Consider the following 56272-nt stretch of genomic DNA (forward strand, 5'->3'; position numbering starts at 1 on the left):
GTAAGCGCCGTTCAGGGGCCACCTACCGACTGACGGGGTGATCTGCGAGTCTGCGGTTCGGTTTGGACCGTTGGGCTTAGAATGGACACAGTGCATAGTGCTATCATGGAGCCGGTGCGGCGGCTCGAGGTCTTCACCGGAGCCGGCCGTCGGCGGAAGTGGAGCGACGAGGACAAGGCTCGGATTGTTGCGGAGATCGCTGCGAGTGGCGACTCGGTCTGCTCGGTAGCGCGACGGCATGGATTGTCGCCGCAGCAGCTGTTTGGCTGGCGCCGTCAGTTGCGAGAAGCAGCGGGCGGTCATTCCGAAGCAAAAGAGGTACAGTTTGTGCCGGCGGTGGTGGATGCCGTGGTGCCGACGCCCGCTCTTGGGCCTGAGCGGAAGGCGGTGCGCTGCAAAGCCAAGGCGGATTCCGGGGTCATAGAGATCGAAGTTGACGGCATCACGATCCGGGCCGGCCGTGGTGCGGACCCGACGATGATTGCGTCGATCGTCCAGGCGCTGAAGGCGAGCCGGTGATCGGTCCCTCGGGTGCCGTCCGGGTGATGGTGGCGACCAAACCGATAGACTTCCGCAAGGGGATGGAAGGGCTTGCGACCTTGGTACGAGAGAGCATGCGGGCAGATCCGTTCTCGGGCGCTGTCTATGTGTTCAGGGCCAAGCGGGCGGATCGGATCAAGCTGGTGTTTTGGGACGGAACGGGTTTGTGTCTGTTCACCAAGCGGCTCGAGGATGGGATCTTCCGCTGGCCGAAGATCGAGGACGGTGTGATGCGTCTGTCGGCGGCGCAATTGTCGGCGCTGCTAGAGGGGCTCGACTGGCGGCGTGTGCATGAGGTGCGTGAGACGCCGGCGCCAACGCAACCGGGATAGTTGTTGGCGGCGCTGCGGCTAAGTGAATCAGGAGCGTCGGACGCGTCGCCAGATGGTGGTGAATATGCTCTGAATTGGGTGTGAGCGACGCCCTGCCTGACGATCCCGAGACGCTGAAAGCGATGCTGCTTGCAGAGCGGTGCGAGAGCGAACGGCTGCGTCAGATCATCAAGGAATTGCAGCGACATCGGTTTGGCCGGCGGGCAGAGACGTTGCCTGAAGATCAGATGCTGCTGGGCCTGGAAGACGTTGAGCAGGTGGCAGCGTACAGCGAGGCGGCGCAGGACGTCAGCGCGCCTGAAGGCCGTGAGGTGCGAGCCCGTAGGCGACGCGGCAACCGCGGCACCTTGCCGGCGCACCTGCCACGGATCGAGGTCGTCGTCGACATCGAGGACAAGACCTGTCCGTGCTGCCAGGGCGAGTTACACAGGATCGGCGAGGATAGAAGCGAGCGGCTGGACCTGGTCCCGGCGCAGTTCCGGATCCTCGTGACCCGGCGTCCCAAATACGCCTGCCGTGCTTGCGAGGATGGTGTCATGCAGGCGCCGGCCCCAGCGCGGTTGATCGAGGGCGGACTGCCGACCGAAGCCACCGTCGCCCAGGTTCTGGTGTCTAAATATGCCGATCACCTGCCGCTCTATCGGCAGGCGCAGATTTACGCCCGTCAGGGCATTGAGCTCGATCGTTCGACGCTGGCGGATTGGGTGGGACAAGCAGCCTTCCACCTGCGTCCGTTGCATGAGCGCCTCCTCGGCAAGCTCAAGCAACGGCCAAAGCTGTTCGCCGACGAGACGACGATGCCGGTGCTCGATCCCGGCCGAGGGCGTACCAAGACCGGTCAGCTCTGGGCCTATGCGGCGGACGACCGGCCGTGGGGCGGTGCCGATCCACCGGGCGTCGCCTATGTCTATGCCCCCGATCGCAAGGCCGATCGACCGATCGCCCATCTGGCAGGCTTTAAGGGGATCCTGCAGGTCGACGGCTATGCCGGCTATGGCAAGCTGGCCGAGCGTGGCGACGTTCAGCTTGCATTCTGCTGGTCGCACATGCGGCGCAACTTCTACGAACTTGCCGCCCCCGGTCCCGCGCCTATTGCGGGCGAGGCGCTCAAGCATATTGCCGAGTTCTATGCCGTCGAGAAGGACATCCGTGGTCGCAGCGCCGAGGAGCGACGTCTCGATCGACGACAGAAAAGCCGGCCGCTCGCCGACGCATTCGAAAAATGGCTGCGAACGAAACTCGGTTTGATCAGCCAAAAGGGTAAGCTGGCCGATGCCATCCGCTATGCTCTCTCACGCTGGGAAGGCCTGACGCGCTTCATCGAAGATGGCCATATCGAGCTCGACAACAACACTGTCGAGCGCTCGATCCGCCCGATCACGCTCAATAGGAAAAACGCATTGTTCGCAGGTTCTGACGGCGGTGCCCAACATTGGGCCGTCATCGCCTCCTTGATCGAAACCTGTAAGCTGAATCACATTGATCCGCTGGCCTACATCACCGATGTGCTCACCAGGATCGTCAACGGTCACCCGAACCGCCAACTCGACAGTTTGTTGCCATGGGCCTACGGAAACGGCTAGAATCTGGCCTGAGCGAAGAAAAACGACGAGCCAACATTCTCGAGGCGCGCCAGTGAGCGACAAGAACCCCTTGTGGCAACAGGACGGGGTAGATCCCGGTTGGTTTACAGCTGATCACATCGGGTCGATCAGGAACAGCACGAGTTACCGCCCGGGCGGTTGGTGGTTCTTGCCTGCTTGGCTGCCCGACACGCAAGAACACGACATTGGCCCTTTTAAAACCAAGACTGCGGCACTAGCTGAGGCGGAACGGCTGGCAGCCCTCCACAACCGAAAAACATAGAGATCAGCTAACGTCTCAAACCCGTGTGTTCGGAACAGCGCTTACCCTGTTTCGGGTCGACGCCCGACCTCACGGCTACCAGAAAGTAGCCGGCCAGATTGCAGGTGAAGGTGCGCAGAACGTCACGAACCCCATGCTCTACTGCTTTCACGGAGTGGCCGTCATCGAACTCTACCTTCTGACGGTTGCGGAAGGTGCTATATCTCAAGCTGCATCTCGCGTTCGGTCCTGCTTTACAGCCGGAACACGCCGTACTGCGGTGCGTCGATCGGCGCATTGAGCGAGGCGCTCAATGCAATTGCGAGGGCGGTTCTGGTGTCGACAGGATCCAGGATGCCGTCGTCCCAGATTTCGGAGGTCGCATAATAGGCGCTCGATCGTTCGTGATATTCTTCGAGAATTGGCTCTCGAATGGCTGCCAGTTCCTGCTCGGAGAGGCGTCCGCCCGCGCGAGCCAACTGTCGCGCCTTGACGTGGGTGAGAACGCCTGCGGCCTGTTCGGCGCCCATTGCGGATATCTGGGAATTAGGCCAGCTGAACACAAATCGAGGATCAAACGCGCGTCCCGACATAGCGTAAGTGCCCGCGCCGTGCGAGCTATTGCAAACGATCGTAAACTTTGGCACGGACGCTCCGGACACTGCCATGATCAGCTTAGCGCCGTCCTTGGTGATCCCACGCCGCTCATATTCGCGGCCAACCATGAAGCCCGTGACATTCTGCAGGAAGAGCAGGGGCGTCCGGTTCTTGTCGCATAATTGGATGAAATGAGCGCCCTTCAGCGAGCTATCGCTGAACAGCACGCCATTATTGGCAAGGATCCCGACTTGATACCCATGAAGCCGCGCAAAGCCACACACAAGTGACGTGCCATAACGTGGCTGGTACTCATGGAATCGGCTGCCATCGACTAGACGAGCGATGATCTCTCGCATGTCGAACTGCGCTCGGGTGTCCTTTGGAATGATGCCGTAGAGTTCGGAAGCACTGTAAGCGGGAGGCTCAGGAGCCACTCGATCGATCCAGGTTTTCGACGGTTGGCGGAACCGAGCGACGACGTCGCGAGCAATCGCAATTGCATGCATCTCGGAGCTTGCGACGTAATCACTGGTCCCCGACACGTTGGTATGCATGAGGGCGCCACCCAAATCTTCGGCGGACACGTGTTCCCCGGTGGCAGCCTTTACGACCGGGGGACCGCCGAGAAAAATCGCTCCCGTACCTTCCACCATAATGTTGTATTCACTAAGTGCGGGGACGTACGCCCCTGCCGCGGTGCAGTGGCCCATGACGATGGCGACCTGCGGCACTCCCATCTTCGAGAGAATCGATTGATTCCGGAGGATTCGACCAGCGTGGTAGCGATCCGCAAAGAATTCCGCCTGCAAAGGCAGGAACCCACCGGCGCAGTCGCACAGATGAACCACCGGCAGACGGTTTTCGATGGCGATATCTAGGGCCCGCACAATCTTCTTGACCGAGAGCGGATACCATGCGCCGCTTTTCACGCTGGCATCGTCGGCATGAACAATCACCTCCCGGCCCGACACAATGCCGATGCCGACGACCTGCGCGGCGCTTGGCACCTCGCCATCATACGCTTTGTTGGCGGCCAGCGTGGAAAGCTCTAGGAACGGAGTTTCCGGGTCGAGCAAGGCTGCGAGTCGCTCGCGAACAAACAGTTTGTTCTGTCGACGCAATCGCTCGAAGTCCCGTTCTGGCCGGTGGAAGCGGGCGGCGCGCTGCCGTTCCTTCAATTCGGCCGCAAGCTGTCTGTTGTGGAAATCGTTGCGGCGAAACGCTTGCGAGTTAACGTCCGCTACGGAACCGATCCGCTGCATTTCAGCGCCCTTCTTCGGAGAGCGTGACCAGCACAGCGTCATGCTCGAAGCTTTCGCCTTCCTTGACGTGAATGCGATCGACGATGCCGTCCTGCGGAGAGCGTATGATCGTCTGCAGCTTCATGCTCTCAATCATCATCAGTGCCATTCCCGCCGAGACTGATTGGCCAGGTGAAACGGTAGTCGCAACAACTACGCCAGGCATCGGCGCACGGGCGATTAGAGGGCGTGTTTCGTCATTCGAGGAAGTGAGCGATCGCAATGGGTCGTTGTAGCGTACAATGCGGGTTCTGCCGCGTATATGCAGGTGAATCAGGTCGCCATCGATGGCGAACCTGACCGGTTCGCGTTCCCCCGCAATGGTCAGGATGCCGCTACTCTCATTGTGCTGCGTGAACGCGACGGGAGCAATCACTTGGTCGCGCAAATGGAGCCGATAGCCCTGCTGGCTGGTTGAAAGCCATAGCCTATAGTCTATGCGGTCGACCTCGAACGAGTGATACACGTCAATTTCTCCAGCTGCCAAATGCTGCTTGAAGCTCGGGCACGGCGTCAGCGGAAGCACGCACCGGTCTCGTCAGGAGCGCGGCAGATGCCAGGAACGCAGACAATCCGGTAGCAAAATTGTCCGTTGCAAGATGCGGGTTTTCTTCGAGGTATCCCGTATGGACCTGACCGCCGAGAAATGCCTCGTCAGCTAGGATCCGGGCGAGCAAGCTTGCATTGGTCTCACACCCAAGTAGAACAAGTTCCCGAACCGCACGATGGGCTTTCATGGCAGCCTCTATGCGGCTTGGTGCATGCACGATAATCTTTGCAAGCATTGGATCGAACACCGGCGTGAGGTGCTGACCTCGCACGATGCCGCTGTCGATCCGTACGCCGTCCGGATACTCCAGAAGAAGTACTTTGCCAGTGGTTGGGACGTATCCGCGTTCGGGAGCCTCCGCGTATAGCCTGAGCTCGATCGCATGCCCGTTCGAAGCAATATCGGATTGCGAAAGCGCAAGTTCGCGGCCTGCTGCGGCATAAACCTGTTCGGCGATCAGGTCGACGCCAGTGACCATCTCGGTCACTGGATGCTCGACTTGAAGGCGGGTGTTCATTTCGAGAAAGTAGAACTCGCCTTCGCTGAGAATGAACTCAACCGTTCCAGCGTTTTGATATTGCGCCGCACGAGCGATGCCGACCGCGGCTTCGCAAATCCGTGTCCGCAACTCTGGTGATAACGCGGGCGAGGGCGTCTCCTCTATGATCTTTTGAAAGCGGCGCTGCACCGAACACTCGCGCTCGAAGAGATGGACTATGTTACCGAAGGCGTCACCCAACACCTGTACTTCGACGTGCCGCGGGCTTTCGAGATATCGTTCGACATAAAGTCGGCCATCTCCAAAGTAGCGACGCGCTTCACTGCGCGCCTCCTCGATGGCTGCTTCCAATTCATTTGGGTCGCGGACAATCCGCATGCCCTTGCCCCCACCGGCCCCTGTCGGCTTCACCAGCAAAGGAAATCCAACAGCTTGCGCTCTCGAAACGAATGTCGGCGGATCTTCTTCTTCGATGGCGCAGGGAAGGACTGCAAAGCCGTTACGCTGAACGAAATTGCGGGCCCGGATTTTATCCCCCATGAGCTCGATGGCTTCTGGAGCGGGCCCAATGAAGGTAATGCCTGCCTTGATCACAGTCCTGGCAAACTCCGCACTCTCGGAAAGCAATCCATAACCCGGATGCAGCGCCCCGGCGTTCGCCTTGCGAGCGGCAGCCATGATCTGCGCAATGTCCAAATAGCTCGCCACCGGCGTGCGGCCGGTGATCGGAATCGCCAAGTCGGCCATGGAGACGGCCGGGGTCAGGGCGTCTACGTCGTGGTAGGCAATTGCAGAACGGAGTCCAAGCGTCCGTAACGTTTTGATAATTCGTGCAGCTATCTCGCCCCTATTGGCGATTAGAACCGTATCGAAGGGTAATTTGTGCATTCGCCTATCCGAACAAGCACTGTGGCTAGAGCTTCCGTCAGTTGTGAACGATCGGACCCGCTCTCGACGGCCCGCATACTGCTTGCCTTGGTGGAAGATCAGGCTTGATCGATTTCTGAGTGTGAACTGGCACGCTCACGGCCGGCGATCCCTCACTTTGAGTCACTGTTCTTCTTGCCAGTATCTCGAACGGAGATCACGTAGCGACATTGCTGGCTGAGGCTCGCTTGCTTTGATCGGAGACAAGACGCAATGGCGGCGCGATCAGGTATGTGGCTGCTGCACAGGCGGAACACGTCTTCCATGCAAGCCTCCGTCTCCCCCGCGGTCGGCGCTTGGTCGCGCGCATTCACCTGTCCGGGAATTGCTGCGGTCATTGCGACAGCAAGAGCGATAGCGCGGTAGTTGGCACTGAGAAGCGAAGCCAAACGGAGTCGTTGGTTTTGACTCATGATATCCTTTCAAGTCGGTGGTGCAGCGGTTGTTGTTCGGCGACTAAATGCAAGATAACCTGACGACCGGAAAATGGGCCCGGCCGCGCAGTTCTCTTTTTCTGTCAGGAAGCGTCGAGATTGTCGAAGGTGGTCCCCAGTTGTCTAGGATCGTACAATCTGACGCAACGAGTGATTCAAGCCCCTTTGTGGGCCCAATCGTCTGAAGATATTTGGAATGTGCATATTCCGTCTTAGGCGGACGCTTGCGCGAGGGAGTTCGGATGGAAGGTACGCACAGTATTGCTGTGCGCGCCCGTGAATGGCCCCGCGGCGTAGCCAACGAGATGAGCCTCGCTGTTACGTAATTGTACGTAGCGCGGTTGTCGCATTTCTTTGATCTGAGAATTGCATGCTCGCCCCATGAATCCAAAAAGTAAACTCTACGAGCCCGATCACTGGCGTGGCCGTGCGGAAGCAACGCGAAAGAAGGCGGAAGCACTCGCCTACGGCAAATTAAGAGATAGGCTTCTTAAGATTGCCGTCGAATACGACAAGCTGGCTCTGCGGGCCCAAGATTGGCAGGCGCGCAAAAACGAGAACGATACGTTGTCCGACTATGATTTGTGAGAGCTGGGTGCGCTCGGCAAAGCGCGCGCGGGCATACCTGCTCGCAGTTTCATTGATGGAGCAAGGTCGCTCAGCGCGCTTGGCGCGGCCAAGTCTATTGCAAGACGGTGTGCGGAGTGAGTCGCGCCGTTCGGGGGGGGCGACGGACAACGGGGGGAAGGACGAGGTGGCCGCGCGCAGCATGGTGGTATGACGCCCCGCTCCTGTTGCGATGGGGTCGGGGGCGCTGGCGAGGCTGGCGACGCAATCCCTGCCGCCATCCTTGCGCAAGCCTCACAAAGTACGTTTCCGACCTTAGTTGCGCATCTGTGCGCGGGTAATAGCCGATGTCAATCGGCATTTGGCAGGTCATGTCAGTCCGCCGATCCGAGGCGTTGTCCTGTTATCTCCACCTATTTCGTTTGCGTCGCGAGAGAGCCGCATGTCGTGTCTAGGTAGTCCGCAGGTGTTGACTTGAACCAAGTCAAAGAAAGAGATCCACCACCGCCAGACTGGCGGTGGTGCGCCGGCTTCATCCTCAGCACGATTCGATTGGAGCAGTCGCGGCATACGAGTGGTCGAGAAGCGCTCGTGTGCCGCACTATTTGTCAAGACAGCGCCGTCGGTTCTGTACCGCTCATAGGAGCGATGCGACGATCCAGCAAATGCCGGCCCAGAGCAGCGCGTTTAGGAACAACCCAACCAGTGGCCACAGGTTCCATTTCGTTTGCGTCGGCCAAGATCCGCAATCAACGCCATAATGCTTGATCATGGGGTGCTTTGGTGTGCGCCAGTGCATCATTCATCCCACGATGCGCTGGCCCACGGGAGGAGGCTCGCGTTTGGGTGTCTCGTATCGGTCATGAGTTTCGTGATCTTCCTTCAAGGTTCGAGTGTAAGAATTCCGTCCGTATCGTCGCTCAGACGAAAAATCCTGCGAATTGCCGGCCTGCTTAGCGCTGCAGCGTTCCGGACGGCCCAAATAGCCATCGTGGATTGACGAGAGCGGCGCGTCCTGTTCGCTTCGTTTTCTTGACCGCAGCAATCAGCATGCCACGAACGGAGAGACCGGCGCCGCTTTGACAAAAGCAAAATGCAATTTGTCGATTTCAACGCCATGGTCTAGCTGCCCTTAGTCGAATTCGCGACACCGATGTCTGAAAGACGACGCCAGTCGATACGTCGTCAGCGACAAAGGCGCGACAAGCGGTCCGAAAGATCGCCGTTGATCGCGATTGAGTCTGAGGCAGTAAGCCAGGCTAGTCGCCTTCCCTGACCGCTAGCTGACGAAGATCCGCTGAGATGGAAGAAGAATTTGAGATGTTGGCAGCTCACTCAATGACATGTTGGCTCAGCCGCGGCTCCGATGCGAACTGGTTCGAGATTGCGCTATTACAGCCGGATCATGGTCACATAGATGACGCATTGGCACTGTTTCAGACCGCGAGAAGTGTGTGCTGCTACCTATCGAGTGCCCACATGACAGCGCAGACCAAGGCGCCGTCCGAATCATAGCGGCGGCAGCGCGCGGTTTTCGAGCCAGAATGGAACGTACAAGCAGGTATCACATGCGATCAAATGGAGCCGCCGGGACGACGATCGGTCCATCGGCGATGAGCTGATGGGCCATGATCGGCCTCGGTCCAATTCATATTCTCGAGCAGATCACCACCTGATCTGCACGGTTAGGGCAATGATATCTGTTTGGACATGCCAAGGCTCAAGGGCTGACCTGCCTGAAGGCCGGCGATGAGAGGCCAAGCCACCCAGCATGGATGGGCGACGTGGCCCACGCGAGACTCGACGTGGTGACGGAGTTGTCCACCGGGCTCGCCCATCGGGTCAACCATGGGGCAACTGACCGATTCGTAGCGGATCGCGCGCGGCCACGATCAAGGGGCCAATGAACATGTCCGTCGTGTCCTCAAACACGATGTGAGCGTTCGAAAACCAAGAATGGGAGAGCAAGTGATGATGGACATCAGCGTTTTTCTTAGCAGATGGTTCGCTGAAGAGTGGTTTTGGAACGTTGGGCTGACGACCGAGCTGGCGCCGGTTAATCAGTCGCCAGACAACGTCATCTACGTCGACTTCAAGGCGATCCGCGAGGCGAAGGAGGGGACGTGCGAGCGCAGATCATAGAAAAGCTTGAGGCCGGCCGGGTAAAATATGGCCAGTTCGCCAGCGTTCCTGGATCGGGTCCCTGCGGCCAATTTCTTGTGCAGGGGCCGTGCGGGTGTGAACTCAAGATCAGTGGATTAGTTCGTCCTAGCTGGGAGCACGTCGCTGTCTCGACGCCGCGGCGTTGTCCAAACTGGGAAGAGATGTGCTTCGTAAAAGACCTGTTCTGGGATGAAGAGGAGTGCGTGATGCAATTGCATCCACCTCATTCGCAATATGTGAATAACAGCAGGTATTGCCTGCACCTGTGGAAACCTACTCATCGGGACATCCCAATGCCGCCGCCGAGCTTTGTAGGCATAGTTGGGCTAGGACCATCCGAAGCAGCAATGTTATATGCACGGATGAGCGCGACAGCATGACGAATTGCATCGACAATATCCCCTTGGACGAGGGCGCTGTGCCAACGTAGAAACGTCGGTTCTTCGCCGCCGGAAGGCAGCGCGATCGCGGGGCATGTCGGGCTTTCCTGGCAGTTCGAACGTCGGGTTCTCAGCCAGAACTTCCGCTGCCGCGCAGGTGGCCGCTAAAGTTCACTAAATCAGCAAGATTTGTCTCATATGCATCACCGTGGCTGCATTCATTGTGGGCATGATGGGATTGGAATTATGTTTTGGCGACCTTCAAGCCAGTGCTTGGAAAGTCGCGTTGATCGGGGGGAGGAGCAACAACGGAAGTCGTATCGAGGGCTGGCGCCACTGCAAGTAGGACGGCGTGCTCGTTAGCCCCAGCCCCCGCCTGGAACAGAGCTGGCGATCAAAACGGTGTGCCTGCAATAGGGAGACATGGATCGATAACGTTTGCAAGCTTGTCGGCTCGACAGCCCGTCATCAGCTTGCGGTAGTATCCTTCAGAGGCAGAGCATGAGCATACCGCACTCGCTCTGAGGAACGTGCGCTGAGCTGCCCAGGAGCGTCCAGCGGTTGCGGGCCTGTCTTTTGGAGAGACGCTGACAGCGATGCCCAGCCGCCCGAATATCGTACCCAAAGCTCCGTTCCGAGCATTCTCGGCAACGGAGTGGGAAACATTTCTGCGTCAATAGCGGCGCTGTGCTTGTTCAGAAGCGTCGGGCCCGTGGGATGCCGCTCAGAATCGACTTGCTGCCCTGAGCGTCTCGCGATGTCGGCCGCGATGATGGCAACCATGCATGGATCAGCATCGTTCCACCCGCTTTCTCAATCGCACGACGCTGTCTAGCTGTGTATCCATTGATCCTTTGCAGACAAGCGCCTGACACTCGTTCTGTTCGGAAGAAGCGAGCTGTGGCTCGTTTGCACTAGGCGTAGATCTGGAAGAACATTAGAGATCCTCGTCAGCGAGGCGCGATGAGTGGCATTGGATATCAGGTTTGTTCGAAAAGCGGAGACGGTGCTGTCCGGATCGTTGTTTCCTCCGCAAAGCAAGCTCTCGCCAAGGCAAATGAACTCGCCGAATCTGGAAACGAGATCCTGATCAAGGACCTTGCGGGCAGGGTCATCGACACGGCGACGATCGTTGAACTCGCCGCGCGCGAATAGATTGCTTGTCCCGGCGCATGGGTTGGTTCAGCAGTCATGAGACAAGACTGCTCGTTCTACCTGTTCGTCGAGCGCCTGAAGGATCGGAAAACCTCTTCGCCAACGCTTCAATCTCGGGTCGGTTGGTCAGTGATGCCAGCTCGCTCTGGAAATCGAGAACCGCTCAATCCGGCAGCTAGGCGCAAGAACCAGACAGCTGACAACAGCTGGAAGCTTGCTCCGCCGTATCTCGCGAGCCGTCCGAACGTGGCGGCGCCCAGGCGCACTGATTAAAGAGGTTCTTGAGCGATCGGCCTCGAGCCGTCGTCCACGACGACGAGAGGGCCGTTTGACGTTCCGCCCCCTTCCTATCATCGTGCGGCGACTCGGAACGTCCAATCACGACGCGACTTTCTTATGCAGTGGCAGAGTGAATTGAAGCGTCGCACCCCGCTCCGACTTGCGGGCAACAGACAGGCGCCCTCCGTGGGCCTCCACGTTTGAACGGCAGATCGAAAATCCCGTTCCAATAACCGCTTGATTTGGTGGTGAAGAAGGGGTCATGGCGGCGAGCGGTCGGCGTATTTCGTGGGCGATGGACGCCGTCAGTGCTCCCAATGTCGTAACGCGCGTGACATGCGCAAGCTCAGCCTGAGCTTTTCGCAGCTCTTATTCCGCCTGATTTGAATAGTTGCGGTGATGTCAGTGCTGGCACCACGGTAGCCTAGAAAAATGCCGGACGCATCCAAGAACGGTTTGCCGTTGGTCCGGACATAGATCGCAGATCCCGTCCGACTGAGGATGGGATAGATCAGATCGCCAAACGAGAGATGTGCAGCTAGCATTGCTCGATGCTGGGGAGCGCATAGCTGTGACGCGTTGATCCGCGGAAAGTCGACGCCCAAGTCGTCGGCATCACCAGCTGGCTGCAGCTGGGGAAACGAAGCTCCTCTCCCTCCGACCGCTCTCATCCGGCTTTACCGGCCCGCTTGTGAGATTCGTGACCAATGTAGGAAAGTTGACGAAACGCAGGCGTGAAAAGCCCCAGAATCAAGCATTTTCAGTTGGCGCGCTGTTTGCTTCGTTCGCGGCGTCAGAACTGATCGCTTCCAAACAGCGGTTGGCCAGGAGATTACCTATGTTGCGAGTTGAGGTAGAGCGATACGTCGAGTATCCCGCGAGACAGCGTCGTCTGCTCTAAAATCTCAAACAGAAGGCTACAGGTCTTCGACGTATGGAGCCTAGTTCGAGATGCGCGGTCGGACTGCGTCCATAACCCCATAAGCCGCATGCGCCTTCGTGTCCTGGCGGCGATGTCTGGCACCGGTTTGGATGCTTCCAGATATGTGTTCATGAAGTCATTGTGCAGCTGTGAAAAGAAGTCCAACGATCCCGCGGTTAAATGTAGCGAATACGCATCCCGCTGATGTGTATATATCTCCCGTCAACTTGACGGCCAATGGCAGAGCACATCTGGGACATGCCGCTGGGCCATATCTCAGAATGGATGTTGTACAGAAGCACCTGAAGAGGGCGGGGCATCATGTCCGTTCTGGACTGACGACTGACGGTTTCGAGAACCATGTCCTGGTCCGAGCGGCTCTTGAGAACATTGACCCGTCCGCCTTGGCACATGGCTTCCATATCAGAATTGTTGAAGATCTCGCCTCCGTCGGGGTCGTTTTCGATCATTTCGATGATCCGGCGTATGGCAGCAATCTGCAGCGCTTTTCGAAGGTCGGCAACGCGCTGATGGGCGCCTTATCTGCAGCGGGCGCGCTTCGTTTCCTCGCGGGGCGCCTACCAGTGGACGATGCGGGTTCTACTGCCAGACCAGAAGAGCGTTTCTGCATTGGAGGCTGGTTTGGTGCAACCTGTCCGGTTTGCCTGGCATCTGCGGGGAGCTTCTTCTGCGAACAGTGTGGACATCATTTTGAGCCCGAGGAAGCGCTGAATCCGGTATCCAGGCGTGGGCGGATTGTCGAATGGTTGGGCAACGTCTCAGCATTCCTTTCAATTTCGGAAAAGGACCGACTTCTACGGGCGTGGGACGATACGGCCATCGAATCTAGCTTTCTGGAGATAGGGAAACGGTACGTCGCACGTAAAGGGCAGCAAATGCGGCTGACCGTACCGGGGCTACATGGCTTGGCCTGGAAGTCACGACATTTCAACGGCCAGCAGATATTGTTTAGCTACTCCTCGTTACTCTACGCTCATTCTCTCTATTGCGGTCACAAGGACACGGAGGGCACCCACAAGCCCAATCCTTTTGCGCGCGAGTCCGATGCGTTCCTCATTGGCGGTACCGGTATCGATAACACAATTCCGATGCTTGTCGGCGTTACTGGATGCGCATTGGGTCAGAACTCGTTCCGCCCATTTGATAGAATTTTTTTCAATCACTTCCTTCGGCTGAACGGTTCGAAGTTCTCTACGAGTCGCGGCCACGTGATCTGGGCAGGCGAAATCGCTCGAATTCCGAATATATCGGTCGACGTCCTCAGAGTGTACCTGTCGGAAATCTGCCCGGAAGAAACCGAGACCGACTTGGTACCAGAGCGCCTGGTCGATCGTTACAACGCGGTTCTCGACAAGATATCCGCGGCAATCGACCGCTGCACACAGTCCCTAAACACGATGCCGTCTCTCGCTGGATGTCATGTTGACGGTGCGATGATGGTTACGTTGGATCGACTCTACGAAAGACAGTGCGGCGCACTTTCGCTCGACCGTCTGCGGGTATCGCAATCGTCGCGGCCGCTCATCGAGTGGGTCGATCATCTTGACGGCTCGCCGGACCATAAGACCGCTTACGCCTGGCTTATGGGGTTCAGCATATTGGCCTGGCCGCTGATGCCCAAGATAACAGAAGCCTTGTGGCTTTGGCTTGGTCATAGCGGCCATCCAGTTGCCGCACGCGCTTCGACGCCTTCACCTCACCGAAATGGAAGGGCGCCGAAGATCGATGGGCGTCGGTTGGCGGTTTCAGATATTGAACGATGCCTTCCGGGAAAGATTGCCGCATGACAGTCGCGAACATCGTTCCAGCCGAGAAGCTGCCCAGCGCAATCCCGTTAGAAGTCTCCATTCCCTTCATGGTTGGTAGTATCAGCTTGGCCGCATCCTATGGCTCGAGCTTCGTTCTCGTCGACGCTCTGCGGTCCATTCAACAAACCGCCACGACCGCCGGAGCCGTTATTTCGACCGGTACGATCGCAACGATACTGTGTTCGCTAATGGTCGGCCGGATCGCGGATTCACTTGGCTTAATGCGAACTATCACCGTAGCCGCAGTGATGATGGCGGGCGCGATGATATGTTTCGCATTAGCGTCAACTCTAGCGCTCTTCGCTTACGTCGGAGGGCTTTTTCTCGGCATGGGGTGGTCCGGATTTTATATGCTGGCGCCGCTTCAAGTCCTGGGTCACGTGCGGGCTGAAGCCCGTATCAAGTATCTTACCTTGCTTTCCGGGTCTCAAATGCTGGGTATCGGACTTGCTTCTCCTCTCGCGCGCACCGTCGCGGTGACTGCGGGATCCTACATTGCGGTGTACGCCCTATTTGCGGCTGCATGTCTCGTTGGCGCTACGTTCTTGGAGTTCGCCGGTAGGGGGCTGGCGCAAGCTCCTCAGACCAAATTGCCAACTATACGTCTCACCCTGGAAGGCGTGCTAAAAGCCCTCAAATCGAACACGCGATATCCGATCATCATGATCGGCCTTGGGGGATGCGTTTTCGCCGGTCTTTTCACATTCCAAACGCTCTACGCTGCATCGCGATCGCAGTCTGCCGACACATTCTTTCTGGTTTTCACGCTGACGGCCGTCTTCATGCGGTTTGCTGTGGCGCCGGTAATTGGAAAATTTCGCCTTGAACGCGTAGCCGCGGTCCTCATCATATGCACTATCGCGGGGCTATTCATTCTTTTCGTGAATGTAGGCAGTACGGCGAACTACATCTTCGGAACAATGATGTTCGCGCTGGGATACGGTCTCAGCTATTCGACCCTGAACAGTATGGTCGTGTACATTGCTGACACGGATGGGACATCGTTGGCTATCGCTTCTCAAGTCTTCACGCTTTCCTACTTCATTGGCCTATTCGGATTTCCATACATCGCAGGGCAAATCGTGAGGTTCGGCAGCTTCGATAATCTGCTGATAAGCATGATGATGCTTATCGTCGCGAATGCAGTTCTTCTTGCAACTCAGGTTTTCTCGGGCAGCCGAGAACATTGACTGGCTTCTTGTAGGATCATGAGATGCTGAAGCACGCCGACAGCTATAACGTCATCGCGATCGGTGCGGGGCCAGCTAATCTGAGTTTGGCAGCGCTCGCGGCTCCGATCCTGGACATTTCGTTGAACGTCCTTGAGAGCTCAGAGAAGGTAAAGTGGCATCCCGGTCTGCTTTTGGCAGGTGCCGTCATGCAAACCAGCCCGCTAAAGGACTTGGTCACACCGGCTGATCCGACGAGTGCATACAGTTTCCTCGCCTACTTGCATGATAAGAAGCGACTTTATCAGGCCATTGTTCGGGGACTGGCGTCTGTTACGCGTGGTGAATTTGAGGACTATTTGCGCTGGGCAGCGGCGAAGCTGGCGAACATTCAATTCGGCGAGCACGTGAGCGCAGTTGAACTGCGCGGCGAGGCCTTTAATATCATAACGAATTGCCGCAATTACCAAACCGGTACGATTGTGCTTGGCGTAGGCAGGGTACCGTCTGTTCCTGAGTGGGGCAGGAATGCGCCGCCAAACGAGGTGTTTCATGGGAGTACCTTTCTCCTGCGGCGACGTGAGCTTTCCGGCAAGCGTGTCGTGGTCGTAGGTGGCGGCCAAAGTGGGGCTGAAATATTCCTTCATCTTCTCAGTGGTGCATGCGGTCCATTGGGAACCCTGACCTGGGTGACGCGCCGCCCAAGCATATTCGCGCTCGAAGACAGTCCTTTCGTCAATGAATGGTTTTTTCCGCAGCAGGGTGATTGGTTTTTTGACCAGAGTGAAGCCGCCCGGAAGCAGATTCTTGAGCGACAATCGTTAGCGAGCGATGGCGTGAACTGCTCGACGCTGCGCGCAATCTACAATGCGCTGTACGACCGCGAGGTTCATAGACGGTCCTACCCGGCGCACGTAAAGATATACGTGGACACCACGGCGGAGGACTTGCGCGGCATGTCTCCCTTTCGCTTGGATTTGCGTCAGCGGAAGACAGGCACTTGTTCACAACATGTCGCAGACATTGTCGTCTTAGCCACAGGCTACCGCACCGAAATCCCATCGTTTCTGGAGCCGATCGCAGGCCGGTTCAAGGTCTTGAATGCCCCGGGTGGCTCGCAAGAGATCGTGGTCGACAAAGAGTTCTCGGCTCGCTTTGACGGTCCCGGGAAGTGCCGCTTGTACGTCCAGAATGGCGCACGCCTTCAGCATGGCATCGCTGATACAAATCTAAGCCTGGTCCCTTGGCGCGCTTCGCTAATCCTCAATTCGATCATCGGCCGTGTAGCCTACGATTGCGGGCCGGGAACTGGCGTCATCGAGTGGAGTAGCGTTGGCTTCGACGGCTCCTGCTGACCGGCGAACAAGTCTGCCACGACCACGGGATAGTCTTTCGGAGTATGCCATGAAGAATGCACGGTTGATGGCCCTGGGCGACATGACTGTCTATAGCCCCGGTGTCGTCTTGCAGCAAGTTGAAGAAATCGGTGATTCCGGGACCCCTTGTCCCGTCGAGCTCATCGAATTCCAGCTGGATCCGTTCGCTGTGTCGACGCCTCATTCCCATTCTTCCTGCGAGATCTGGCGCATCACGAGCGGGCAAGGTCGTGTGATCACCGACGATGGAGAATTGGCTATCAAGGCAGGCGATCTGGTGTTTCTGCAGCCGCATCGAACCCATTATTTGGAAAATCGCGGCAGCGAAGTCCTGAGTGCTTTGTCTATCGCCTGGGAGGGAGCTCGATGACCGACAGCATTTACGACCTAGCGGTCATTGGCGCCGGCGTCATGGGCCTGAGTGCCGCCTTTATTGCTGCGAGCAGCCGGCCAGGGGATAGAATCGTCATCTTCGATCGAGAGACCGTTGGGGCAGGTGCCAGTGGGTTTGCCCCCGGAATCCAAATCAACATCGGTCGCAATGAAAAGGAAAGAAGCCTCCTCAATCGTGGTACAAAGATTTGGCGAGAGATCTATCCCCATGGGCGGCCCGGCGGTCGAGACTGCGACGTATTGTGGTTGACGCGCGATCCGGAAGAACTCACGCGAACGAGCTGTGTGGTTAGCACCGTCCCATCGACTTCTTTTGCACTCAGGGAGAGACTTTCCTCGCTGCCGCAGTTTTTGATTCCCAGCGATATTGTCGTGGCGCTGGATCGGGGGTCTTATTGTCCAGTCAATTCAATTGTTCAGGACTTGGCCCAAAGGCTCGGGGCTGTCGGGACGTCGATACGGGAGCGCACATCGATTGCGCGGATACGGCAAAGACCGAGCCATCTTCTTCTTGAGAGCTCTGATCATAGCGAACTCCTGGCAAGACGGGGCGTTCTTGCAATTGGTCCATGGCTGCCAGACTCGCCGTTGCGCGCGCACCTCGCCAAGGAGCCGCGGTTGCGAGTTAAAAAGGTCGTCGCGCTTCACTTGGCGGCGCGCCCCACTACGAACTGTCCAATGATAGGCTTGTTTGATGACTATGCGTTCCTGATTCCTATGATCGAGGAGGGGTATTGGCTGTTCAGTTTCACCTCGCAAGAATGGGATGTGAGGCCTGACCCAGGTGGGCTGCACGTTAGTTCGGATGATCTCGCGCGCGCCACCGCAATCCTGACGAAATGGTTTTCTCCTGACATCCCCGCGGTAGCATCAGCGCGTGCGTTTTGTGACTGCTATTCTGACGATGGTGTCCCGTTTTCTCGCCCAGCTCAAGATGTCGCCGGTCTGTATGTCATTGGCGGTGGTTCAGGTAACGGGTTTCGTTTTGGGCCGGCGTGCGCGGAAGAGGCAATTGGATCGCTGTATTCTCACCATCGATAGTCTTCGGCGTACCGTGATGAAAAGACATATGCCGATCGGTCTCGAAGCCAATCCCTATTTCGAACTTACAGATGCCGTTCGTGAGACGTCGAGATCGACCATGATTATTGATCTCAGCGCCATTGAATCCAACTATCGAAAGTGCCAGGCGCTTGCGCCTCGCAGCGCTTGCGGCGCCGTCGTCAAAGCCGATGCCTACGGTCTTGGCGCGACACGTATAGCGCCCTTCCTGGCGTCCCTCGGCTGCGCGCATTTTTTCGTCGCCGATGTGGAGGAGGGCATTGCCTTGCGCGATGTGCTGCCATTATCGGCAAGGATCTATATGCTCTACGGCGTTAGGCCGGGTATGGAGTCGGCGGCCGAGCAGCACAATTTGTTGCCGATTCTCAACAGCAGGGAACAATTGGAGGCCTGGCTTCGGCATTGCCGACTTCGCAATCGCGCGCTGCCAGCAGGAGTTCATGTCGACACCGGCCTGTCTCGATTGGGGTTTTCCACTGATGAGTTGCACACAATCGCCGAAAATAGAAGCGGACTATCTGAATTTCCTGTCGTGCTGTTGATGAGTCAGCTCGCCTGTGCAGAGTGGCGAAACGAGATCTGTCTCCAGCAGCTAAATCGGTTTCGCAGACTTTCCCACTTGTTCCCGAATGCGGTTCTTTCTCTATCGAATTCGGCCGGATTGTTTGCCGGACGTGAGTTTCATTTTGATCTCGTGAGATCGGGGGGGGGAATTTTCGGCTTCGCGGCGTCCGATGATCCCGATTTCAAGCCAATGCAAGTTGTTCATCTGCGAACGCAAATTATTCAATGCCGTAAAGTCGAGCATGGGGAAGCGATTGGATACTTCAGGTCCTACACAGTAAAGAAGCGGATGCGGGTTGCGACCGCCGCGATTGGTTATGCAGATGGCTTTCCACGTAATCTGGGTAATCGAGGGCATGTCTTCATACATGGTCGTCGTGCGCTTATCGTCGGCTTCGTTTCGATGGACCTTATCACCATCGACGTAACTGACCTGCCCGAGAGCTGGACGCCGGCCGGGACAGTGGTGGACCTCATCTGCCCCGAGCAGACTGTCGCAGATATGGCGTCAGCCGCGAAAATGTTGAGCGACGAACTGACCACGGCGATGGGACGACGATGCCGCAGGCTTTACGTCTCATCCGCAAGAGATGATATGAGGCACCGGTGAACTCCTCCGCGCTCCGATCCCAGCAAGTCAATCGAGCGATTTACCTAGGCGATGAAGGCGGACGTCTCATGCGTCCCGGTTACTTCACTGCCGAGGTGCGTCAATTTCATCATCGTGAGAGACTATTTTACCTCGATCTCCTGTGCACGGCCCACTACAAGTTGATTATAGAAGTAGGTTGTAGTGGCTACCGCCTTATCGGCATCAAGAACGATGACAATGATTATCTTGGCATCGAAATAAATCCACCTCGTATTCGCCGCTTAAAGAGCAGGAGAGGAGCGGTTATCCGCTGCGAGGCCAGAAAATTTTTCAAAAGAACGCGGCTAATCGATGAGATAATGCGCCGATATGATAGAAAGGTGCTCTGCATACTGCCATTTAATTTTATTGGCACGATGGATGCGCCGATGGAATTCCTGTCGCTGGTCTGTAAATCGCCGTTTGACCTAGCTTTGTCGCTCTTTTCGACGAGCGAGACGGCAACGGTGGCTCGCCACGAATACTATGAACTTTGTGGCATCACCGTTCAGGGGGTGGCGCGCACGGATGACTATGTTCGATTAGATTGCTCCAACGGTTTCCAGGCGTTCGCTTTCAATCCGGTCTTTCTGGTGAACCACATATCGTCGTATGGCTTCCGCTTGAATGACATGGAATGTTATGATGTCTGTAACTTCCTTCATTTCAAAAACGAGTCATCCTGAAATGAGCGGTCAGTAATGCCAACTAAGCCCAAAAATAGACACGGGGTCGACGCCAGCCGGATCACTAGAAAGCAAGCACGGAAAACCGGAACTAATCGCATAGCCCGGCACCATCAGGCAACGATGAGGTTGCAACCAGCCAAGCCCAAACCTGCGACACGCGCGATCGGGAAGATGATCCAATCCGGAGTTTCTTTCGGCTTTGTCCCTGCTTTCTAGATGAAGCAGAAATCGTCCCTCCTAGCCGCGACATTCCGAGAGCAAGGCGCCCTCTTCGGCTTTCTTCAGACTGTGTCGCCCAAGTCACCAATAGGCCGGAGCTTTGGCCTATGCTGACCCTGAGCGAGGACTTTCATGTACGACGTCTACTTGAACGAACGGAACGACCTTCTCGTCGTTCCTCGAGGCAATTCCATTCCGATCGATCTCAACAGAAACTGGCGGAAGAAACGTGTGGTGCGTTCGGTTAGCGAGCAGATCCGCGAAGATGTTCGGATCTACGGCTACCATCGGCGAAAATTGCCGCTAAGTCGTTCGATGAAAACCGTAGCTGACAAGCTAGCTTGATCTACAAGCAATGAGCGATCGAAAAAAATAGCGGACGGTCGTGAATTCCTCGCGTTTCATTTCCGGACCGATCGGCGCAACCGAGAGCACCAAACCGTTTTCTGGGGCCGGCAAGCGATCGCCTACCACACGCGGGATCATTAGGGACGAATAGAGCTTCGGAAAAATAACACGTGTGAATCTCAGCGAGGAACCCAGGCTTCCTAGGTATCTTAATCCTAAGCTGCACCGTTCCTCAGCGGCTCCGTTGGCCCCTGACCCTCGGCGTTTTGGTCTGCGAGATCGGAAAAAATTCTGATAGCCCGCGAAGCTGCTCGTCATCGGCGCCGTCGAGCGGTAGGCAGGTGCGATCGCTTCTGCATCATGCGCGGAATGAGGGATCCAATAATTATCGCTCATGGGACGTCATTGATATGCTTCGTTGAATCGGTGAATTCAACTCGCGCTCGATCAGCGCAATTCTACAGTATATCTCGCAGGTTTACCCACCGTCATGTCGGAAGCCGATCCGTTCGAAGACCAAGGGGTCGGGAGAAAAGTCGGACTTACCAACTTAGGTCTGAGCCGGATCACCGCTAATTAAACGGCTTGATGGCTTCGGCGTTGGCGTTCTCGGGGGCCAACCGCTAATCCACTTCGGGCTGGCAATGGCTCCCTGGTGCAAGCTTGGCCGAAGAAAACCCCGGCATTGCTGCCAGGGTTCTGCCTGTCGAATCTTTAAGAGAGGGATCAGAAGTCCATGCCGCCCATGCCGCCGCCCGGAGGCATCGCGGGACCGGGCGCGATCTTCTTCGGCAACTCGGCAACCATCGCTTCTGTCGTGATCAGCAGCGCCGCCACCGAGGAGGCGTTCTGGACTGCGATGCGCACGACCTTGGTCGGGTCAATGATGCCCTTGGAGACAAGGTTGCTGTACTCGCCGGTCTGCGCGTCGTAGCCGTAAGAGTACTGATCCTTCTCCAGGACTTTACCGACCACGACCGAGCCATCTTCACCGGCGTTGATCGCGATCTGCCGAGCCGGCCAAGACAGCGCCTTGCGCACGATTTCGACGCCGGTCTTCTGGTCGTCGTTTGTGGTGCGCAGGCCCTTGAGATGCTCGGAGGCACGGAGCAGGGCGACGCCGCCGCCCGGGAGAATGCCTTCCTCGACGGCCGCGCGGGTCGCGTGCATCGCGTCATCAACGCGATCCTTGCGCTCCTTCACCTCGACCTCGGTCGCGCCGCCGACGCGGATCACCGCGACGCCGCCCGCGAGCTTGGCGAGACGCTCCTGCAGCTTCTCACGGTCGTAGTCCGAGGTGGTCTCCTCGATCTGCGCCTTGATCTGGGCAATCCGGGCGTCGATGTCGGCCTTCTTGCCACTTCCGTTGACGATCGTTTCGGCGACGATGACCAGCGGCTTGCCGGTCTGCACCACGGCCTCGAGCAGCGGCAGCAGCTCGTTCAGCGAGGAGAGCTTCTTCTCGTTGATCAGGATGTAGGCGTCGTCCATCTCGACGCGCATCTTGTCGGCGTTGGTGACGAAGTAGGGCGAGATGTAGCCGCGGTCGAACTGCATGCCCTCGACGACGTCGAGCTCGGTCTCGAGCGACTTGGCTTCCTCGACCGTGATCACGCCCTCGTTGCCGACCTTCTTCATGGCGTCGGCGAGGAACTTGCCGATCTCGGCATCGCCGTTGGCCGAAATGGTGCCGACCTGGGCGATCTCCTCGTTCGAGGTGACCTTCTTCGAGTTCTTCTGGAGGTCCGCAACGACAGCTTCGACCGCGAGGTCGATACCGCGCTTCAGATCCATCGGGTTCATGCCGGCGGCGACCGACTTGGCGCCTTCGCGCACAATGGCAGCCGCAAGCACGGTCGCGGTGGTGGTGCCGTCGCCGGCAGCATCCGCCGCCTTCGACGCCACCTCGCGCACCATCTGGGCACCCATGTTCTCGAACTTCTCCTCGAGCTCCACCTCCTTGGCGACGGCGACGCCGTCCTTGGTGATGCGGGGGGCGCCGAACGACTTCTCGAGCACCACGTTGCGGCCCTTTGGACCGAGGGTGACCTGCACGGCGTTGGCGAGAATGTCGACACCGCGCAACATGCGGTCTCGCGCTTCTACGCCGAACTTGACTTCCTTGGCTGACATAATCGAAATTCCTCAGTTTAGTCTCTCATCCTTCGACGCGCCCGGGGCAAGGCGTTCGTCAAGGGCTGAATGGATGTGGAGCGCTGGACTAGGCGGCCTTCTTCGTCGAAAACACATCGGTGAGAACGCCCATAATGTCGCTCTCCTTCATGATCAACAGCTCCTGACCGTCGACCTTGACCTCGGTGCCTGACCACTTTCCGAACAGCACCCGATCGCCGACCTGGATATCGATCGGAATCAGCTTACCGGTCTCGTCACGGCCGCCTGGGCCAACCGCGACGACTTCGCCCTGCGATGGCTTTTCCTTGGCTGTGTCGGGAATGATGATGCCGCCAGCTGTCTTCTCTTCAGCGTCGATTCGCTTGACCACGACGCGGTCGTGAAGCGGACGGAAATTCATGCAGGCCTCCTAATATTTGAAGATGCTTTGGATTTTGGAGTGTTAGCAGTCCAGCCTAGCGAGTGCCAGACTGGCTTTGCTGGAGATAGGCCAAGCCTTGGCGGCGGGCAAGTGCCTCTAGCAGAAAAATTGGCACTCGCGAGTGTCGCCTGCCACGATCGTTTCGGCATCCTTAATGCCGCCAAAGGGGGCGCCGGGGCTATTAGCAGATGCGGTAAGCTGCTGCCAACGCAAGAAATTTCAACAACCTATTAAACATTTAGGCTTGAGATGGGTTAGTCGCGTGCGTCACATTTCTCTCATGTGAGCGCATCCATTGCCGGTGGTCCGGCGGGGAGGTCGGCCATCACGTGAATGCGCTCCGTCACAGGAGGTTGGCATGGTCTCGCGAGTTGGTGGGGTTGTTTCCGACGATTTCCGGAAGCAGTTGCTGGGGTACGGGCTGACGACGGCGCAAATCCTCTATCGGATGCCGGATCACCCCTCGTTGCTGCAGACCTATGTCTGGCAGAACTACGACCTGTTTCCGAAATTTCCGGCGCTGCAGGATTTCCTCGCGTTCTGGCAGGCGAAGCTCGAAGGCCCGCTGTTTTCGGTGACGGTGGCGCATTCCAAGCTGGTCAAGCCGGCTGAGCTGCGTGCCGTCGACGGCGTGTTCCGGCTGCATTGAGCGGGCAAGGGGGCAAAAGCGCGCGCTGCGCCTTTGCTCGCCTCGCGGCGCGCGACTTGTGTTAGCCTTCGTCCGTCACAAAAAGACGGGAGGCGAAACAATGGCCAAGAAGACGGCATCAAGATCGGCAGCCAAGACCGCGGTGAGGAAGAAATGGTCGGGGCTCGGCGCGGGCGCCAAGAAGACGTCTGGGAAATCGTCCGCGCGCAAGACCATCAAATCGAAGGCACGCGTCTCGGCGGCCAAGAAGAGCGCGCCGAAGGCTGCAACCAAGGCGCGGCCGAAGCAGCGCGTTGCGATCAGCCATCACCGCGAAGAGGACTTCAAGGCCGACGGGCTGCGCGCCTATGCCAAGTACCGCGACCTCGGCATCGCCGCGGCCTCGCATGGTCTCGCGCAGGCCCACGTCATCCGGCTGCAGGGACCGTGCAATCCCGATGAAGTGTCGAAGCTGCACTTCCACGACGTCGACTTCCAGATGGTCTATGTGCTCAAGGGCTGGGTGAAGACCTACATGGAAGGCGAGGGCGAGACGCTGATGCAGCAAGGCAGCGCCTGGACCCAGCCTCCGCGCATCCGGCACATGATCCTGGACTACTCCGACGACGTCGAACTGCTGGAGGTGATCCTGCCGGCCGAGTTCAAGACGGTGGAGCTGAAGGCGTAGGCTCCAGCGCAGTCGTCATGGCCGGGCTTGACCCGGCCATTGATCCTATTTCGCAAGGACCTTTCAGTTTTGATGGATGCCGGGTCAGGCCCGGGTACGACGCGTTTCGTGGTGCGGACGGAGTGAAGCGAAATCCGGGACGCGCACGCAACTTGGATGGCCCCGCGTTGCGCTCCGTTCTTGCCGTCATTCCCCGGTGCGCAATTGCTCACCGGGGAATGACGTGGGGACACACAGCCTCTGGACACTGACTTCCGCCAGCGCCTCGAATATGGCCGGCGTGCGTTCCAGGCGGGCGATGGTTCGCGCGCCTTCGAGGGCGGCGACCAAGGCGGCGGCGGTCGAGGATGCGCGGGCGGGAGCGAAACCGCATCCCCTGAAATGTTCGGCAATAATCTCGGTCGAATCCACAAATCCGCGCGCCACCCGTCTGGTCAGTTCAGCGTCGAGCGCGGGCAGCTCATTCGCCAGATTCTGCATGAGACATCCATACTGGAAATCTGAGGCGACCATTTCGGCGGCGAATGTGCCGAAAATCTGCTGGATAAAATTCAGGGCATCACCCGTCGTATTCGCCGAGATATTTCGCAACACAGCAATCCTGCTCGCGACGTAATGATCGATCGCTTCTTCTGCGAGCTGTGCCTTGCCGCGTGGAAAGTGAAAGTAGAACGATCCTTTGGGAGCACCGCTTTCTTCAATGATCTGGGTCAGTCCCGTCGCAGTGTAGCCCTGGATGCGAAACAGTCGTTCGGCCGTGGCAATCGCTCGAGCGCGGGCATCAGTCTTACGTGGCATGCCGCCAACCTAATACGTTTCGCTTGACGTCGCTATGGTGATCGCCATACTATGGCGATCACCATAGAATGGGTCCGGTGATGCCGCTCGACCTAATCCCAAGCTCGGAACCATCCCGACGAGTCGTCCTGGCGATGGGCGCAGCCAGCCTCGTTGCGGCTTCATTCGACCGGTCCGCGCAACCCCCATGGGAGGAGCTGATTTGACCGCATCAACATATCGCGGGGGCACGCTTCCCGAGGGGGTCCGCTCGCGCATGATCCATGGGGTCAACGGCCTCGATGTTTATATTCTCGAGGCCGGCTACGAAAGCCCCGGCCGGCCGCTCGCGCTGCTTCTGCACGGCTTTCCGGATCTGGCTTATGGCTGGCGACACTTGATCCCAATTCTGGCTGATGCCGGCTATCACGTCGTAGCGCCCGACCAGCGGGGTTTTGGCCGCACCACCGGTTGGATGCACGGCTATGACGCCCCGCTCGGGCCCTTCAGCCTCTTGAACATGACGCGTGACGCCCTCGGATTGGTTTTGGCGTTGGGATATCGGCGTACGGCAATGCTCGTCGGGCACGACTTCGGCTCGCCTGTGGCGGCCTATTGTGCGCTCGCCCGACCCGACGTCTTTCCCTCGGTGGTGCTGATGAGCGCACCGTTTCCCGGTCCGCCTGCGTTTCCGTTCAACATTGCGGACAGCGAGCCATCGTCGGTTCAACCGAACACTGGAAATCAAAAGTTAGCCGCCGCGCTGGCGGCGCTCGATCCGCCGAGACAGCATTATCAGCAATACCTGACCACACGGCAGGCCAACGATGACTTGTGGCACCCCCCTCAAGGTCTGCACGCGTTTCTACGTGCATTCTTCCACGTCAAGAGCGCTGACTGGCCGGGAAACAAGCCGCATCCGTTGCAGGCGCCAACCGCCACAGAACTCGCACGAATGCCGACCTATTACGTGATGGATCTCGGCCAGACGATGCCGCAGACCGTCGCTCCATTCCAACCTTCCGCCGCCGAGGTCTCGGCCTGCAAATGGCTCACCGAGCCGGAGCTTGCCGTGTACACGGAGGAGTATGGCCGCACCGGATTTCAAGGTGCCTTGCAGGCCTATCGCGTCTTTTCCGATCCTGACCTGAACGCTGAGTTGCGCCTGTTCTCGGGCAAGACGATTGATGTCCCGTCGCTCTTCATCGGCGGGACAAGCGATTGGGGCACCTATGCGGCGCCGGGCGCGCTCGATCTGATGAGGACCAAGGCGGCGACGAGGATGGGTGACATCGAACTGATCGACGGCGCCGGTCACTGGATCCAACAGGAGCAGCCGGTTCGGCTCGGCGCGCTGCTGTTCGCCTTCATCAAGGAGGTGGGTGGAGTGGATCACGCCGGCCGTTAGGTCGGGGACGTCATCGCCCCCACGATCGCGCCCATCAGGCAGGTCGTCAGCGTGCCCGAGACGATCGACTTCAGCCCGAGCGCGTTGATCTCGTCGCGCCGCTCGGGCGCCATGATGCCGAGGCCGCCGATCATGATGCCGAGGCTGGCGAAGTTGGCAAAGCCGCACATCGCGTAGAGCATGATCAGCCGCGAGCGCGGATCGAGCGCGTCGGGGCCGAGCTTCGACAGGTCGACATAGGCGATCAGCTCGTTCAGCACGGTCTTGGAGCCCATCAGGCTCCCCGCCGTGATCGCCTGCGGCCAGGGCAGGCCCATCAGCCAGCACACCGGCGCCATGACGTAGCCGAGCAGGCGCTGCAACGAAATCTTCGCGCCGCCGATCTCCGGCAGCAGGCCGATGATCGCGTTCGCCAGATACACCAGCGCAACCAGCACCAGCAGCATCGCGATGATGTTCATCAAGAGCTCGAGCCCCGCGGCCGTGCCCTTCACGATGGCGTCCATCGTCGACGACACCTGGATATCGGGATTGTCGAGCGATCCGCCGGTGCGCTTGTCCGAGGTTTCCGGCACCATGATCAGGCTCACCAAAATTGCGGCCGGCGCGCCGAGCACCGAGGCGATGACGAAATGCGCGGCCGCATCCGGGATCAGCGGCGCGAGCAGCGTGGCGTACAGCACCAGCACGGTGCCGGCAATCCCGGCCATGCCGCCGGTCATCACCAGAAACAATTCGCTGCGGGTGAGCTGCGCCAGATAGGGGCGGATGAAGAGCGGCGCTTCGACCATGCCGAGGAAGATGTTGGCCGCGGTCGAGAGCCCGACTGCGCCGCCGACGCCGAGCGTGCGTTCGAGCAGCCAGGCCATGCCGCGCACAACGGGCGGCAGCACGCGCCAATAGAACAACAGCGTCGTCAGCACGCTCATGACCAGCACGATCGGCAGCGCCTGGAAGGCGAGGATGAAATCCGAGCCCGGTGCCTTGGGATCGAATGGCGCCGGGCCGCCGCCGACATAGCCGAACACGAAGGCGGTGCCGGCGCGCGTCGCGGCCGCGATCGTGCCGACCGCGTCATTGATCGCGCCGAAAGCCTGCGTCACCAGCGGCACCTTGATCAGCACCAGCGCCGTGACGATCGTGACGGCAAGCCCGATCGCCGCCTGACGCAGCGACACCTTCAAGCGATTCTCGCTCAGCGCCCAGGCGATCAAGAGCAACGCCACCACCCCGAACGCCGATTGCAACTGCAGCATCACGCCCCCAAGAACACTCACGCGATTATGGGCAGGGGCCTCGCGCAGCGCAATGCTGTTGCGCGTTCAGCTGGTCGCCATTGACAAGTTGCAGGCGCTCGGCCACGCAATCATCCATGTCCTCCGCCACGCCGGCCGGCGCCCGCGATCTGCTCGGCCACAGACCTTTCCTGTTCTTCTTGTCGTCGCGCAGCCTGTCGCGCTTCTCCAGCCAGATCGGCGCGGTGGCGATCGGCTGGCAGATCTATGATCTGACCGGCAGCGCGTTCGACCTCGGCATGGTCGGACTGGTGCAGTTTCTGCCGACGGCGCTCTTGGTGTTCGTCGCCGGCCACGCCGCCGACCGCTTCGAGCGCAAGCGCGTCGTGCAGGCCTGCCAGATCGCGGAGGCGCTGACCGCATTGTTTCTCGCCGCAAGCACCTTTGCCGGCACCATCTCGGAGATCCAGATCTTCGTCGCGACTTTCGTGCTCGGGATCGCCGGCGCGTTCGAGAGTCCGGCGACCGCCGCGCTGTTGCCGCTGATCGCGCCGCAAGGCTCGCTGCAGCGGGCGACCGCGATCTCGAGCGGCGCGGCGCAGCTCGCGACCATCACCGGACCCGCGCTCGGCGGCTTCGCCTATGCCCTGATGCCGAGTGCGCCCTACGGCATCATGATGGTGTTCTGGCTGTTCGGCGCGCTGCTCACCGGCGGCATCGGCCGGTTGCAGCAGGCGCCGGTGAAGAACGGCGGGTCGTCGGACGATCTGTTTGCCGGCGTCACCTTCGTTCGCCGCAATCCGGCGATCCTCGGCACCATCTCGCTCGACTTGTTCGCGGTGCTGTTCGGCGGCGTCACCGCGCTGCTGCCGATCTATGCGCGCGATATCCTGCAAGCCGGCCCGCTCGGTCTCGGCATCCTGCGCGCCGCGCCCGCGGTCGGTGCGCTCTTGATGACGATGGTGCTGGCGCGGCACACCATCAACCGCCGCGTCGGCATGCGGATGTTCCAGGCGGTGATCGTGTTTGGCGTTGCGACGGTGGTGTTCGCGCTGTCGCACTGGATGTGGCTGTCGGCCTTCGCGCTCGCGGTGCTCGGCGCCGCGGACACGATCAGCGTCGTGATCCGCTTCTCGCTGGTGCAGCTCGCCACCCCCGACGAGATGCGCGGCCGCGTCGGCGCGGTGAACTTCCTGTTCATCAACGCGTCGAACCAGCTCGGCCAGTTCGAGAGCGGCGTCACCGCGGCGCTGCTCGGCACCGTGCCGTCGGCCGTGCTCGGCGGCGTCGCCACGGTCGCGGTCGCGCTGCTCTGGATGAAGCTGTTCCCGGCGCTGCGGGACGTGGAGAAGCTGGAGTAGGGCTGCTCTCGCCACCCGTCATTGCGAGGAAGCAATCCATCTTTCCCCGCGGGGATCGATGGATTGCTTCGCTTCGCTCGCAATGACAGTTGATTGTGGCTCTGGATTCACTTCGCCAAGGCGAGGGAGAGATTTCGGAATAATGGAAAAGTACCCCTGATTTGCCCGGCGTGTCAAGTTGCCGCGTCGAGCGCCGGCAGCCTACTGGCTACTTTGCATGGGGTTGTTTTCGATATTTTGGCAGCGCGCCCCGGCGACGGTCGGCCGGGACAAGCCCGGCCGGCCGTCGTGATAGCCCTGCCGCAAGCGGGGGAAGGGGCAGATCAGCCCCGGCCCACGAACGGCATCTTGGTCGCCATCACAGTCATGAACAGCACGTTGGCGTCGAGCGGCAGGCCCGCCATGTAGGCGACGGCATCGCCGACTGCCTTGGCGTCCATGCGCGGCTCGTGCTTGGTGGTGCCGTCCGGCTGCAGCACGCCGGGGCCGTTGACCATGCGGTCGGTCATCGGGGTCGCGGCGTTGCCGATATCAACCTGGCCGACCGCGATGTCATACATGCGGCCGTCGAGGTTGGAGGCTTTGGTGAGGCCGGTGATGGCGTGCTTGGTCGAGGTGTAGGCGGCAGAGAACGGCCGCGGCGCGTGCGCCGAGATCGAGCCGTTGTTGATGATGCGGCCGCCGCGCGGCTTCTGGTCCTTCATGATGCGGAAGGCGTGCTGGGTGCACAGGAACGGCGCGGTCAGGTTGGTGTTGACCACGGCCTGCCACTGCTCGAGCGGCAGGTCCTCGAAGTTCACCGGCGGAGCGCCCATGCCGGCGTTGTTGAACAGCACGTCGAGCCGGCCATAGGTCGCCTTCACCTTGTCGAAGAGCGCGGCGATCGCGGCCGGGTTGGCCATGTCGGCCGACACGCACAGGCTCTTGCCGGCGGGGCCGAGCTTGGCGGTCTCTTCCAGCATCTCCATGCGGCGCCCGGCGAGCACCACGGTGTAGCCCTTGTCCATCAAAGCGAGCGACGCGGCGCGTCCGACGCCGGTGCCGGCGCCGGTCACGAGTGCGATCTTGCTGGTTGCCTCAGTCATCCGAGTTTCCTCTTACTTGGTTTTTGCTTCGGTTTCGTTCTTGTAGGGTGGGCGTGGAATGTTCTGGTGCGCTGCGCGCAGCGCTGCCGACCAGCGCGAGCGCAGGTCGTGGAAATAGGGCTCGCCGGCCTCGATGCGGTGGTTGAGATCGGCCTCGCAGGCGTCGGTGCGCACCACCAAGACGTCGATCGGCAGGCCGACGCCGAGGTTGGAGCGCATCGTCGAATCCATCGAGATCAGCCCGGTCTTCAGCGCCTCGTAGAGCTCGACGTCGTAATGCATGGCGCGGTCGAGCACCGGCTTGCCGTATTTGTGCTCGCCGATCTGCAGGTATGGCGTGTCGGTGGTGCATTCGATGAAGTTGCCGGCGGTGTAGACCATGAACAGGCGCATCCGCGAGCCCTTGATCTGGCCGCCGAACAGGAACGAGACGTCGAACGAGATATCCTCGGCGCGCAGCGCATCGCCCTCGGTGGCGTGCACCGAGCGGATGGCGCGGCCGATCCGCTGCGCCGCCTGGAACATGGTCGGCGCGTTCATCAGCGTTTCGAGCTCGCCGGTGTCCGGATTTTCCATGCCCTCGGTCAGGGTCGACAGCACCGACTGGCTGATCGCGAGATTCCCGGCGCTGGCGATCGCCATGATGCGCTCGCCGGGCTTTTCGAAGATGTGCAGCTTGCGGAAGGTCGAGACGTTGTCGAGGCCGGCATTGGTGCGGGTATCGGCGATCATGACGAGCCCGTCGCGCACCAGAATTCCGCAGCAATAGGTCATTTCAAGTCCTCAGACGGTCCGAGTTTCTCGGCCGGAAACTAGTAGCCAATTTCGCGGATGCATCCAACCCCAATTCCCCCTGACGGCAGACGCCGTGGCCCGTCAAAGAGGGGCGGGACGACCGAGCGATGGCCGGCACCTGTCCCAGCCGTCCAGGTTGCGGGGCGCATTCCGGTCTCGCTCTGCGTTGCGCGCAGCCGGCAATGATCTTGGCCTCGCGTCGTTGCGAGGGGCGGGGTGTTGTGCTCGACTGCCTGCAACCGACGACAACAAGAAATTTCGGGAGGCGGGAATGTCGTTCAAACTGGCCGTGCGCATCGTGGCATTGGGACTCGCGGCGATGGCCGCGAGTCCTGCATCGGCGCAGAAGAAGGGCGGCACGCTGCGGCTCTATCACAATGACAATCCGCCCTCGACCTCGCTGCTCGAGGAATCCACCATCGCCTCGGTGATGCCGTTCGCGGCGGTCTTCAACAACCTCGTGGTCTTCGATCCGGCCAAGGTGCACGAATCGATCGACACCGTGATCCCCGATCTCGCCGAGAGCTGGTCGTGGGACCAGACCAACACGAAGCTTACCTTCAAGCTGCGGCACGGCGTGAAGTGGCATGACGGCCAGCCGTTCACGGCCAAGGATGTGCAATGCACCTGGCGGATGCTGATCGGCAAGAGCGAGACCCAGGACTTCAAGCGCAACCCGCGCAAGGTCTGGTACTCGAAGCTCAGGGATGTCAGCGTCAATGGCGAGGATGAGGCGACCTTCGAGCTGACCGAGCCGCAGCCCGGCCTCTTGGCGCTGCTCGCCAGCGCCTTCTCGGTGGTCTATCCCTGCCACGTGCCGCAGCAGGTGATGCGCACCAAGCCGGTCGGCACCGGGCCGTTCAAGTTCGTCGAGTTCCGGCGCGGTGACTCCATTCGTCTGATCCGTAACCCCGATTACTTCAAGAAGGACCGGCCGAATCTCGACGAGATCACGGTGCGCTCGATCGACAGCCGCGCCACGCGCATGCTGGCGTTCGCGACCGGCGACTATGACATCACCTTTCCGTCCGACGTCAGCATTCCCCTGATGAAGGACGTCAAGGCGCGGGCGCCGAACGCGATCTGCGAGATGACCTCGACCAATCTGCAGATCAATCTTCTGGTCAATCGCGTCAATCCGCCGTTCGACAATCCGGAGATCCGCAAGGCGATGTCGCTGGCGCTGGATCGCAAGGCCTTCAACAGCATCCTGTTCGAGGGCACCGGCCGGCTCGGCGGCGCGATGCAGGCCAAGCCCGAAGGCGAGTGGGGCATGCCGCCGGAGATCCTGTCGACACTGATGGACTACGGGCCCGATACCGAGAAGAACCTCGCCGAAGCTCAGGCGGTCATGCAGAAGCTCGGCTACAGCGATGCCAAGCCGCTGTCGATCAAGATCCAGACCCGCAATCTGCCGACCTATCGCGACCCGGCGGTGATTCTCGCCGACCAGCTCAAGAAGATCTACATCGTCGCCGAGCTCGACATTCTGGATACGCCGCGCTGGTACTCGCGGTTGCAGCGCAAGGATTATACCATCGGCCTCAATGTCACCGGCGTCAGCGTCGACGATCCCGACGGCAATCTGGTCGAGAACTATTCCTGCAACTCCGAGCGCAACTACACCCAGTACTGCAACGCCGAAGTCGACAAGCTGCTGGCGGCGCAGTCGCGCGAGGTCGACAAGGACAAGCGCCGCAAGATCGTGTTCGGCATCGAGCGCCTGCTGGTCGACGACGCCGCGCGGCCGGTCATCCTGCACTCATCGGCCGGCAATTGCTGGCAGCCCTACGTGAAGAATTTCCATCCGCACGACAACAGCCAATACAACAATCTGCGTTTCGAGGATGTCTGGCTGGACAAGTAACGCGTGGTGGCCCGAGGGCGACGACGTGCGCCGTCGCCCTCGTGCGCTTCGTAACTCACGCGCCGATCGCCGGGGGCAAGTTTGCGACGGCGCCCGTCAGTCAGGCCGCCTAGAGATCCATCGGGATATCCGACGTAGCTACGGGAGCTCGGATATCAGCTTGGTCCATTCCGCCTCGGGCCAGGCCCGTGAGGTGCAAGTCCGTATGTTTCCCAGAGAGCTGAGGGCAAGCGCGAGTTTTGTGATGTTGTCGCCGAGCGGCGCTTCGGCGAGGAGAAGGATGTCATGCTCGCCGGAGGTGAGATAGACCTCCTTGATTTCGACACCTAGCGTCTTGGCGAGTTCTTTCGCCGCTCGGCTGCGCTTGGGAGCTTCCTTGACATTACGAATTCCTTGGTCGGTCCAGTCGATCCTCAATATGAATGTCGCCATGTCGTCCTCCAAGGGTTAAGCACTGCCCTTGTCTGCCGCGCGCGCGGCAGGCCAACCTGCTTCATGTTGTAGTTGAGGGAGCGCCACATAAGGCAGGCGCTGCTTTCAGAGTGCGATGCCTGCCGACGGCCTGACCGCTGCCCGTTCCTTCAAACGGCGACGTCGGCCCGTCCCGTCGCAAAGGGCAGCTCGATGCAGATTACGCCATGTCGTTTGTCGGAGAAAGAGGCTCCCCGTGTTGTGATCGGAAGCGCCATCTGGTGAAAGTCAGGTGTGGGTGTAGTCGCCGGGTTTCAGTCCGAGCGCTTTCACAGCCGCTTCGGGAAGCGGCCCCAGTGCTTCGACCGTTTCATTCGGGGCCATCATGTCCGCAATGATCGCCGTGGCCCTTGCCGCGTCTCCTTCAGCCACGAAGAAGACCGAGCGAACAGGCGGGCCGCCGTCCAACGGCGCAGTTGTTACGAGGACAACCTGACCATTTGCCATGTTCTCTTATACCGCTATTGCGGCGCTGCTTCCATGCCGACGCAGGCGTCAAGAGCGAAGTTGCCCCAGTATTGCATCGTCGCAGCTCGAGCACCAAATAGCACAACGTGGGACGCAGAACCGCTCCAGGAGCGAGGGCGTGGCCAGCAAGAGAGCAAGCGAAGAGCTCCCCGTCATTGCGCGCTTTGAGGTGCGCCGCCGCAATTACCTCGCGCCCGACGGCTCGATAGAGCGGCCGCTTCCTGCCTTCGCCGCCAATGCCAAGCTGCTGGTCGAACTTTACCGGTCGATGGTGCTCTTGCGTCTGTTCGACCGAAAGGCTGTTGCATTGCAGCGCACGGGTCGGCTGGGAACCTATGCCATTTCGCTCGGCCAGGAGGCGGTGTCGGTCGGCATCGCGAGTGCGATGCGGGAGGACGACGTTCTGTTGCCTTCCTATCGCGACAACGGCGCGTTGCTCTGGCGTGGCGTCGCGCTGGAGGAGATCCTGCTGTTCTGGGGCGGCGATGAACGCGGCAATCAATTCTGCGGTCCGGTGCACGATTTCCCGTTCTGTGTTCCCGTCGGATCACAGGCGCCGCATGCCGCCGGCGTTGCCTACGCCCTGAAGTTGCGCAAGGAGCCGCGCGTGGCCGTCTGCATGTTCGGCGACGGCGCCACCTCGAAAGGCGATGTCTACGAGGCCATGAATTTCGCCGGCGTTCACAAATTGCCGCTCGTGTTCGTCGCCACCAACAATCAATGGGCCATATCGGTGCCGTTGCGTCTGCAGACGGGTTCCGAGACGCTGGCGCAGAAGGCCATCGGCGCCGGGTTCGGCGGCGAGCAGGTGGACGGGAGTGACGTGGTGGCGATGCGCGCCGCGGCCGAGGAGGCCATTGCCGCTGCCCGCGACGGCAAGGGCCCTCACTTCATCGAAGCGGTCACCTATCGGCTCGGCGATCACACGACGTCAGATGATGCATTGCGCTATCGTTCGGCCGAGGAGGTCCAGGCGCATTGGAAGGAAGAGCCGATCGCGCGCCTCAGGTCCTATCTTGTGGGTCAGAAGATGTGGACCAAGGCGGACGAGGAGCGGCTTGCCGCCGAGTGCCATGAGCGCATCGAGGCGGCGGTGGAGCGCTATCTGAAGACGCCGCCGCGCCGAGCAGAAACCATGTTCGACAACCTCTATGCCGATCTGCCCGAGGCGTATGCCGCGCAGCGTCGCGAACTCGCGGGAGAAGACGATGCCTGAACTCACGTTGGTCGAAGCCATCAATCTGGCGCTCGGCCGCGCGATGGCGGATGATCCCGATGTGGTCGTGCTCGGCGAGGATGTCGGCGTCAATGGCGGCGTCTTCCGCGCGACCGTCGGCTTGCAGGAGCGCTTCGGTCCGGAGCGCGTCCTCGATACGCCGCTTGCCGAACTCCTGATCAGCGGGCTTTGCGTCGGCATGGCCGCGCAGGGACTGAAGCCGGTCGGCGAAATCCAGTTCATGGGATTTATCTATCCCTGTCTCGATCAGCTGGTGAACCACGCATCACGGATGCGCAACCGTACCCAGGGACGGCTCGCTTGTCCGATGGTTCTGCGCACGCCGCATGGTGCCGGCATTCGCGCACCCGAGCATCATTCCGAGAGCACTGAGGCGATGCTGGCTCACATTCCGGGCTTGCGTGTCGTGATGCCTTCGTCGCCGGAGCGCGCCTATGGACTTCTCCTCGCCGCGATCCGCGATCCCGATCCGGTGGTGTTCCTGGAGCCGACGCGGTTGTACCGCGCCGTGAAAGGCGAAGTCGAGGACAACGGCGAAGCCCTGCCGATGGATCGCGCCTTTGTCGAGAGGGAAGGTCGCGACGTGACGCTGATCAGCTGGGGGGCGATGCTGAAGGAAACGATGGTCGCAGCGGACGCGCTCGCCGACGAGAGCATCGCTGCCGAGGTTATCGACCTCGCCACGCTCAAGCCCTACGATGAAAACACCGTGCTCAGGTCGGTCGCAAAGACCGGGCGCTGCGTCATCGTGCACGAGGCCGCGCACACCGGCGGATTTGGCGCGGAGATCGCAGCCATGATCGCCGAGCGCGGACTATCCTCGCTGCTCGCACCCGTGACCCGCGTCACCGGTTACGACACGATCATTCCGATGGCCCGCCTCGAGCAACGCTACATGCCGTCGGTCGGACGCATCGTGACCGCAGCGCGAAAGGCGCACCAGTACAACTGAATACCGACGGACCTTGTGCCATGCACCAGTTTACGTTGCCGGACCTTGGTGAAGGTCTTGAAGAAGCTGAGATCGTCACCTGGTACGTCAACGAGGGCGATCACGTCGTGACCGATCAGCCGCTCGTTTCGGTAGAGACCGACAAGGCGGTGGTCGAGATACCGGCGCCGTCGAGTGGGCGCATCGCGCGCCTGTTCGGTGCCAAGGGCGATATCGTGAAGGTCGGCGCGCCGCTCGTCGAGTTTGCCGAGGACGCCGGGCAGGACACCGGCACGATTGTGGGCGAGCTCGGCACCGGCGAGCAACGGCCGGCGCCAGCAACTGCTTCGGAGCCGAGCGGGCAGGCAGCCCAAGTGTTTCCGGCAGTGCGCGCCCTTGCGCGCAAGCTTGACGTCGCGCTCGATCTCGTCGAGGCGACCGGGCCCGGCGGCACCATCACGCGAGCCGATGTCGAGAGGGCGGCCAAGCGGATGTCTCACGGCGGACCCGCCGAGCCGCTGCGCGGCTTGCGCCGCGCGATGGCCCAGCGCATGACGGCCGCGCATGCGGAAATCGTCCCCGCGACGGTCACCGATGAAGCGGACATCGACGATTGGCGGCAGGGCGAGGACGTGACAATCCGCCTGGCGCGGGCGATCGCCGCTGCCTGCAAGGCAGAGCCCGCGCTCAATGCCTGGTATCATTCCGGTACGGAAGAACGGCGCCTGATCGAGCGCATCGATCTTGGCATCGCCGTCGACACCGGCGGCGGCCTGATCGTTCCCGTGCTGCGCAATGTCGCGGAGCGGAGCGTATCGGACCTGCGGGCCGGACTCGACCGTCTGCGCGCCGACGCAATCGCGCGCGCGATACCCCCGGAGGACCTGCGCGGTGCGACGATCACGTTGTCGAACTTCGGCATGATCGGAGGCCGGTTTGCCAATCTCATCATCGTGCCGCCGCAGACGGCGATCGTCGGCGCCGGGCGGATTTCGGAGCGCGTGGTCGCGCTTCGGGGGCAGGTTGCGGTCCGACGCACGCTGCCGCTATCGCTGACCTTCGATCATCGGGTGGTGACGGGCGGCGAAGCTGCCCGTTTCCTGGTTGTCCTCAAATCCGACATTGAGCGCATTTCGTGACATCACTCATTCGCGAGACAGGCAGGGTGGTCACGGCTCCTGGCTTTGTCCCGCAGGTGCATTGACGAGGAAGGCCTCGTCGACGGGCACGCCGAGCGCCGTGACCAGCCGGTTGGTCTCGGCGGCCATGCCGACGATCGCCAGCATTTCGTGATATTCGGCGTCGGTCATGCCCTTGGCGCGGGCGCTCGCGGTGTGCGAGTGAATGCAATAGCTGCAGCCATGGGCAACCGAGACGGCGACGTAGAGCATCTCCTTGACCTTCGGATCGAGCGCGCCCGGTGCCATCACCTCCTTGATGCTCTCCCAGGTCCGCCGCAGGGTCTTCGGATCATGCGCGAGCGCGCGCCAGAAATTGTTGATGAAGTCCGAGTTCCGGGTCTTGCGGATGTCGTCGAAGACGGCACGTGCCTCCGCCGGGAGTTCGTCGTCGGAAAGCAGCTTTACGGTGGCCATGGCTTGTCTCGCTGGTGTGGTTTGCAGCAGCGATCATAGCACCCCTGCCGTCATTGCGAGGAGCGAAGCGACGAAGCAATCCATGCTTCCGTAAGCGGTCAGATGGATTGCTTCGCGGAGCCTGTCATGGGGCGCGCGTTCGCGCGACCCGTTGGCTCGCAATGACGGACGCGGAGAGGGATCAGCCCTGCGACTGCGTCTGGCTCTGCCACTGTCCGGGGCGGCCGGCCTGGTCGACCTTGACCGCGACCGTCAGCGTCTCGTTGCCGCCGCCATAGCGGGTGCCGCGGACCGGGGCGGCGCCGAGATAGTCGAGGCCGAGCGCGACGCGGGCATGGGCGTCGGTGGTGCAGATGCCGTTGGCGGCGTCGAAGCCGACCCAGCCGAGATCGGGCACGAAGGCCTCGGCCCAGGCGTGGCCGGCCTGCTGGTTGACCATGCCGTCGGAGCGCAGGAAGTGGCCGGAGACGAACCGCGCCGGAACGCCGCCGGCGCGCGCACAGGCGATCAGGATGTGCGCGTAGTCCTGGCAGACGCCGCGCTTCAGCGCGAACGCCTCGGCAGCCGAGGTGGTGCTGTTGGTCGGGTCCTCGTCGAAGGTCATGTGCTCGTAGATCTGCACCATCAGCGCGTGCAGGAAGCCGAGCACGTCGCCGCCGGCCTCGGTGCGCAGCTCGCGCACGGCGGCCGTCATCGCCGGGTTGAGGTCGGTCAGTGGCGTGGCGCGCAGGAACAGGCTCGGCGGAAACCGCTCGTCGGTGCCCTTCAGGACACCGCCGGTGTCTTGGGTCTCGATCAGGCCTTCGCAATGAATCGTGAGGTCACTGATCGAACCATGCGTCAGCACATGGGTGACGTTGCCGAAAGCATCTTCATGGGTGTCGAGCCGGGAATCGGTCGAGACGTCGATCTGCCAATCCGCGACATACTGGCCGTCATGGCTGCCGGGCGTCATCCGCAGAATCTGGATCACGCCCGAGGCCGCCGGCTCGTAGCGATAGGTGGTGGTATGGGCTATCCGCAGGCGCATGTTCGATCAACAGCAGTTGGGATGGTCATGCCCGGACAAAAGCGCGAAGCGCGTCTTCGCCAGATGTTCCGGGCATCCACGTCTTTCTTCCCAATTGCCCGCGAAAGCAAGACGTGGATGGCCGGGTCACCTATGTTACCAAAGACGCGCTTCGCGCTTTTGCCCGGCCAAGACGAGATTTTGCCTTAAAACCGGTCAGATCAGGTACTGTTTGGTGATGATCTCACCCAGCCGTGAGTTGTCCGCGATGAATTCCTGGATGAATTCGTGCACGCCGTGCTGGAAGATATCGTCCATGTTGCTGTGCTCGAGCCGGTTCCTGATGCCGCGGGCATGGCGTTGCGAGGCGCCCTGGCGGCCATAGGCGACCCCGATCTGGTCGAGGTTGCGCACGAGGTTGCTGTAGCAGCTGGCGAGCGAGCGCGGCAGCGTGTCGTTGAGGATCAGGAGATCGGCGATCAGCCAGGGCTTCAGGGTTTCCCGGTAGACCCAGTGATAGGCAGTCGTTGCCGACACCGAGCGCAGGATCGAGGTCCACTGATAGTAATCCAGCGGGCCGCCGACATGCTCCTCCTCGGGCAGGAGCATGTGATACTTCACGTCGAGAATCCGCGCGGTGTTGTCGGCGCGCTCGAGATGGACTCCGAGCCGCGAGAACCAGTAGGCGTCGTTGCGCAGCATGGTGCGGTAGGCCGAGCCGTCGAAGCGCAGCGAGGTCTCCTGCACGAAGCGCAGGAATTTGGCCAGCTCCTCGCGGTTGGCGGGACCCTTGTTCCAGACCGCCTGCAGCTCGATCCAGGCCGAATTGATGGTGTCCCACATCTCCGACGTCAGCGCGGTGCGCACCGAGCGTGAATTGAGCCGCGCCGCCTCGATGCAGTTCTTGATCGAGGACGGATTTTCCGACGAGAAGGAGAGATATTCGATGACGTTCCGCTCGTTGGCTTCCTCATAGTGATCGTAGAAGCTCGCGCCGACGCCGGCGGTGAGCAGTGCGGAATCCCACTCGTTGGTCTTGCCGACATAGGCCGCGGGCAGCGCGGTGACGCGCAACGTCGCATCGATGGTGCGCGCCAGATATTCGGCGCGTTCGACGTAACGGGCCAGCCAGAACAGGTTTTCGGCGGTGCGCGACAGCATGCTTTCAACTACTCACTCAGTATCCAGGTGTCCTTGGTGCCGCCGCCCTGGCTCGAATTGACGACGAGCGAGCCTTCCTTCAGTGCGACGCGGGTCAGCCCGCCCGGCACGATGGTGGCGTGGCTAGAGCCGGTCAGCACGAACGGGCGGAGGTCGACGTGGCGCGGCGCCAGCCCCTTGTCGGTGCAGGTCGGACAGGTCGACAGCGCCAGCGTCGGCTGGGCGATGAAGCCCTCGGGCTCGCGCTTGAGCTTGTCGCGGAACGCCTCGATGGTCGCCTTGGTGGCGGCGGGGCCGATCAGCATGCCGTAGCCGCCGGAGCCGTGCACCTCCTTGACGACGAGGTCGTCGAGGTTGTCGAGCACATAGGACAGATCCTGCGGTTCGCGGCAGCGCCAGGTCTGCACGTTCTTCAGAATCGGCTCCTCGCTGAGGTAGAACTTCACGATGTCGGGCATGTAGGAATAGATCGCCTTGTCGTCGGCGATGCCGGTGCCGACCGCATTGGCGAGCGTGATGTTGCCGGCGGCGTAGGCCGACATCAGTCCGGGCACGCCGAGCGCGGAATCCGGCCGGAAGGTGAGGGGATCGAGAAAATCGTCGTCGACGCGGCGGTAGATCACGTCGACCCGCTTCAGCCCCTCGGTGGTGCGCATGAACACCTCATCGTTCTTGACGATGAGGTCGCGCCCCTCGACCAGCTCGATGCCGAGCTTGTCGGCGAGGAAGGAGTGCTCGTAATAGGCCGAGTTGTAGACGCCCGGCGTCATCAGCGCGACCGTCGGCTCGGCGGAGGCGCTGTGCGGCGCGACCGAGCGCAGCGCCGACAGCAGCTCGTCCGGATAGCGCTCCACCGGCGCGACGCGGTGCCGCGCGAACAGGTCCGGAAACAACCGCATCATGATCTCGCGGTTTTCCAGCATGTAGGACACGCCGGACGGCGTGCGCGCATTGTCCTCCAGCACGATGAAATTGTCGGGATCGGTGCGGATGATGTCGATGCCGGCGATGTGGACGTAGATGTCGTGCGGCACGTCCTGGCCGTTCATCTCCGGCCTGAACACCGGGTTCTGGAAGATCAGGTCTTCGGGGATGACGTTGGCGCGCAGGATGTCGCGGCCGTGATAGATGTCCTTCAAGAACATGTTGAGCGCGAGCACGCGCTGCTTGAGGCCCTTCTCCAGCAGCGTCCACTCGGTCGCCGACATGATGCGGGGGATGACGTCGAACGGGATCAGCCGCTCCTGGGCCTCGGCATCGCCATAGACCGCGAAGGTGATGCCGATCCGGCGGAACAAGAGCTCCGCTTCCTGGCGTCGATATTCGAGCGCATCCGGCGGCGTCTCTTTGAGCCAGCGGGAGAGCTCCTGGTAGGCCGGGCGGAGATCCTCGCCGAGGCCATTCATCTCATCGAACGCGACTGCCATATAGCCCGACTGCCCTCCCAAGCCATGTGACACAGTGCATGACTTGATGGGATGGTAGCAAGGGGCGGGCCAGCGCGATATGCATTGGCTTGCGGCATTTGCTATGGGTGAGGTGGAAGGCCTGCCCGAAAAACCGGCTGAGGTCTGCTTAATTCGGCGGCAAAACCCCGTGACATCAAGGCATTGGATCGGCAATGTCAGGGGATCAAGTTAGGGAATGAGACCATGAGCGAGATCGTCACGGCGGGGATATTGGTGATCGGCGACGAGATCCTGTCCGGCCGGACCAAGGACAAGAACATCGGCTTCATCGCCGAATACCTGACCAACATCGGCATCGACCTGAAGGAGGTCCGCGTCGTCGCCGATGACGAGGCCGATATCGTCTCCGCCCTTGATGCGCTGCGGCATAGGTACACTTACGTGTTCACCACCGGCGGCATCGGGCCGACCCATGACGACATCACCGCCGACAGCGTGGCGAAGGCGTTCGGGGTCGATATCCACCATCACCCCGAGGTGGTGGCGCGGTTCAGGGAGCGCTGGAGCGAGCAGGACCTCAACGAGGCGCGGCTCAGAATGGCCCGGGTGCCCGACGGTGCCGAGCTGATCCAGAGCGCGACGATCCTGGCGCCGGGCTTCAAGCTCGGCAATGTCATCGTGATGGCCGGCATCCCCAGCATCATGCAGGCGATGATGGACATCGTGGCACCGAGCCTGAGGTCCGGCGTGCGGATGCTGTCGGACTCGGTCCGCGCCGATGCACGGGAAGGCGACATCGGCGGCCCGCTGCGGGCGATCGCGGAAGCCAATCCCGACACCATCATCGGCAGCTATCCGTTCCAGGACGAGAACCAGAAGCCGAACACCAATCTCGTGGTGCGCTCGCGCGATCCGGAAAAGCTCGCGGCGGCAATGGCCGCCGTGAAGGAGATGTTGAAGCAAGTGCAGGCCGCGCAGAAGAAGCCGGCGGGTTGAGACGATATGGTTGAACGAAATTCCGAACCGAGTGCGCAGGAGCGGGCCGGGCGACCCTTCCCGGTCTCGTGGGATCAATTCCATAGGGATTGCCGGGCGCTGACCTGGCGGCTCAACGAGGTGGGCCCGTTCCACGCGGTGATCGCCATCACCCGCGGCGGGCTGGTGCCGGCGGCGATCGTCGCGCGCGAGCTCGGCTTGCGGGTGATCGACACGGTCTGCGTCGCGAGCTACGACCATGACAAGCAGGGCGACCTCAAGGTGCTGAAGGGCATTTCGGAGCAGACCGCCAAGCTCGGCGGCGGCACCGGCAAGGGGCTCTTGATCGTCGACGACCTCGTCGACACCGGCAAGACCGGCAGGATGGTGCGCGAACTGCTGCCCGATGCGCATTTCGCCACCGTCTACGCCAAGCCGAAGGGGCGGCCGCTGGTCGACACCTACATCACCGAGGTGTCGCAGGACACCTGGATCTTCTTCCCCTGGGATACCGCGCTGTCGTTCCAGCCGCCGATCAGGGATGGAGCGGCGTGACGTCGTCGTCATTCCGGGGCGCGTCGAAGACGCGAATCCGGAATTTCGAGATTCCGGGTTCGATGCTTTGCATCGCCCCGGAATGACAGCGATGAACGATCGGAATTGCCATGCCCCTGCAAAACCGCGTCACGCCCACCGGCGACATCGTCGCCTCAGAACACCGCGGCACTTTCACCGGAAATCGCGGCATCATCCACGATCCCGCGACGCGGACGCTGTTGAACAAGCGCTGGTCGAGCCCGGCGTGGCTTACCTGCGTTTGCGAATTCAGGGGACGGCGGCGCAAGGTGATGAGCCGGCAGAGCTGGACCGAACTGTTCTTTCTCGATGAGGCCACTGCGTTTGCGGCCGGACACCGGCCCTGCTTCTACTGCCGCCGTGACGATGCCAAGCGGTTTCGCGGCTGCTGGGAGCAAGGCAACGGCGTGAGCGATCTGACCGCCAAGGCGATGGATGCGGTGCTGCATGCCGAGCGGCTCGACCGCGGTAGGAAGCGACTGCATCCGCTGCCGATGCGATTGCGCGACTTGCCCGACGGGACGATGGTGCAGGCGAGCGGGGAGAGCTACCTCGTCGCCGACGGCGCCACGCTGCGCTGGTCGTTTGCCGGTTACAGCCGGGCCGACGTACCGGAGCCGGCCATGCTGCTGACGCCGCCATCGACGGTGCGCGCCTTCCAGGCCGGCTACCGGCCGGTGTTGCATCCGAGCGCGATGGCCGTTCTGGGTTGATCTGCCGGCGTCGTCCTTACGCCAGCCGCCGCCGCGCCAGCTTGGCACCGGCGCCCAGCGCGATCAGCTTGGCTTCGGCGATGTCCCGCCGCATCGGCGCCATGCCGCAATTGGTGGTCGCGATGATGTTGCCCTTCGGCACGTGCTTGGTGACCGCCTCGATCACCTTGACGACGTCCTCAGCGGTCTCGATCTCGTCGCTGGCGACGTCGATCACGCCGGCCTGCACGATCTTGCCGGGGAGCGCCGCCAGCAGTTCGATCGGCACCTTCGAGTTGCGGCATTCGATCGCGACCTGCTGGATCGTGCTCTTGTCGATGACGGGGAAGGTCTCCTCGTATTGCCGCCACTCGCCGCCGAGCGTGTGCTTCCAGTCGGTGTTGGCCTTGATGCCGTAGCCGTAGCAGATGTGCACGGCGGTGGCGCAGCTCAGGCCTTCGGCGGCGCGCTCCAGTGCCTTGATGCCCCAGTCGCGCACCTGGTCCATGTAGACGTTGAAGGCGGGCTCGTCGAACTGGATCATGTCGACGCCGTCAGCCTCGAGCGCCTTCGCCTCCTGATTCAAAAGCTCCGCGAAAGCGAAGGCCATCTTCACGCGATCGCCGTAATACTTGTCGGCGATGGTATCGATGATCGTCATCGGGCCGGGCAGGGTGAATTTCAGCCGGTTCCTGGTGTGCGCGCGGGCCGCACGGGCCTCGCTCTCGTGGACGCGTCCCTTGAGCTGCAGCGGTGCGACCACCTGCGGCACCATCGCCTTATAGCGGTCCTTGCGGATGCCCATCTCGACCTTGTGGGCGAAATCGATGCCCTCGATCCGCTCCAGGAAGCCGTGCACGAAATGCTGGCGCGCCTGCTCGCCCTCGGTGACGATGTCGACGCCGGCATCTTCCTGCAGCTTGATCGCGAGCACCGTGGCATCGCGCTTGGCGCGGGCGAGCTCGGCGCCCTCCGACTTCCAGGGTGCCCACAGCATGTTCGGCTCCGCCAGCCATTCCGGCTTCGGCAGCGAGCCTGCGATCGTGGTTGGAAACAGCATGGGTGCCTCCTGTTGGGTTCTGATTGAGCGCCTGTGTGCCATGTCCTAAGGTGGAGGTACAGAACAACAAAAGTCTTTGTGATGGGGAATAGAACGCCGATGATCGATCTGCACTACGCGCCGACGCCGAACGGCTGGAAGATCTCGATCATGCTGGAGGAACTGGGGCTCCCCTACACGGTGATCCCGGTGAACATCCGTGCCGGCGAGCAGTTTCGGCCCGAATTCCTGGCGATCAGCCCCAACAACCGCATCCCCGCCCTCGTCGACCATGCACCCGCCGACGGCGGCGGGCCGTTCTCGGTGTTCGAGACCGGCGCGATCCTGATCTATCTCGCCGACAAGGCCGGCCGTTTCCTGTCCAGGGAGTTGCGTGCGCGGTCGAACGTCATCCAATGGGTGATGTGGCAGATGGGCGGCCTCGGGCCGATGCTCGGCCAGCACGGCCATTTCGCGCTCTATGCGGCCGAGAAGATTCCCTACGCGATCGAGCGCTACCGCGACGAGACGGCGCGACTCTATGGCGTGCTCGACCGCCAGCTCGGCAAGACCGGCGCCTATATCGCCGGCGACGACTATTCGGTCGCCGACATCGCCTGCTTCCCCTGGACCATGACCCACAAGGCGCAGGGTTTCACCCTCGACGATTTCCCGAACATCAAGCGCTGGTACGCGACGGTGCGCGCCCGGCCGCAGGTGCAGGCGGGGCTTGCGATCGGAAAATTCGTCAAGGAGCCGTTTGACGAGGAGTCACGCAAGAACATGTTCGGCCAGCGTGCGAAGGAATTGGTCGAGAAGAAATGATGCCCGTTATTCCGTGGCGCGACACGGTCGCGAGCTCTGCCGCTTGCGGCGGATCGCGGAATGACGAGAATGAATGTGGAAAAGACAAAGGGAAACGCCATGATCGAATTCTTCTTCGACTGCTCCAGCCCGTGGACCTATCTCGCCTGGCACAACATCCAGCCGATCGCGAAGGAGTTCGACGCGCCGATCACCTGGCGGCCGATCCTGGTCGGCGGCATCTTCAACACCGTCAATCCGTCGGTCTACGCGCAGCGCGAGAAGCCGGTGCCGCTGAAGACGCGCTACATGAAGAAGGACCTCGGCGACTGGGCGCGTTCGGCCGGCCTTGCGATCAAGATGCCGCCGACCGTGTTCCCGGTGAACAGCGTCAAGGCGATGCGCGGCTGCATCCTTCTCGGCAACGAGAAGATGGTGCCGTTCGCACGCGCGGTGTTCGAGGCCTATTGGGGCGACGACAAGGACATCTCGCAGGATGCGGTGCTGACCGAGATCTGCAGCAAGCTCGGGATCGATCCCGAAAAATTCCTGGCCGGTATCGCCGACCAGGCGATCAAGGATCAGCTCAAGGCCAACACCGAGGAGGTGATGGCGCGCGGCGGCTTCGGCTCGCCGACGATCTATCTCGACAAGACCGACATGTATTTCGGCAACGATCGCCTGCCGCTGATCCGCGAGGCGCTGGCGCGCCTCAAGGCGCGGGCCGCCTGATGCCGAAAGCCGTCGTTTGCCGCGAGCTCGGCCCGCCCGAGCGCCTGCAGTTCGAGAACTTTGCCTCGGTGCCTTTGCAGCCGGGCCAGGTGCGGGTTGCGATCCGCGCCGCCGGAATCAACTTTCCCGACATCCTGATGGCCGCCGGCGAATACCAGCTCAAGCCGCCGCTGCCGTTCACGCCGGGCTCGGAAGCCGCCGGCGATGTCGTCGAGGTCAATAACGCCGCCGGTGTCGCCGTCGGCGACAAGGTGATCGTCAAGATGCGCTTCGGCGCCTATTGCGACGAGACGGTTGCAACGCCGCCGCAGCTCGTTCCGGTGCCGTCGACGTTCGACTACGCAGAAGGCGCGACCTTCCTGGCCGCGCACGGCACCGCCTATCATGCGCTGATCGACCGCGGGCAGATCAAGCCGGGCGAGGTGCTGCTGGTGCATGGCGCCGGCGGCGGTGTCGGGCTTGCCGCGGTCGAGATCGGCAAGCTGCTCGGCGCCACCGTGATCGCCGCGGCGTCATCCGAGGAGAAGCTCGCGATCGCCAGGGCGCGCGGCGCGGACCATCTCGTGCTCTATGCGCGCGAGCCTTTTCGCGATGCGGTCAAGCGCCTCACCGACGGCCGCGGTGCCGATGTTGTGTTCGATCCCGTCGGCGGCGAGGTGTTCGAGAACTCGATGCGCTGCATCAACTGGGGCGCGCGGATTCTCGTCGTCGGCTTCACCGGTGGCATCGGTCTTGCCCGCACCAATCTGCTGATGATCAAGGGCGCGAGCGTGCTCGGCGTTCGCGCCGGCGAGGCGGTGCGCAAGGATCCCGCGCTCGGCAAGGTCAGGTTCAAGGCGCTGAGCGAATGGGCCGAGGCCGGCCGGGTGCGGCCGAACATCTCGCACCGGCTGCCGCTGGAAGACTATGCGAAAGCGATGCGGCTGTTGATCGAGCGCAAGGCGATCGGGCGTGTGGCGCTGCTGACGAGGCCGTGAAACCACAACGTCCAAATTCTACAGTGCAGCCAAATGACGCGATGGGCCTGACGTTCAAGGAATCGAACCCGGGTCCGTCGCGTGATATCCTCTGCCGGCTGAGTGTCGTTGCAGGGGGAGGATGACATGCGTATCGCTGTGATGGCGGCCGGTGCCCTCGGCGGTTATTTCGGAGCACGGATGGCTGCGGCAGGGCACGACGTGTTCTTTATCGCACGCGGCTCCAACCTCGAGGCGATCAGGAAAAACGGTCTCAAGGTCGAGAGCGTGCTTGGCAATCTTCATTTGCTTGAACCCAACGTGACCGATGATCCTGCCACGGTCGGCCCGGTCGATATCGTTCTGTTTGCGGTCAAGCTTTGGGACAGCGAGACGGCAGCCAGGTTGTCTCTCCCCTTGGTCGGACCCCGCACCCGGGTGATCCCGTTGCAAAACGGCGTCGATAGCGCGGAGAGGATCGCCCCGATTCTCGGCGCCGACAATGTGGTCGCCGGAAGTGCCTATATTGCTACGGTGCTGTCCGCGCCTGGCGTCGTCACCCACACGAGCCAGTTCGCGCGCATGGTCTGCGGCCGAACCGACGGCAAGCCCGATGAGGGCCTCAAGGCCTTTGCCGACGCCGCGCATGCGGCCGGGATCGACATCTCGGTGTCCGACGGAATTGACCGGGAGCGCTGGCAGAAATTCGTATTCCTCGTCGGACTATCAGGCGCGACTGCTACGACTCGCCAGCCGCTGGGGCCGATCCTGGCCGACCCGGATACGCGAGCGTTCTTTTATAGCCTGATGAGCGAGGTGGTCGCGGTCGGCAGTGCCAGGGGCGTTCCGATTCCGGAGAATTTTGCCGAGGACAGAATGAAATTCGCAGAAGCCTCGCCGCCCACCTTCAAGGCTTCCATGCTGCACGATCTCGAACGCGGCAACCGGCTCGAACTCGACTGGCTCGCCGGAAAGGTGGTGGAGTTCGCGCGCCCGCTCGGCATTCCGACGCCAGCCAACAATGCGGTCTATGCCATGCTCAAGCTGCACAGGATGGGTAATGCGCACGCCAACTGAGCGAAGCAGAGCACTTCGACATGCTCGCCGCGGGTCGTTCGCGACCGGGTCTGGCTGCATGCCAATGCGTCCGCGCTTTTAGTCCACCCGATGATTTCTGCTGAATTTCCCCTCGTGCAAGAACGCGATGGTCTGCGCGATCGCCTCCCGGTTGCGCACCAGCCAGGGATGCGAGGTGCGGATCACGATGTGATCGGCCATGCCGTCGAGCCGGGTGTTGGCGACCGACACCCGGCCGTCATGCGGCCGCGGCAGGCCGATGGATGTGATCGGATAGACCGAGCGGTTGCCGGCGATGATGCCGGCGCAATAATCGATCGGGGGCAGCAGCGCGCTGGTCGCCGCATCGCGGCGGGTGACGAGCTGCTGGCCGGCCGGACCGAAATAGGCGCGATAAGCTGCGAGGTTCTTCAGGCGGTCGGCGATCTCGCTGCCGCCGTTCGGCGTGCCCAGCATCACGACGCGGCCGAGCCGCGCCGGGCGATGCCTTGCCAGATAGACGCGTGCCAGAAGCCCGCCCATCGAATGGCAGACGAAATGCACGGAGCCGTCGAGGCTGCTCGCGAATTGATCGAGCGAAGGATGGATGTCCTCGGCCAGCGCGTCGAGACCCTTGCGCCGGCTGTCATAGTCGAGATTGAGGGTGGCAAACCCGGCAGCCCTCAGCGCCAGCTCCATCCTGCGAAACGAGCGCGCCGTCCTGCTGATGCCGTGCAGCAGGACGACGCCGTCAAGCGTGGACGCCGCTTGACGCCGTTCGCTCACTTATAGTCGCGCTCTTGCCACCACGGGAAATAGTCGGGCATGTCCGACGACACCTTGTTCTTGAACTGCGCGGGGCGCTTTTCCAGGAACGACACCACGCCTTCCTTGACGTCATCGGAGCGGCCGCGGGCATAGATGCCACGGCTGTCGACCTTGTGCGCCTCCATCGGATCGTCGGCGCCCATCATGCGCCACATCATTTGGCGGATCAGCGCCACCGACACCGGCGCGGTCTTGGCCGTGAATTCCTTGGCGAGCGCACGGGCGGTCGGCAACAGGTCATCGGGCGGCACCACCTTGCTGACGAGCCGCCCGGCGAGCGCTTCCTGCGCCGGGAAGACGCGGCCGGAGTAGCACCATTCCAGCGCCTGCGAGATGCCGACGATGCGCGGCAGGAACCAGCTCGATGCGGCTTCCGGCACGATGCCGCGCTGGGAGAACACGAAGCCGAAGCGCGCGGCGTCGGAGGCGATGCGGATATCCATTGCAAGCTGCATGGTGACGCCGATGCCGACTGCCGGGCCGTTCACCGCGGCGATCACCGGCTTCAGGCACTTGAAGATCCGCAGCGTCACTTGCCCGCCGCCGTCGCGCACCTGCGGATCGCTGTAGTCGACGCTGCCGTCGGCATTGCGCTTGACCGGACCGCGCCGCGCATCGCGGTCGAAGGTGTTGGCGCCGGAGGAGAGATCGGCGCCGGCGCAGAAGCCGCGGCCTGCACCCGTCACGATGATCGCCCTGACGTCGTCGTCCTTGTCGGCTTTGTCGAACGCGTCGATCAGCTCCTGCTGCATCGTGGCGTTGAAGGCGTTGAGCTTGTCGGGCCGGTTCAGCGTGATGGTCAGGATCTGCTCGGCGACCTCGTACTTGATCGTCTCATACGCCATGGGGATGATTTCCTTCCTTTTATCCATTTGTCATTGCCGGGCTCGACCCGGCAATCCATCTCTGCTTTATGAAGAAGATGGATGCGCGGGTCGAGCCCGCGCATGACAATTCGGAAGGCCGAGGCGCTACTTCTTCGGCGGGGTCGGCCACGGCTTCTGCGGGCCGCGCAGGCCCTCGAACGCCTTGCCCATGCCGAGCACGCCGATGTCGTCAAAGCGGCGGCCGATGATCTGCAAGCCGATCGGAAAGCCCTTCTTGTCGTAGCCGCCGTTGATCGACAGCGCCGGGTTCTCCGACATATTCCACGGCACGGTAAAGCAGATGTGCTCGAACGGCTTTGCGGGGTCGTTGAGCGGCGCTGCGAACTCCGCCGGGAAGTTCACCACCGGCGACACCGGCGAGATCACGTAGTCGACCTCGCAGAACAATTTCGCGGCGGCTGCGCGGATCGCCATCGTCTGATTGAAGCCGCGCACCACGTCGACGCCGGAGAGCTTTGCGCCGGCCTCGGCCCAGTTGAGGATGTAGGGCAGGGTCTTGCCGCGCTCGGCCTGCGACAGTTTCGACAGCTCATCCCAGGTGCGGGCGCGCCAGAAATTGTCGAGCCCCTCAAGCATCTCGGGCGTCAGGATGCCGTCGATCTCGGTGATGACGGCGCCGGCGGATTCGAACGCCTTCGCCGCTTTCACGACGACCTCGCGAACCTCCTTCTCGACCTTCTGGCCGGAGCCGGCGTCGAGCATCAGCCCGATGCGCAGCTTGCGCGGCGACTTCTCCAGCGCCTTCCAGTTCACCTCGAGCGCCGGCAGGCTCATGCCGTCGCGGCGGTCGGGACGCGACAGCACGCTCATCATCAGCGCGGCGTCGTCGACGGTGCGGGTCATCGGACCGGCGACGCGGCCGACATAGGGCGGGTCGATCGGCACGCGGCCGAGGCTCGGTTTCAATGCGACGAGGCCGCACCAGTTGGCCGGCAGCCGCACCGAGCCGCCGATATCGGTGCCGAGATGCAAGGGACCATAGCCGGCAGCACCTGCCGCGCCCGCGCCGGCGCTCGAGCCGCCGGGGTTCTTGCTGACATCCCAGGGATTGCGGGTCAGGGGATGGAACGACGACAGGCCCGACGACAGCATGCCGTAGTCCGGCATCGTGGTCTTGGAGAAGATCACGCAGCCGGCCTCGCGCAGCCGCGCCGCAGGCGGCGCATCCTTCTCCGCGGGCGCCAGTTTGACGCTCGCCGCGCCCAGCGGCACCGGCTGCCCCTTGGTCGCGACATTGTCCTTGATGGTGGCGGGAACGCCATCGAGCGTGCCGGCCGGCTCGGCTTGCTGCCAGCGCTCGGTCGAGCTCTTGGCGACCTTTCGCGCCCCTTCCGGGTCGTACAGATACAGCGCCTTGATGTGCGGCTCCCAGGTCGCGACCTGGGAGATGATTTCCTCCAGCACCTCGGACGGCGAGAACTGCTTGGCACGATAGCCGGCGAGCAGGTCGACGGCGGAGAGATCGTGCAGCGACGTGATGGCGTCCCCTTTGGGCTTATGCATGCGCACCTGCCGGCATGCGTTTCTCGATGATGCGGGCGAACATGCTGGCGCCGATCGGCAGGATCTTGTCGTCGAGAACGTAACCGGGATTGTGAACGGGCACGGAGCCGTCATGGCCGACCCAGAAATACGCGCCGGGAACGGCCTGCATCATGTCGGCGAAATCCTCGCTGCCCATCTTGGGCGTCGAGCGCGTGATCACCTTGGCGGGGTCGACGACGGTGCGCGCGACTTCCTCGACGACGCGGGACTGCTCTTCCTGATTCACCAGCACGCTGAAGCCGTCGCGGATCTCGACCGAGATTTCGGCGCCGTATGCCGCCGCGAAGCCGGCGGAGATTTCGCGCATGCGCTTGCGGATCAGCTCACGGATCTCGTCGGAGAAGCAGCGCACCGTGCCGCACATCCAGGCTTCGCCGGGAATGACGTTGTACGCCGACCCGGAATGGATCTGCGTGATCGACAGCACCGCAGCCTGCAGCGGATCGACGTTGCGGCTGACGATCGACTGCAACGCCTGTCCGAGCGTCATTGCGATCACGACGGCGTCCTTGGAGCGCTCCGGCATCGCGCCATGGGCGCCGTAGCCCTGGATCCTGATGTCGAAGAAGTCGGCTGCGGCCATTGCCGGGCCCGGCAGGATGGCGATCTCGCCATGGTTCAGGTCGGGCGCGTTGTGCAGGCCATAGACCTCGTCGCAGGGGAACTGCTTGAACAGGCCGTCCTTGATCATGGCGCGCGCGCCGCCGAGGCCTTCCTCGGCCGGCTGGAAGATGAAATGCACGGTGCCGTCGAAATTGCGGGTCTCGGCGAGATAGCGTGCCGAGCCGAGCAGCATCGTGGTGTGGCCGTCATGGCCGCAGCCGTGGAAGCGGCCGGGAATTGTCGAACGCCACTTCAGATTGGTGTTCTCTTCCATCGGCAGCGCGTCCATGTCGGCGCGCAGGCCGATCTTCTTGGTGCCGTTGCCCTTGCCCTTGAGCACACCGACCACGCCGGTGCCGCCGAGGCCGCGATGCACCTCGATGCCCCAGCTCGTCAGCTTGTCGGCGACGATGCCTGAGGTGCGGACCTCCTCGAAGCCGATCTCGGGATGCGCATGCAGATCCCGTCTGATGGCGGTGAGTTCGTCGGCAAAACTGTCGATGCGCTCAATGGTCGGCATGGTCTCTCTATCCGTTTGTGCGTGATGGGGAGGAGGGGGTGAAAGCGGGGCCGTTCGGCTTGATACGAATGCCGGGACGCAAATGTTTCCACGGCAGCGTGGCGGTATCGGCCGGCATCGCGCCGGGAGCGGCGCAGATCAGCAGTTTCTCGGCGATCGGCTCGAAATCGGCGCGGAAGTGCACCGAGCTCTTGTTGACCAAAATCTTCTGTGCCGTCGGCTCGATGCCGACATAGCGGTACATCGCCTGGTCGGCAAGCTGGGCCTTGTAGGAGCCGACCACGACGCGGACGTCGCCGACTCGCAGGCAGGCCGAGGGACCCATATCCATGTCGCGGCCGCCGAAATAGGGGCCGGGAGCTACGAATTTGCCATCCGAGAGCTGTTCGACAACGAAAGTCGCCTTGTACGGCGCATCGCCGGGAATGCCGGACTTGCCGCCGAGCTCGAGCGTGACTGATGCCCCGACACCGGCGGTGTGCGCGGCCTTCGCGGATTGCGGGTCGTAGATCACGCCGGTTGCGGCACTCGCCTTGTTGCGCACCAGCGCGCGCAGCATGCCTGTCGTGTCGGAATCGCCGCCGGCGCCGGGATTGTCCTGGGTATCGGCGATGATGATCGGCTTGCTGGCCGATTGCGCCAGTTCCATCGCCAGCCGCACGCCTTCGTCAGGCGAATAGATCCGGCCGTCGAAATCATCCTCATGGCTCTCGACCAGGGCGACGAGCTTGTCGGCAGCGGCATCCGCTTCGGCCTGGGTCCGCCCATAGGCGAACACGCTCGGCCCGCAATCCCTGAAATCGGCGGCCGGGAAGCCCGGCGCAAACGACAGCGTCGGCACCGCGTCGCTCTCGAGCGCGGCGAGCTTTTGATAGATGCCTTTTGTGGGCTGGTCGTTGGTGCATTGCCAGCTGATCGGGATCAGGAACGGCAATTGCCGGAATGCCTTGGCGAAGCGCTGCCTGAACTTGAGCATCAGCGCAAGATGCCGGGCGCAGGCGCGGCCGGTTTCGGCCATGTCGACATGCGGATAGGTGCGGTAGGCAATCAGCGCGTCGGCATGTTCGATCATCTTCGGTGAAACGTTCGCATGCAGATCGAGGCTCGCCACCAGCGGCAGGTCGTTGCCGATCGCCTTGCGCACGCGGGCCAGCGTTTCGCCTTCACCGTCGTCATAATGCTCGGTGACCATGGCGCCGTGCAGGTCGAGATAGACGGCGTCGATCGGTCCGGCCGCGGCGATGCCGTCGACCATTTCGGTCACGATCCGCTCATACGCGTCCTTGCTGACATGCGCCGACGGGCTCGCCGCGGCGAAGATCGTCGGCACCAGCTCCCAGCTGTTGGCTTCCGCCGCCTCGACAAACCCGGCAAGGCCGACATTGATCTTGCGCATGACCTTGAGCACGTCTGCGCCATGCGTCATCGACGGCCAGCCGCCGCCATGCACGAAATCGTCATAGGTTGCCTTCGTCGGTGCGAAGGTGTTGGTCTCGTGCAGGAAGCCGCCAACGGCAATGCGGGTCATCAAGTCGGTCTCGATACGTTTCTTCGATTACGATGCGATCGTGACGACGCGCGTCATGACCTCATCGCGTTGGTTGGAGCGTGATCTCCGGGAAGACCGGTGTCCGCCTTCAGGGCCACGCTCTAGCGCGCGACGTTAAGCGTGTCGTCGCGCCAAGCGCAAGCCGTGGAGCACCAGCGGATTTGCATGCCCTCAGCGCAGTCCGCGGAGGGCCCCATGTAGCCTGGATGGAGCGAAGCGCAATCCGGGGTGTTTCGGGCGGCTGAGATTCCCCCGGATTTCGCGGAGCCTGTCATCGGGCGCGCGTTCGCGCGACCCGTTGGCTGAATCCGGGCTACGGATTGCTAGGCCGTTGCCACGAGGCCTTCCGAAACCGGGCGGAAATTCGCAAAATCCCAGCCGCGTCCGGGCGCCGCATCGAGCAGCGCGCGGGTATAGGCTTGCTGCGGATTGGTCAGCACCTCGGCGGCCGGTCCCTGTTCCACGACGCGGCCATGCTGCATCACGGCGACGTCGTCGCAGATTTGTGCGGCGACGCGCAAGTCATGCGTGATGAAGAGCAGCGCGATGCCCAGTCGACGCTGGATTTCGTCGAGCAGATCCAGAACCTGCGCCTGCACCGAGACGTCGAGCGCGGACACCGCCTCATCCGCGACGAGCACGTCGGGATCGAGCGCCAGCGCGCGCGCGATCGCGATGCGCTGGCGCTGGCCGCCGGAGAACTGGTGCGGATAGCGCGAGATCGCGTCGGGCGGCAAATGGACGAGCTCGAGCAGCTCGCGTGCCCGCGCCAGCGCATCCTTGCGCGGCATGCCGTAATTGATCGGGCCTTCCGCGATGCTCTCGCCGACAGTGACGCGCGGATTGAGTGAGCGGTAGGGATCCTGGAAGATGATCTGGATCTTCTGGCGATGCGGCTGCAACAGCCGGCGCGACAGGTCGGAGATCTCGCGGCCGGCGAGGCGTACCCCGCCCGAGGTGGGATCGATCAGGCGGACGATACAGCGCGCGACCGTCGACTTGCCGGAACCGCTTTCGCCGACGATGCCGAGCGTGCGGCCCTTGCGCAGAGTGAGCGTGACGTTGCTGGCGGCGGCGACCTCGCGGGCTTTGCCGTACAGCGACCGCTCCCGGTAGACCTTGCTGAGCTCGTTGGCTTCCAGCACCACCGGTTCCTTCGTCTCCGGGCGCGGCGCGCGCGGCACCAGGCTCGGCACCGACGACAACAGGTTGCGGGTGTACTCCATCTTCGGATTGCGCAGCACGTCCTGCAGCGGGCCGGTTTCGACAAGGCGGCCGTGGCGCATCACCGCGACGCGGTCGGCGATCTCGGCCACCACGCCCATGTCGTGGGTGATGAACAGAACAGCGGTACCGTGATCGCGTTGCAGGTCGCGGATCAAGGTGAGGATCTGCTTCTGCGTGGTGACGTCGAGCGCGGTGGTCGGCTCATCGGCGATCAGGAGCTTCGGCTCCAGAACCAATGCCATCGCGATCATGATGCGCTGGCGCTGGCCGCCCGACAGGCGGTGCGGGTAGGAGGAGAAGATGCGCTCGACGTCCGGCAGCCGCACATGCTCCATCATCGCCAAAATCTTCTGGCGCCGCGCGCGGGCGTCGAGATCGGTGTGGGCGCGCAGCACTTCGTCGATCTGGCGGCCGACCGGCACGACGGGATTGAGCGCGGTCATCGGCTCCTGGAAGATCATCGCCATCCGCGTGGCGCGGAGCTGGCGCAGCCGCCGGTCGCTGGCGGTGAGCAGTTCCTCGCCGACCAGCTTGACGCTGCCGCCGGACGGCACCAGCGTGCCCTTCTGCAACAGGCCCATCACGGTGAGCGAGGTCACCGACTTGCCGGAGCCGCTTTCGCCGACCAGGCAGAGCGTCTCGCCCTCGCGCACCTGCAGCGACAGGTCGTCGATGATGCGATGCGCGTCCGTCTTGCGGCCGAGGCCGACGACGAGGTTGTTGATGTCGAGGACGACGTTGGTCATGTCAGGCTCTCTTGGCGCGGCTGCGGCGAGCGCGGCGACGGAATTGTCCACGGTCATTCCGGGGCGATGCGAAGCATCGAA

The 56272-nt window shown here is 61.6% G+C and carries 53 protein-coding genes and 1 pseudogene; 30 read left to right on the forward strand and 24 right to left on the reverse strand.

Annotated features, from left to right (window positions below):
* The first annotated feature begins 105 nt into the window (after window positions 1-105).
* From tnpA to tnpC, 3 genes are all read left to right on the forward strand, one after another.
* Window positions 106-519 (forward strand): IS66-like element accessory protein TnpA, encoded by a 414-nt coding sequence (gene tnpA, locus E2I15_RS01730; RefSeq protein WP_246668491.1) that lies wholly within the window; start codon window positions 106-108, stop codon window positions 517-519.
* Window positions 516-872 (forward strand): IS66 family insertion sequence element accessory protein TnpB, encoded by a 357-nt coding sequence (gene tnpB / locus E2I15_RS01735; RefSeq protein WP_137484185.1) that lies wholly within the window; start codon window positions 516-518, stop codon window positions 870-872. The genes tnpA and tnpB overlap by 4 nt, the downstream gene beginning before the upstream one ends.
* Before the next feature lie 122 nt (window positions 873-994).
* Window positions 995-2455, forward strand: coding sequence for an IS66 family transposase (gene tnpC, locus E2I15_RS01740; RefSeq protein WP_137484187.1), 1461 nt, complete (start codon window positions 995-997; stop codon window positions 2453-2455).
* Between the two features lie 516 nt (window positions 2456-2971).
* On the opposite strand, the gene E2I15_RS01745 is transcribed toward tnpC, so the two are convergent.
* Genes E2I15_RS01745 through E2I15_RS01755 form a run of 3 tightly spaced genes read right to left on the reverse strand, consistent with a single transcriptional unit; the run spans window position 2972 to window position 6555 of the window.
* On the reverse strand, window positions 2972-4579 hold the full coding sequence (locus E2I15_RS01745) for an acyl-CoA carboxylase subunit beta (protein WP_170991844.1): 1608 nt from the start codon (window positions 4577-4579) through the stop codon (window positions 2972-2974).
* Window position 4580: 1 nt separating this feature from the next.
* Window positions 4581-5084, reverse strand: a complete 504-nt coding sequence (locus tag E2I15_RS39660) for an acyl-CoA carboxylase biotin carboxyl carrier protein subunit (RefSeq protein ID WP_170991843.1) — start codon at window positions 5082-5084, stop codon at window positions 4581-4583.
* A gap of 1 nt (window position 5085) precedes the next feature.
* Window positions 5086-6555: an acetyl-CoA carboxylase biotin carboxylase subunit gene (locus E2I15_RS01755; RefSeq protein WP_137484111.1), complete on the reverse strand. Its 1470-nt coding sequence runs from the start codon at window positions 6553-6555 to the stop codon at window positions 5086-5088.
* A gap of 854 nt (window positions 6556-7409) precedes the next feature.
* Between E2I15_RS01755 and E2I15_RS01760 the strand changes: the two genes are divergently transcribed.
* The 4 genes from E2I15_RS01760 (at window position 7410) to E2I15_RS01770 (ending at window position 11293) form a co-directional block, all read left to right on the forward strand.
* Entirely contained in the window at window positions 7410-7616 is a 207-nt protein-coding gene (locus E2I15_RS01760; RefSeq protein WP_137484109.1) for a hypothetical protein, read from the forward strand.
* A 1950-nt stretch (window positions 7617-9566) separates the two neighbouring features.
* Entirely contained in the window at window positions 9567-9737 is a 171-nt protein-coding gene (locus E2I15_RS38585) for a hypothetical protein (protein WP_170991842.1), read from the forward strand.
* A 77-nt stretch (window positions 9738-9814) separates the two neighbouring features.
* A complete protein-coding gene (locus E2I15_RS39790; RefSeq protein WP_502707167.1) occupies window positions 9815-10138 on the forward strand; it encodes a DUF7694 domain-containing protein in 324 nt (107 codons plus the stop codon).
* Between the two features lie 963 nt (window positions 10139-11101).
* Window positions 11102-11293, forward strand: a complete 192-nt coding sequence (locus E2I15_RS01770) for a hypothetical protein (RefSeq protein WP_137484105.1) — start codon at window positions 11102-11104, stop codon at window positions 11291-11293.
* 378 nt (window positions 11294-11671) lie between these two features.
* On the opposite strand, the gene E2I15_RS39665 is transcribed toward E2I15_RS01770, so the two are convergent.
* Both E2I15_RS39665 and E2I15_RS39090 read right to left on the reverse strand, forming a co-directional pair.
* The gene (locus E2I15_RS39665) at window positions 11672-11836 is read right to left on the reverse strand and encodes an ATP-binding protein (RefSeq protein ID WP_338134509.1); all 165 of its coding nucleotides are present in this window, start codon (window positions 11834-11836) and stop codon (window positions 11672-11674) included.
* Window positions 11834-12129, reverse strand: a pseudogene (locus tag E2I15_RS39090) (PAS domain-containing sensor histidine kinase); the annotation flags it as partial. The gene E2I15_RS39665 and the pseudogene E2I15_RS39090, both read right to left, overlap by 3 nt.
* 571 nt (window positions 12130-12700) lie before the next feature.
* Here E2I15_RS39090 and E2I15_RS01780 point away from each other — a divergent pair.
* The 8 genes from E2I15_RS01780 to E2I15_RS01815 all read left to right on the forward strand — a co-directional run bounded on the left by E2I15_RS01780 (window position 12701) and on the right by E2I15_RS01815 (window position 20771).
* On the forward strand, window positions 12701-14302 hold the full coding sequence (locus E2I15_RS01780; protein ID WP_210241938.1) for a class I tRNA ligase family protein: 1602 nt from the start codon (window positions 12701-12703) through the stop codon (window positions 14300-14302).
* Complete coding sequence (locus tag E2I15_RS01785; protein WP_246668482.1) at window positions 14299-15513, forward strand: MFS transporter; 1215 nt, start codon at window positions 14299-14301, stop codon at window positions 15511-15513. The genes E2I15_RS01780 and E2I15_RS01785 overlap by 4 nt, the downstream gene beginning before the upstream one ends.
* Window positions 15514-15536: 23 nt before the next feature.
* Entirely contained in the window at window positions 15537-16847 is a 1311-nt protein-coding gene (locus tag E2I15_RS01790; RefSeq protein ID WP_137484099.1) for a lysine N(6)-hydroxylase/L-ornithine N(5)-oxygenase family protein, read from the forward strand.
* A gap of 49 nt (window positions 16848-16896) precedes the next feature.
* The gene (locus E2I15_RS01795) at window positions 16897-17238 is read left to right on the forward strand and encodes a cupin domain-containing protein (protein ID WP_137484097.1); all 342 of its coding nucleotides are present in this window, start codon (window positions 16897-16899) and stop codon (window positions 17236-17238) included.
* A complete protein-coding gene (locus E2I15_RS01800) occupies window positions 17235-18302 on the forward strand; it encodes an NAD(P)/FAD-dependent oxidoreductase (RefSeq protein ID WP_137484095.1) in 1068 nt (355 codons plus the stop codon). The genes E2I15_RS01795 and E2I15_RS01800 overlap by 4 nt, the downstream gene beginning before the upstream one ends.
* A 28-nt stretch (window positions 18303-18330) precedes the next feature.
* Entirely contained in the window at window positions 18331-19497 is a 1167-nt protein-coding gene (gene alr / locus E2I15_RS01805; RefSeq protein WP_137484094.1) for an alanine racemase, read from the forward strand.
* Entirely contained in the window at window positions 19494-20204 is a 711-nt protein-coding gene (locus E2I15_RS01810; protein WP_246668481.1) for a hypothetical protein, read from the forward strand. The genes alr and E2I15_RS01810 overlap by 4 nt, the downstream gene beginning before the upstream one ends.
* Before the next feature lie 354 nt (window positions 20205-20558).
* Entirely contained in the window at window positions 20559-20771 is a 213-nt protein-coding gene (locus E2I15_RS01815; protein WP_097675044.1) for a hypothetical protein, read from the forward strand.
* A gap of 729 nt (window positions 20772-21500) precedes the next feature.
* On the opposite strand, the gene groEL is transcribed toward E2I15_RS01815, so the two are convergent.
* Together groEL and groES are read right to left on the reverse strand one after the other, a co-directional pair.
* Window positions 21501-22907, reverse strand: a complete 1407-nt coding sequence (gene groEL, locus E2I15_RS01820; protein ID WP_155262176.1) for a chaperonin GroEL — start codon at window positions 22905-22907, stop codon at window positions 21501-21503.
* 88 nt (window positions 22908-22995) lie between these two features.
* Window positions 22996-23310 (reverse strand): co-chaperone GroES, encoded by a 315-nt coding sequence (groES, locus tag E2I15_RS01825; protein ID WP_137484070.1) that lies wholly within the window; start codon window positions 23308-23310, stop codon window positions 22996-22998.
* A gap of 379 nt (window positions 23311-23689) precedes the next feature.
* Here groES and E2I15_RS01830 point away from each other — a divergent pair, with 379 nt between their 5' ends.
* Window positions 23690-23980, forward strand: a complete 291-nt coding sequence (locus E2I15_RS01830; RefSeq protein ID WP_026192965.1) for an usg protein — start codon at window positions 23690-23692, stop codon at window positions 23978-23980.
* Between the two features lie 100 nt (window positions 23981-24080).
* Window positions 24081-24647 (forward strand): cupin domain-containing protein, encoded by a 567-nt coding sequence (locus E2I15_RS01835; protein ID WP_137479995.1) that lies wholly within the window; start codon window positions 24081-24083, stop codon window positions 24645-24647.
* 186 nt (window positions 24648-24833) lie between these two features.
* On the opposite strand, the gene E2I15_RS01840 is transcribed toward E2I15_RS01835, so the two are convergent.
* Entirely contained in the window at window positions 24834-25445 is a 612-nt protein-coding gene (locus E2I15_RS01840; protein WP_137479994.1) for a TetR/AcrR family transcriptional regulator, read from the reverse strand.
* 202 nt (window positions 25446-25647) lie between these two features.
* Here E2I15_RS01840 and E2I15_RS01845 point away from each other — a divergent pair, with 202 nt between their 5' ends.
* Complete coding sequence (locus tag E2I15_RS01845; RefSeq protein ID WP_246668179.1) at window positions 25648-26832, forward strand: alpha/beta fold hydrolase; 1185 nt, start codon at window positions 25648-25650, stop codon at window positions 26830-26832.
* Here E2I15_RS01845 and E2I15_RS01850 read toward each other — a convergent pair.
* Complete coding sequence (locus tag E2I15_RS01850; RefSeq protein ID WP_137479993.1) at window positions 26829-28088, reverse strand: NupC/NupG family nucleoside CNT transporter; 1260 nt, start codon at window positions 28086-28088, stop codon at window positions 26829-26831. The two genes, E2I15_RS01845 and E2I15_RS01850, sit on opposite strands and share 4 nt — an antisense overlap.
* 116 nt (window positions 28089-28204) lie before the next feature.
* Between E2I15_RS01850 and E2I15_RS01855 the strand changes: the two genes are divergently transcribed.
* Window positions 28205-29428 carry an MFS transporter gene (locus tag E2I15_RS01855; protein ID WP_137479992.1) on the forward strand — a complete coding sequence of 408 codons (1224 nt, stop codon included), beginning with the start codon at window positions 28205-28207 and terminating at the stop codon, window positions 29426-29428.
* A 323-nt stretch (window positions 29429-29751) separates the two neighbouring features.
* Here E2I15_RS01855 and E2I15_RS01860 read toward each other — a convergent pair whose 3' ends face one another.
* On the reverse strand, window positions 29752-30513 hold the full coding sequence (locus tag E2I15_RS01860) for an SDR family oxidoreductase (RefSeq protein WP_137479991.1): 762 nt from the start codon (window positions 30511-30513) through the stop codon (window positions 29752-29754).
* A gap of 12 nt (window positions 30514-30525) precedes the next feature.
* Complete coding sequence (locus E2I15_RS01865; RefSeq protein ID WP_016846384.1) at window positions 30526-31287, reverse strand: proteasome-type protease; 762 nt, start codon at window positions 31285-31287, stop codon at window positions 30526-30528.
* Between the two features lie 292 nt (window positions 31288-31579).
* On the opposite strand from E2I15_RS01865, the gene E2I15_RS01870 reads away from it, so the two are divergent.
* Entirely contained in the window at window positions 31580-33175 is a 1596-nt protein-coding gene (locus E2I15_RS01870) for an ABC transporter substrate-binding protein (RefSeq protein WP_137479990.1), read from the forward strand.
* Between the two features lie 138 nt (window positions 33176-33313).
* On the opposite strand, the gene E2I15_RS01875 is transcribed toward E2I15_RS01870, so the two are convergent.
* Complete coding sequence (locus E2I15_RS01875) at window positions 33314-33607, reverse strand: GYD domain-containing protein (RefSeq protein ID WP_026192964.1); 294 nt, start codon at window positions 33605-33607, stop codon at window positions 33314-33316.
* Between the two features lie 267 nt (window positions 33608-33874).
* Window positions 33875-34093, reverse strand: coding sequence for a hypothetical protein (locus tag E2I15_RS01880; RefSeq protein WP_137479989.1), 219 nt, complete (start codon window positions 34091-34093; stop codon window positions 33875-33877).
* A 190-nt stretch (window positions 34094-34283) separates the two neighbouring features.
* Here E2I15_RS01880 and pdhA point away from each other — a divergent pair, with 190 nt between their 5' ends.
* Genes pdhA through E2I15_RS01895 form a run of 3 tightly spaced genes read left to right on the forward strand, consistent with a single transcriptional unit; the run spans window position 34284 to window position 37421 of the window.
* Window positions 34284-35330, forward strand: coding sequence for a pyruvate dehydrogenase (acetyl-transferring) E1 component subunit alpha (gene pdhA / locus E2I15_RS01885; protein WP_137480020.1), 1047 nt, complete (start codon window positions 34284-34286; stop codon window positions 35328-35330).
* The gene (locus E2I15_RS01890; RefSeq protein WP_137479988.1) at window positions 35323-36303 is read left to right on the forward strand and encodes an alpha-ketoacid dehydrogenase subunit beta; all 981 of its coding nucleotides are present in this window, start codon (window positions 35323-35325) and stop codon (window positions 36301-36303) included. Before pdhA ends, E2I15_RS01890 begins: the two co-directional genes overlap by 8 nt.
* Window positions 36304-36323: 20 nt before the next feature.
* Complete coding sequence (locus E2I15_RS01895; protein ID WP_137479987.1) at window positions 36324-37421, forward strand: dihydrolipoamide acetyltransferase family protein; 1098 nt, start codon at window positions 36324-36326, stop codon at window positions 37419-37421.
* 30 nt (window positions 37422-37451) lie between these two features.
* Here E2I15_RS01895 and E2I15_RS01900 read toward each other — a convergent pair whose 3' ends face one another.
* The 4 genes from E2I15_RS01900 to E2I15_RS01915 form a co-directional block, all read right to left on the reverse strand.
* Complete coding sequence (locus E2I15_RS01900) at window positions 37452-37877, reverse strand: carboxymuconolactone decarboxylase family protein (protein WP_137479986.1); 426 nt, start codon at window positions 37875-37877, stop codon at window positions 37452-37454.
* Window positions 37878-38058: 181 nt separating this feature from the next.
* Entirely contained in the window at window positions 38059-38907 is an 849-nt protein-coding gene (locus tag E2I15_RS01905; protein ID WP_137479985.1) for a transglutaminase family protein, read from the reverse strand.
* A 195-nt stretch (window positions 38908-39102) separates the two neighbouring features.
* A complete protein-coding gene (locus tag E2I15_RS01910) occupies window positions 39103-40047 on the reverse strand; it encodes an alpha-E domain-containing protein (protein ID WP_018272359.1) in 945 nt (314 codons plus the stop codon).
* A gap of 8 nt (window positions 40048-40055) precedes the next feature.
* A complete protein-coding gene (locus E2I15_RS01915; protein WP_137479984.1) occupies window positions 40056-41474 on the reverse strand; it encodes a circularly permuted type 2 ATP-grasp protein in 1419 nt (472 codons plus the stop codon).
* 225 nt (window positions 41475-41699) lie between these two features.
* Between E2I15_RS01915 and E2I15_RS01920 the strand changes: the two genes are divergently transcribed.
* The 3 genes from E2I15_RS01920 to E2I15_RS01930 all read left to right on the forward strand — a co-directional run bounded on the left by E2I15_RS01920 (window position 41700) and on the right by E2I15_RS01930 (window position 43720).
* Window positions 41700-42452 (forward strand): competence/damage-inducible protein A, encoded by a 753-nt coding sequence (locus E2I15_RS01920; protein WP_137479983.1) that lies wholly within the window; start codon window positions 41700-41702, stop codon window positions 42450-42452.
* A gap of 6 nt (window positions 42453-42458) precedes the next feature.
* Window positions 42459-42986, forward strand: a complete 528-nt coding sequence (gene gpt, locus E2I15_RS01925; RefSeq protein WP_137479982.1) for a xanthine phosphoribosyltransferase — start codon at window positions 42459-42461, stop codon at window positions 42984-42986.
* Between the two features lie 110 nt (window positions 42987-43096).
* Entirely contained in the window at window positions 43097-43720 is a 624-nt protein-coding gene (locus E2I15_RS01930) for a hypothetical protein (protein WP_137479981.1), read from the forward strand.
* Between the two features lie 16 nt (window positions 43721-43736).
* Here E2I15_RS01930 and E2I15_RS01935 read toward each other — a convergent pair whose 3' ends face one another.
* Window positions 43737-44759, reverse strand: a complete 1023-nt coding sequence (locus E2I15_RS01935) for a methionine synthase (RefSeq protein WP_137479980.1) — start codon at window positions 44757-44759, stop codon at window positions 43737-43739.
* A 99-nt stretch (window positions 44760-44858) separates the two neighbouring features.
* Between E2I15_RS01935 and E2I15_RS01940 the strand changes: the two genes are divergently transcribed.
* The 4 genes from E2I15_RS01940 (at window position 44859) to E2I15_RS01955 (ending at window position 48307) form a co-directional block, all read left to right on the forward strand.
* A complete protein-coding gene (locus tag E2I15_RS01940) occupies window positions 44859-45563 on the forward strand; it encodes a glutathione binding-like protein (protein ID WP_137479979.1) in 705 nt (234 codons plus the stop codon).
* A 99-nt stretch (window positions 45564-45662) separates the two neighbouring features.
* Window positions 45663-46274, forward strand: coding sequence for a 2-hydroxychromene-2-carboxylate isomerase (locus E2I15_RS01945; protein WP_137479978.1), 612 nt, complete (start codon window positions 45663-45665; stop codon window positions 46272-46274).
* Entirely contained in the window at window positions 46274-47251 is a 978-nt protein-coding gene (locus tag E2I15_RS01950; RefSeq protein ID WP_137479977.1) for an NADPH:quinone oxidoreductase family protein, read from the forward strand. The genes E2I15_RS01945 and E2I15_RS01950 overlap by 1 nt, the downstream gene beginning before the upstream one ends.
* Before the next feature lie 141 nt (window positions 47252-47392).
* Window positions 47393-48307 carry a ketopantoate reductase family protein gene (locus tag E2I15_RS01955; protein ID WP_246668183.1) on the forward strand — a complete coding sequence of 305 codons (915 nt, stop codon included), beginning with the start codon at window positions 47393-47395 and terminating at the stop codon, window positions 48305-48307.
* Window positions 48308-48385: 78 nt separating this feature from the next.
* Here E2I15_RS01955 and E2I15_RS01960 read toward each other — a convergent pair whose 3' ends face one another.
* The 6 genes from E2I15_RS01960 to E2I15_RS01985 form a co-directional block, all read right to left on the reverse strand.
* On the reverse strand, window positions 48386-49072 hold the full coding sequence (locus E2I15_RS01960) for an alpha/beta hydrolase (RefSeq protein WP_137479975.1): 687 nt from the start codon (window positions 49070-49072) through the stop codon (window positions 48386-48388).
* Complete coding sequence (locus tag E2I15_RS01965) at window positions 49069-49959, reverse strand: crotonase/enoyl-CoA hydratase family protein (protein ID WP_137479974.1); 891 nt, start codon at window positions 49957-49959, stop codon at window positions 49069-49071. The genes E2I15_RS01960 and E2I15_RS01965 overlap by 4 nt, the downstream gene beginning before the upstream one ends.
* Window positions 49960-50085: 126 nt before the next feature.
* Window positions 50086-51504 (reverse strand): amidase, encoded by a 1419-nt coding sequence (locus E2I15_RS01970; protein WP_137479973.1) that lies wholly within the window; start codon window positions 51502-51504, stop codon window positions 50086-50088.
* The gene (locus E2I15_RS01975) at window positions 51497-52669 is read right to left on the reverse strand and encodes a M20 aminoacylase family protein (protein ID WP_137479972.1); all 1173 of its coding nucleotides are present in this window, start codon (window positions 52667-52669) and stop codon (window positions 51497-51499) included. The genes E2I15_RS01970 and E2I15_RS01975 overlap by 8 nt, the downstream gene beginning before the upstream one ends.
* A 7-nt stretch (window positions 52670-52676) precedes the next feature.
* Window positions 52677-54197, reverse strand: a complete 1521-nt coding sequence (locus E2I15_RS01980) for a M81 family metallopeptidase (protein WP_137479971.1) — start codon at window positions 54195-54197, stop codon at window positions 52677-52679.
* A 344-nt stretch (window positions 54198-54541) separates the two neighbouring features.
* The gene (locus E2I15_RS01985) at window positions 54542-56191 is read right to left on the reverse strand and encodes an ABC transporter ATP-binding protein (protein ID WP_137479970.1); all 1650 of its coding nucleotides are present in this window, start codon (window positions 56189-56191) and stop codon (window positions 54542-54544) included.
* Window positions 56192-56272 lie beyond the last annotated feature (81 nt).

Source organism: Bradyrhizobium sp. BR2003 (assembly GCF_009720285.1).
GTDB lineage: Bacteria > Pseudomonadota > Alphaproteobacteria > Rhizobiales > Xanthobacteraceae > Bradyrhizobium > Bradyrhizobium elkanii.

What these genes read in the sequence shown, in the direction of transcription:
- tnpA (WP_246668491.1), top strand. Translation starts at nt 106, where the DNA reads ATGGAGCCGGTGCGGCGGCTCGAGGTCTTCACCGGAGCCGGCCGTCGG.
- tnpC (WP_137484187.1), top strand. Translation starts at nt 995, where the DNA reads ATGCTGCTTGCAGAGCGGTGCGAGAGCGAACGGCTGCGTCAGATCATC.
- E2I15_RS01745 (WP_170991844.1), bottom strand. Translation starts at nt 4,579, where the DNA reads ATGCAGCGGATCGGTTCCGTAGCGGACGTTAACTCGCAAGCGTTTCGC.
- E2I15_RS01755 (WP_137484111.1), bottom strand. Translation starts at nt 6,555, where the DNA reads ATGCACAAATTACCCTTCGATACGGTTCTAATCGCCAATAGGGGCGAG.
- E2I15_RS01760 (WP_137484109.1), top strand. Translation starts at nt 7,410, where the DNA reads ATGAATCCAAAAAGTAAACTCTACGAGCCCGATCACTGGCGTGGCCGT.
- E2I15_RS38585 (WP_170991842.1), top strand. Translation starts at nt 9,567, where the DNA reads ATGATGGACATCAGCGTTTTTCTTAGCAGATGGTTCGCTGAAGAGTGG.
- E2I15_RS01770 (WP_137484105.1), top strand. Translation starts at nt 11,102, where the DNA reads ATGAGTGGCATTGGATATCAGGTTTGTTCGAAAAGCGGAGACGGTGCT.
- E2I15_RS39665 (WP_338134509.1), bottom strand. Translation starts at nt 11,836, where the DNA reads ATGACCCCTTCTTCACCACCAAATCAAGCGGTTATTGGAACGGGATTT.
- E2I15_RS01785 (WP_246668482.1), top strand. Translation starts at nt 14,299, where the DNA reads ATGACAGTCGCGAACATCGTTCCAGCCGAGAAGCTGCCCAGCGCAATC.
- E2I15_RS01790 (WP_137484099.1), top strand. Translation starts at nt 15,537, where the DNA reads ATGCTGAAGCACGCCGACAGCTATAACGTCATCGCGATCGGTGCGGGG.
- E2I15_RS01795 (WP_137484097.1), top strand. Translation starts at nt 16,897, where the DNA reads ATGAAGAATGCACGGTTGATGGCCCTGGGCGACATGACTGTCTATAGC.
- E2I15_RS01800 (WP_137484095.1), top strand. Translation starts at nt 17,235, where the DNA reads ATGACCGACAGCATTTACGACCTAGCGGTCATTGGCGCCGGCGTCATG.
- alr (WP_137484094.1), top strand. Translation starts at nt 18,331, where the DNA reads ATGCCGATCGGTCTCGAAGCCAATCCCTATTTCGAACTTACAGATGCC.
- E2I15_RS01815 (WP_097675044.1), top strand. Translation starts at nt 20,559, where the DNA reads ATGTACGACGTCTACTTGAACGAACGGAACGACCTTCTCGTCGTTCCT.
- groEL (WP_155262176.1), bottom strand. Translation starts at nt 22,907, where the DNA reads ATGTCAGCCAAGGAAGTCAAGTTCGGCGTAGAAGCGCGAGACCGCATG.
- groES (WP_137484070.1), bottom strand. Translation starts at nt 23,310, where the DNA reads ATGAATTTCCGTCCGCTTCACGACCGCGTCGTGGTCAAGCGAATCGAC.
- E2I15_RS01830 (WP_026192965.1), top strand. Translation starts at nt 23,690, where the DNA reads ATGGTCTCGCGAGTTGGTGGGGTTGTTTCCGACGATTTCCGGAAGCAG.
- E2I15_RS01835 (WP_137479995.1), top strand. Translation starts at nt 24,081, where the DNA reads ATGGCCAAGAAGACGGCATCAAGATCGGCAGCCAAGACCGCGGTGAGG.
- E2I15_RS01840 (WP_137479994.1), bottom strand. Translation starts at nt 25,445, where the DNA reads ATGCCACGTAAGACTGATGCCCGCGCTCGAGCGATTGCCACGGCCGAA.
- E2I15_RS01850 (WP_137479993.1), bottom strand. Translation starts at nt 28,088, where the DNA reads ATGCTGCAGTTGCAATCGGCGTTCGGGGTGGTGGCGTTGCTCTTGATC.
- E2I15_RS01855 (WP_137479992.1), top strand. Translation starts at nt 28,205, where the DNA reads ATGTCCTCCGCCACGCCGGCCGGCGCCCGCGATCTGCTCGGCCACAGA.
- E2I15_RS01860 (WP_137479991.1), bottom strand. Translation starts at nt 30,513, where the DNA reads ATGACTGAGGCAACCAGCAAGATCGCACTCGTGACCGGCGCCGGCACC.
- E2I15_RS01865 (WP_016846384.1), bottom strand. Translation starts at nt 31,287, where the DNA reads ATGACCTATTGCTGCGGAATTCTGGTGCGCGACGGGCTCGTCATGATC.
- E2I15_RS01870 (WP_137479990.1), top strand. Translation starts at nt 31,580, where the DNA reads ATGTCGTTCAAACTGGCCGTGCGCATCGTGGCATTGGGACTCGCGGCG.
- E2I15_RS01875 (WP_026192964.1), bottom strand. Translation starts at nt 33,607, where the DNA reads ATGGCGACATTCATATTGAGGATCGACTGGACCGACCAAGGAATTCGT.
- E2I15_RS01880 (WP_137479989.1), bottom strand. Translation starts at nt 34,093, where the DNA reads ATGGCAAATGGTCAGGTTGTCCTCGTAACAACTGCGCCGTTGGACGGC.
- E2I15_RS01890 (WP_137479988.1), top strand. Translation starts at nt 35,323, where the DNA reads ATGCCTGAACTCACGTTGGTCGAAGCCATCAATCTGGCGCTCGGCCGC.
- E2I15_RS01895 (WP_137479987.1), top strand. Translation starts at nt 36,324, where the DNA reads ATGCACCAGTTTACGTTGCCGGACCTTGGTGAAGGTCTTGAAGAAGCT.
- E2I15_RS01900 (WP_137479986.1), bottom strand. Translation starts at nt 37,877, where the DNA reads ATGGCCACCGTAAAGCTGCTTTCCGACGACGAACTCCCGGCGGAGGCA.
- E2I15_RS01905 (WP_137479985.1), bottom strand. Translation starts at nt 38,907, where the DNA reads ATGCGCCTGCGGATAGCCCATACCACCACCTATCGCTACGAGCCGGCG.
- E2I15_RS01910 (WP_018272359.1), bottom strand. Translation starts at nt 40,047, where the DNA reads ATGCTGTCGCGCACCGCCGAAAACCTGTTCTGGCTGGCCCGTTACGTC.
- E2I15_RS01915 (WP_137479984.1), bottom strand. Translation starts at nt 41,474, where the DNA reads ATGGCAGTCGCGTTCGATGAGATGAATGGCCTCGGCGAGGATCTCCGC.
- E2I15_RS01920 (WP_137479983.1), top strand. Translation starts at nt 41,700, where the DNA reads ATGAGCGAGATCGTCACGGCGGGGATATTGGTGATCGGCGACGAGATC.
- gpt (WP_137479982.1), top strand. Translation starts at nt 42,459, where the DNA reads ATGGTTGAACGAAATTCCGAACCGAGTGCGCAGGAGCGGGCCGGGCGA.
- E2I15_RS01930 (WP_137479981.1), top strand. Translation starts at nt 43,097, where the DNA reads ATGCCCCTGCAAAACCGCGTCACGCCCACCGGCGACATCGTCGCCTCA.
- E2I15_RS01935 (WP_137479980.1), bottom strand. Translation starts at nt 44,759, where the DNA reads ATGCTGTTTCCAACCACGATCGCAGGCTCGCTGCCGAAGCCGGAATGG.
- E2I15_RS01940 (WP_137479979.1), top strand. Translation starts at nt 44,859, where the DNA reads ATGATCGATCTGCACTACGCGCCGACGCCGAACGGCTGGAAGATCTCG.
- E2I15_RS01945 (WP_137479978.1), top strand. Translation starts at nt 45,663, where the DNA reads ATGATCGAATTCTTCTTCGACTGCTCCAGCCCGTGGACCTATCTCGCC.
- E2I15_RS01950 (WP_137479977.1), top strand. Translation starts at nt 46,274, where the DNA reads ATGCCGAAAGCCGTCGTTTGCCGCGAGCTCGGCCCGCCCGAGCGCCTG.
- E2I15_RS01955 (WP_246668183.1), top strand. Translation starts at nt 47,393, where the DNA reads ATGGCGGCCGGTGCCCTCGGCGGTTATTTCGGAGCACGGATGGCTGCG.
- E2I15_RS01965 (WP_137479974.1), bottom strand. Translation starts at nt 49,959, where the DNA reads ATGGCGTATGAGACGATCAAGTACGAGGTCGCCGAGCAGATCCTGACC.
- E2I15_RS01970 (WP_137479973.1), bottom strand. Translation starts at nt 51,504, where the DNA reads ATGCATAAGCCCAAAGGGGACGCCATCACGTCGCTGCACGATCTCTCC.
- E2I15_RS01975 (WP_137479972.1), bottom strand. Translation starts at nt 52,669, where the DNA reads ATGCCGACCATTGAGCGCATCGACAGTTTTGCCGACGAACTCACCGCC.
- E2I15_RS01980 (WP_137479971.1), bottom strand. Translation starts at nt 54,197, where the DNA reads ATGACCCGCATTGCCGTTGGCGGCTTCCTGCACGAGACCAACACCTTC.
- E2I15_RS01985 (WP_137479970.1), bottom strand. Translation starts at nt 56,191, where the DNA reads ATGACCAACGTCGTCCTCGACATCAACAACCTCGTCGTCGGCCTCGGC.